General features: G+C 46.2%; 41 protein-coding genes and 2 pseudogenes (1 of these 43 running past the window's edge). 32 read left to right on the top strand and 11 right to left on the bottom strand.

Going from position 1 to position 57,671, the window contains the following annotated elements:
- The 3 genes from Q4491_RS12775 to Q4491_RS12765 form a co-directional block, all read left to right on the top strand.
- A protein-coding gene (locus Q4491_RS12775) for a tRNA(Met) cytidine acetyltransferase TmcA (protein ID WP_303457918.1) crosses the window boundary here: on the top strand, positions 1-1,029 show its 3' portion. Its footprint begins 1,071 nt before the window's first position; the window shows 1,029 of its 2,100 coding nt (coding positions 1,072-2,100); the start codon falls outside the window, past its left edge; the stop codon is at positions 1,027-1,029.
- 289 nt (positions 1,030-1,318) lie between these two features.
- Positions 1,319-1,723 carry a hypothetical protein gene (locus Q4491_RS12770; protein WP_218385068.1) on the top strand — a complete coding sequence of 135 codons (405 nt, stop codon included), beginning with the start codon at positions 1,319-1,321 and terminating at the stop codon, positions 1,721-1,723.
- Positions 1,724-2,036: 313 nt separating this feature from the next.
- On the top strand, positions 2,037-3,707 hold the full coding sequence (locus Q4491_RS12765; protein ID WP_303457915.1) for a DUF342 domain-containing protein: 1,671 nt from the start codon (positions 2,037-2,039) through the stop codon (positions 3,705-3,707).
- Between the two features lie 105 nt (positions 3,708-3,812).
- Here the strand turns inward: Q4491_RS12765 and Q4491_RS12760 are convergent, their stop codons facing one another.
- Both Q4491_RS12760 and Q4491_RS12755 read right to left on the bottom strand, forming a co-directional pair.
- Positions 3,813-5,117 (bottom strand): sigma-54 dependent transcriptional regulator, encoded by a 1,305-nt coding sequence (locus Q4491_RS12760; RefSeq protein ID WP_192016136.1) that lies wholly within the window; start codon positions 5,115-5,117, stop codon positions 3,813-3,815.
- Positions 5,114-6,931 carry an ATP-binding protein gene (locus Q4491_RS12755; protein ID WP_303457913.1) on the bottom strand — a complete coding sequence of 606 codons (1,818 nt, stop codon included), beginning with the start codon at positions 6,929-6,931 and terminating at the stop codon, positions 5,114-5,116. Before Q4491_RS12755 ends, Q4491_RS12760 begins: the two co-directional genes overlap by 4 nt.
- A 256-nt stretch (positions 6,932-7,187) precedes the next feature.
- Here Q4491_RS12755 and pdxH point away from each other — a divergent pair, with 256 nt between their 5' ends.
- The gene (gene pdxH, locus Q4491_RS12750; protein ID WP_237795436.1) at positions 7,188-7,823 is read left to right on the top strand and encodes a pyridoxamine 5'-phosphate oxidase; all 636 of its coding nucleotides are present in this window, start codon (positions 7,188-7,190) and stop codon (positions 7,821-7,823) included.
- A 42-nt stretch (positions 7,824-7,865) separates the two neighbouring features.
- Here pdxH and Q4491_RS12745 read toward each other — a convergent pair whose 3' ends face one another.
- The 4 genes from Q4491_RS12745 to Q4491_RS12730 form a co-directional block, all read right to left on the bottom strand.
- Positions 7,866-8,576: a PAS domain-containing protein gene (locus Q4491_RS12745; RefSeq protein WP_237795435.1), complete on the bottom strand. Its 711-nt coding sequence runs from the start codon at positions 8,574-8,576 to the stop codon at positions 7,866-7,868.
- A 563-nt stretch (positions 8,577-9,139) separates the two neighbouring features.
- Complete coding sequence (locus Q4491_RS12740) at positions 9,140-10,330, bottom strand: putative manganese transporter (RefSeq protein WP_192016133.1); 1,191 nt, start codon at positions 10,328-10,330, stop codon at positions 9,140-9,142.
- Positions 10,331-10,416: 86 nt separating this feature from the next.
- Positions 10,417-11,373: an AEC family transporter gene (locus tag Q4491_RS12735; protein WP_192016132.1), complete on the bottom strand. Its 957-nt coding sequence runs from the start codon at positions 11,371-11,373 to the stop codon at positions 10,417-10,419.
- Between the two features lie 233 nt (positions 11,374-11,606).
- Positions 11,607-11,897 (bottom strand): hypothetical protein, encoded by a 291-nt coding sequence (locus Q4491_RS12730; RefSeq protein ID WP_303457910.1) that lies wholly within the window; start codon positions 11,895-11,897, stop codon positions 11,607-11,609.
- Between the two features lie 206 nt (positions 11,898-12,103).
- On the opposite strand from Q4491_RS12730, the gene Q4491_RS12725 reads away from it, so the two are divergent.
- The 4 genes from Q4491_RS12725 to putP all read left to right on the top strand — a co-directional run bounded on the left by Q4491_RS12725 (position 12,104) and on the right by putP (position 18,792).
- Positions 12,104-12,889: an AraC family transcriptional regulator gene (locus Q4491_RS12725; RefSeq protein ID WP_303457909.1), complete on the top strand. Its 786-nt coding sequence runs from the start codon at positions 12,104-12,106 to the stop codon at positions 12,887-12,889.
- Positions 12,890-13,260: 371 nt separating this feature from the next.
- Positions 13,261-16,371: a bifunctional proline dehydrogenase/L-glutamate gamma-semialdehyde dehydrogenase PutA gene (putA, locus tag Q4491_RS12720; RefSeq protein WP_303457908.1), complete on the top strand. Its 3,111-nt coding sequence runs from the start codon at positions 13,261-13,263 to the stop codon at positions 16,369-16,371.
- Between the two features lie 29 nt (positions 16,372-16,400).
- Positions 16,401-17,102: an aldehyde dehydrogenase family protein gene (locus Q4491_RS12715; protein WP_192016128.1), complete on the top strand. Its 702-nt coding sequence runs from the start codon at positions 16,401-16,403 to the stop codon at positions 17,100-17,102.
- A 193-nt stretch (positions 17,103-17,295) separates the two neighbouring features.
- The gene (gene putP / locus Q4491_RS12710) at positions 17,296-18,792 is read left to right on the top strand and encodes a sodium/proline symporter PutP (RefSeq protein ID WP_218385054.1); all 1,497 of its coding nucleotides are present in this window, start codon (positions 17,296-17,298) and stop codon (positions 18,790-18,792) included.
- Positions 18,793-18,852: 60 nt separating this feature from the next.
- Here putP and Q4491_RS12705 read toward each other — a convergent pair whose 3' ends face one another.
- Positions 18,853-19,305, bottom strand: coding sequence for a MarR family winged helix-turn-helix transcriptional regulator (locus Q4491_RS12705; protein WP_218385052.1), 453 nt, complete (start codon positions 19,303-19,305; stop codon positions 18,853-18,855).
- 125 nt (positions 19,306-19,430) lie between these two features.
- Here Q4491_RS12705 and Q4491_RS12700 point away from each other — a divergent pair, with 125 nt between their 5' ends.
- The 12 genes and pseudogenes from Q4491_RS12700 to Q4491_RS12645 all read left to right on the top strand — a co-directional run bounded on the left by Q4491_RS12700 (position 19,431) and on the right by Q4491_RS12645 (position 34,055).
- Positions 19,431-19,856 carry an organic hydroperoxide resistance protein gene (locus Q4491_RS12700; protein ID WP_218385049.1) on the top strand — a complete coding sequence of 142 codons (426 nt, stop codon included), beginning with the start codon at positions 19,431-19,433 and terminating at the stop codon, positions 19,854-19,856.
- 181 nt (positions 19,857-20,037) lie between these two features.
- The gene (locus tag Q4491_RS12695) at positions 20,038-21,231 is read left to right on the top strand and encodes a tetratricopeptide repeat protein (RefSeq protein WP_192016124.1); all 1,194 of its coding nucleotides are present in this window, start codon (positions 20,038-20,040) and stop codon (positions 21,229-21,231) included.
- A 138-nt stretch (positions 21,232-21,369) separates the two neighbouring features.
- On the top strand, positions 21,370-22,038 hold the full coding sequence (locus Q4491_RS12690) for a CatB-related O-acetyltransferase (RefSeq protein WP_218385045.1): 669 nt from the start codon (positions 21,370-21,372) through the stop codon (positions 22,036-22,038).
- Between the two features lie 272 nt (positions 22,039-22,310).
- Entirely contained in the window at positions 22,311-23,504 is a 1,194-nt protein-coding gene (locus tag Q4491_RS12685) for an acetate/propionate family kinase (protein ID WP_303457907.1), read from the top strand.
- Between the two features lie 375 nt (positions 23,505-23,879).
- A complete protein-coding gene (locus tag Q4491_RS12680; protein ID WP_218385041.1) occupies positions 23,880-24,326 on the top strand; it encodes a pyridoxamine 5'-phosphate oxidase family protein in 447 nt (148 codons plus the stop codon).
- 1,217 nt (positions 24,327-25,543) lie between these two features.
- Positions 25,544-26,995 carry a class I tRNA ligase family protein gene (locus Q4491_RS12675; protein ID WP_303457906.1) on the top strand — a complete coding sequence of 484 codons (1,452 nt, stop codon included), beginning with the start codon at positions 25,544-25,546 and terminating at the stop codon, positions 26,993-26,995.
- Positions 26,992-27,993, top strand: a complete 1,002-nt coding sequence (locus tag Q4491_RS12670; protein WP_303457905.1) for a hypothetical protein — start codon at positions 26,992-26,994, stop codon at positions 27,991-27,993. The genes Q4491_RS12675 and Q4491_RS12670 overlap by 4 nt, the downstream gene beginning before the upstream one ends.
- Positions 27,994-28,538: 545 nt before the next feature.
- On the top strand, positions 28,539-29,591 hold the full coding sequence (locus tag Q4491_RS12665) for a hypothetical protein (protein WP_218385035.1): 1,053 nt from the start codon (positions 28,539-28,541) through the stop codon (positions 29,589-29,591).
- A 62-nt stretch (positions 29,592-29,653) separates the two neighbouring features.
- Positions 29,654-30,532 carry a hypothetical protein gene (locus Q4491_RS12660; RefSeq protein WP_218385033.1) on the top strand — a complete coding sequence of 293 codons (879 nt, stop codon included), beginning with the start codon at positions 29,654-29,656 and terminating at the stop codon, positions 30,530-30,532.
- A 1-nt stretch (position 30,533) separates the two neighbouring features.
- A complete protein-coding gene (locus Q4491_RS12655; protein ID WP_218385031.1) occupies positions 30,534-31,499 on the top strand; it encodes a pyridoxal-phosphate dependent enzyme in 966 nt (321 codons plus the stop codon).
- Entirely contained in the window at positions 31,496-32,725 is a 1,230-nt protein-coding gene (locus Q4491_RS12650; RefSeq protein ID WP_218385029.1) for an ATP-grasp domain-containing protein, read from the top strand. Before Q4491_RS12655 ends, Q4491_RS12650 begins: the two co-directional genes overlap by 4 nt.
- Positions 32,726-32,918: 193 nt before the next feature.
- A pseudogene (locus Q4491_RS12645) lies at positions 32,919-34,055 on the top strand (ISAs1 family transposase).
- A 20-nt stretch (positions 34,056-34,075) separates the two neighbouring features.
- On the opposite strand, the pseudogene Q4491_RS12640 reads toward Q4491_RS12645, so the two are convergent.
- From Q4491_RS12640 to Q4491_RS12625, 4 genes and pseudogenes are all read right to left on the bottom strand, one after another.
- A pseudogene (locus Q4491_RS12640) lies at positions 34,076-34,246 on the bottom strand (IS256 family transposase); the annotation flags it as partial.
- Between the two features lie 27 nt (positions 34,247-34,273).
- Positions 34,274-35,776, bottom strand: a complete 1,503-nt coding sequence (locus Q4491_RS12635) for an IS66 family transposase (protein ID WP_218385027.1) — start codon at positions 35,774-35,776, stop codon at positions 34,274-34,276.
- Between the two features lie 88 nt (positions 35,777-35,864).
- On the bottom strand, positions 35,865-36,209 hold the full coding sequence (tnpB, locus tag Q4491_RS12630; RefSeq protein WP_218385025.1) for an IS66 family insertion sequence element accessory protein TnpB: 345 nt from the start codon (positions 36,207-36,209) through the stop codon (positions 35,865-35,867).
- Positions 36,206-36,505: a helix-turn-helix domain-containing protein gene (locus Q4491_RS12625; protein WP_218385023.1), complete on the bottom strand. Its 300-nt coding sequence runs from the start codon at positions 36,503-36,505 to the stop codon at positions 36,206-36,208. Before Q4491_RS12625 ends, tnpB begins: the two co-directional genes overlap by 4 nt.
- Positions 36,506-37,334: 829 nt before the next feature.
- Between Q4491_RS12625 and Q4491_RS12620 the strand changes: the two genes are divergently transcribed.
- The 12 genes from Q4491_RS12620 to Q4491_RS12565 all read left to right on the top strand — a co-directional run bounded on the left by Q4491_RS12620 (position 37,335) and on the right by Q4491_RS12565 (position 57,561).
- The gene (locus Q4491_RS12620) at positions 37,335-38,585 is read left to right on the top strand and encodes an ATP-grasp domain-containing protein (RefSeq protein WP_218385021.1); all 1,251 of its coding nucleotides are present in this window, start codon (positions 37,335-37,337) and stop codon (positions 38,583-38,585) included.
- Positions 38,582-39,508: a DMT family transporter gene (locus tag Q4491_RS12615; protein WP_218385018.1), complete on the top strand. Its 927-nt coding sequence runs from the start codon at positions 38,582-38,584 to the stop codon at positions 39,506-39,508. The genes Q4491_RS12620 and Q4491_RS12615 overlap by 4 nt, the downstream gene beginning before the upstream one ends.
- A complete protein-coding gene (locus Q4491_RS12610; protein WP_218385016.1) occupies positions 39,505-39,984 on the top strand; it encodes a GNAT family N-acetyltransferase in 480 nt (159 codons plus the stop codon). The genes Q4491_RS12615 and Q4491_RS12610 overlap by 4 nt, the downstream gene beginning before the upstream one ends.
- 24 nt (positions 39,985-40,008) lie before the next feature.
- Entirely contained in the window at positions 40,009-41,319 is a 1,311-nt protein-coding gene (gene ectB / locus Q4491_RS12605) for a diaminobutyrate--2-oxoglutarate transaminase (RefSeq protein WP_218385015.1), read from the top strand.
- A complete protein-coding gene (locus Q4491_RS12600) occupies positions 41,316-42,593 on the top strand; it encodes a SidA/IucD/PvdA family monooxygenase (RefSeq protein WP_237795422.1) in 1,278 nt (425 codons plus the stop codon). Before ectB ends, Q4491_RS12600 begins: the two co-directional genes overlap by 4 nt.
- 14 nt (positions 42,594-42,607) lie before the next feature.
- Positions 42,608-43,003, top strand: coding sequence for a cupin domain-containing protein (locus tag Q4491_RS12595; protein WP_218385010.1), 396 nt, complete (start codon positions 42,608-42,610; stop codon positions 43,001-43,003).
- Between the two features lie 12 nt (positions 43,004-43,015).
- Complete coding sequence (locus Q4491_RS12590; protein WP_218385008.1) at positions 43,016-44,578, top strand: class I tRNA ligase family protein; 1,563 nt, start codon at positions 43,016-43,018, stop codon at positions 44,576-44,578.
- Positions 44,575-45,111, top strand: coding sequence for a DUF3291 domain-containing protein (locus Q4491_RS12585; RefSeq protein ID WP_218385006.1), 537 nt, complete (start codon positions 44,575-44,577; stop codon positions 45,109-45,111). The genes Q4491_RS12590 and Q4491_RS12585 overlap by 4 nt, the downstream gene beginning before the upstream one ends.
- 24 nt (positions 45,112-45,135) lie before the next feature.
- Entirely contained in the window at positions 45,136-46,155 is a 1,020-nt protein-coding gene (locus tag Q4491_RS12580) for an ABC transporter substrate-binding protein (RefSeq protein ID WP_218385003.1), read from the top strand.
- Between the two features lie 440 nt (positions 46,156-46,595).
- Entirely contained in the window at positions 46,596-48,239 is a 1,644-nt protein-coding gene (locus Q4491_RS12575) for a ShlB/FhaC/HecB family hemolysin secretion/activation protein (protein WP_303457900.1), read from the top strand.
- Positions 48,240-48,256: 17 nt separating this feature from the next.
- The gene (locus Q4491_RS12570) at positions 48,257-57,226 is read left to right on the top strand and encodes a hemagglutinin repeat-containing protein (RefSeq protein WP_303457898.1); all 8,970 of its coding nucleotides are present in this window, start codon (positions 48,257-48,259) and stop codon (positions 57,224-57,226) included.
- Positions 57,227-57,228: 2 nt separating this feature from the next.
- The gene (locus tag Q4491_RS12565; RefSeq protein ID WP_303457896.1) at positions 57,229-57,561 is read left to right on the top strand and encodes an Imm3 family immunity protein; all 333 of its coding nucleotides are present in this window, start codon (positions 57,229-57,231) and stop codon (positions 57,559-57,561) included.
- Positions 57,562-57,671 lie beyond the last annotated feature (110 nt).

The raw sequence follows: 57,671 nt of genomic DNA, 5'->3' as shown, positions 1-57,671 counted from the left end.
GATGCCGAGCCGGCCTGTATTGCTGAGCCTGTGTCTGCCGCGGATGTTCAGTATCAGCAGATATCGCCACTATGGCTGGCTGAGCGTCCGGACAGCTTATCCCAGTTGTTCGGCTTGTTGGTCAATGCACACTATCAGACCTCACCGAGCGATCTTAAGCAATTGCTGGACGATCCTGATTTAGCGATTTTTGTCGCTCTGCAAGATGAGCTGATTGTAGGGTGTGTATTGCTTTCGTGTGAAGGTGGTTTCTCTGCTGAGCTTGCCCAAGCTATATGTCTTGGCCAGCGCCGGCCCAGAGGGCACTTGCTCGCGCAGTCTGTTGCTGCGCATCTTGGTCTGGCTGAGGCTGCCAGCCAGCATTGTGGACGTATTTTACGTATTGCTGTTCACGATAGTGCGCGCAAGATGGGAATAGGTTCGGCCTTACTGGCACAGGTTCAGGACTGGGCGGTGCATAAACAGCTGGACTTTTTGGGTACCAGCTTTGCAGCCAGCAGTGAATTATTGCCGTTCTGGCACAGCGCTGGCTATGTTCCAATTCGGTTGGGGATTGTTAAAGACGGTGCCAGTGGCTGTCATTCCCTGTTGTCTGTGCTGCCATTATCCGACGCGTCCTGGTCCTGGTTTGAAACGGCAACATGTTCCTTCTCGCTCAGTTTCCTGGCCCAGGCTTGCGAACAGTTTCGGCTGCTTGATAAAGCGGTTTTTTTGCCTTTATATTCCCAATGCCTGGCTCAAACGCAATTACAGCAGTTACCAAGCACGGCACAGCGCCAGTTAATGCACTTTTCTCAGGGAGGGCTTGGCTATGATTTACTCGTTGGCCAGTTGTCACTCTGGCTGCAACACGGACTTCAGTCTGGAGAGCTTACCGCTCAAAACGGTATTGATGTGATGTTGGCTAAAGTGATTCAGCGACAATCGTGGGCTGAATTGCAGGAGCAGTTTGGCTTTACAGGCCGTAAACAGGCAGAGCAGTTTTTGCGACATTTTGTTGGTCATGCGCTGCAATATCTCCCTCATTGATTACAATTTACAGTGTAAATAGGTCACATCTCGTATTTACACTGTAAATTACTGCATACTGGTTAAACTTAACTAGCGCCTTATTCCTGATGGGGTAGTTCAGCCTTTCATTTCCTGCATTACAAGGTTAGTATTTACTAACAAAATCTGATAAGCAGTACTGAAAAAAGTTCAAGGTATTACCACTTAAACCACAAAATTAGACTAGAGTTATTTAACCTGAGCATGAAAAACGTACTGCTGATGGCAAGTACAGGATAATTATTAGAATGCCGTTAAGGGGTAGGATATGAGTTTAGTTAAGGTAGAAAGCAAGGCAATGAGATCCTTGTTGGAACCCGGCGTACGCATTGCCAAACCCAACATGACATTCAGCCTAGTGGCTGGCGGATTTGCTGCGCGATTATTGAAAAAAGCCAATAGCACGACAGAACAGGCGGTTTCTGAAAGTGGCAATCTGGGGTTAAAAGTGCGGTTGAATAAGTTAAGTAAGAATTGCATCTATTTTTCAGCTATGGTGCCGTTAGACTTATCTGCGTCTTATCAGTTGCAAGTTCAGGGGCTGAGAATGCTTGACGGCTACCTGACGTCGGAATCATCTGATGATAACGATCTTCAATTGCCCTGTATTTATCAGTTTCATCCAAATGACTGGCTAACAGATGATGATTTGAATTGGTTAGGGATAGATTAATTTTTGTTTGAGACGCTTTTTGCGGGCGAGCAAGGTTATCCTTGTTCGCTTTATTCTTTATCTCTCTTTCCAATTCATCAATAGCTCTGGCTGGGGTACGCCGAGTGGGTACGTTGAATAAGGAGTGGCGGTTTATTCTCTTATTGGCTTTTTATCTGGTTTCCTGGTTTCCTGTTTTCCGCTCTTGCTCCCCAACCACAAGCCCTGCTGTTGCTTGTTGTGCGAAGTGTGACTCCCTTCTATGTCTACTCGATTGAAATTTCTGTAAGATTTACACTCAAACGGGCTACAGGCCAGGAAGAAGGAGCCTTCCATGACGGATTCAGTGCTTATGTTGGAGCCAGATGGCTCACAACTGCGTCTGGTTGTATCCAAACAAATGGAAAATAGTTGTCAGTCGCTACAGCGTACCGATATTGAATCGTTACTGGAGCAGTCAGATTACTATGCCTATAGTCGTCTCGAAGAGGCGATTCAAGATGCAATCGACTATTACAACAATTCGAAATCAGACGCTGGGCAGTCGGCATTTATTATTGCAGAGCGAAAAGATGTAGAGCTTGAAATCTCTATTTCAGACGACTGCATGTTTGCTTACGTCACTCTGACTGGTGCATACGGTGGCGATCGTTTAACAGCGCAAGGGCTGATAGTCACACTGAAGCAGCAGCGTATTCTGCGTGGTGTCAGCAAAAAACGCCTGCAATATCTCCTGCAGAAATCCTGGGAGCTCGATCCGGGTGAAACCTTCACACTGAAAATAGCGGCTGGCCGACCAGCCGTTGCTGGTACAGATACCCGCTTTGAACCTTTAGTAGCGGATGCCTCTCAGCGTATTCTTGCCCCTCAGGACAGTGATCACGGAAAAGTCGATATGCGTGATCTGGGTAAACTGATTACGGTTGAAATCGGCCAGCCTCTGATGCGACGCATCCCGCCCACTGCTGGTGAACCTGGTTATGATATCCATGGCAACGTGGTTGAGGCGATTGCGGGTAAAGTCATTGCTTTCGATGTTGGTTTAGGAACCCGGATTTCTGATTCCGACCACAATGTATTGATTGCCGATAAAGAGGGAACACCGCGGCACGGCCTGACAGGCATGGCCGTGGATGACCTTTTAACTGTCGATAGTGTGGATGTCACTACAGGCCATATCGATTTTAACGGCGCGGTACTGGTGCTTGGTGATGTCAGCTCTGGTATGAAGGTGAAAGCCGGCGGTAATATTACAGTGACAGGTGTGGTGGAACTTGCTGAGTTGACTGCCGGTGGAAATATTACGATCGCTAACGGTGTGATAGGCCGGCTACAGGATGGCAAACCGGCATACTGTCACTTGCAAGCGCTGGGTAAAGTCTCGGCCAAGTTCGCTCAGTACACGCAGATTGAATCTGGCACAGACACTGAGCTGCATCTGCATCTGGCACATTGCATGGTCAAAGCCCAAGGCGTCGTCAGGGTTATCGATCCGGCGCAACGTCACGGTACTGTGACCGGAGGGGTGATTGTCGCCGAGGGAGGTGTCAGTGCCAGAGTGTTAGGGGCAGAGGCCGGCATTGACACCCAGATCAAACTGTTAAGTCAGTTTGATGATCTCAAGGCTGATATGGACGCCTTGAAAGCCGAGATAAAAAATCAGGAAGAGCGACTACATCAAATTGTTCTGTTGCAGATGAAGCTCTCGAAAATTCCGAAAGAGAAACGCTCTCAGGAATTAGCAAATAAAGTGACAGACAGTAAAGGGCAGTTTATGGCGACGTTAGCTGAGATGAAAAGCCAGCACCAATCTTTGCAGCAAAGCTACCTTCAGCAGTTTTCTGCTGCTCAGGTTGAAGTGAGTAGCTTGATATATCCAGGGGTATCTGTTCGTATCGCTGACAAAGAGTTTGTCGCTGAGCGAGAAATGACAGCTTGCCGGATACATTTAGAGAAACAGAAGATTGTTTGTCAGCCACTGAGCACTACTCGCAGCCAGGTATGATACGAGAGATTTACAGTGTAAATAGCGTACTGACTGCTGACAGCGGAGGTTTGTATTTACACTGTAAATCAGGATGTTCGGGCCCAGGTTCAGGTCGCTTTGCTGCTACTCTTTGAAATCCTGCTTATCTAAGCCATGTTTTTTCATTTTGTCATACAAGGTTTTTCTTGCCAGCGCTAATTCCGACTGTACTTCTTTTAAACGGCCATTGTGCCGGCGCAGTGCGTCACTAATTAAGGTAAATTCAAATTGGTGTACACGTTCACTCAATGAGGGAAGAGGGGCATCAAGATCGAGTGTTTGGTGTTGGTCAAAATGGCTACCAAGCAGTACCAACCTTTCTGACACAGATCTTAATTCGCGCACGTTTCCTGGCCAGTCGTAAGCAAGTAGCTTACTTTTTTGTTCGGCATTGAGTACGGGGGCTTCGATGTTATAGCGGGAAGCCGCAGTACGAATAAAGTTTTGAAATAATAATTCAATGTCTTCCTGGCGTTCACGCAATGGGGGTAATGACAGAGCACATTGCTTCAGGTGCTGGAAAAGCTCACGGGAAAACTGTCCTTGCGAGGTTAGCGCATCAAGAGAGCGACTGCTGCTGACTATCACGCGTGTCTTGTTGTGGTTTGAATTTACGGCGAGCTGGTCTTGTTGTGTAAGCTGATAAAGTAATCGCTGTTGCGATGCAGCAGCCAGCTGGTCGATATTCTCAAGATACAGTGTACTGCCTGTCGCATCTGACCATTTTCCGGCATAGCTGGCGTGCCCGAAGCACAACTCTTCAAATTGCTGTTCAGTCAGGTCCTGACACTTAAGCGATATCAAAGGCAGATGCTGCCTGGGGCTGTGGTCATGAATAAACTGTGCCACCATGCGTTTGCCTGTCCCTTCTTCGCCTTCCAGCAATATAGTCGATTCATCCGCCTGCAGCTGATATAAGCTTCGCCGAAGTTGTTTAATGGCTAAGCTGTTACCCAAAATACGAGGGCCTGGACTACTTTGCGATGCCAGCTCTCTTTTCAGTTCTCTGTTCTCAAGTACCAGTTCCCGCTTGTCACAAGCTCGCTTTACCACATCAAGCAGATGCTCGGTCGAGAATGGTTTTTCCAGAAAATCGTAAGCGCCGATCCGCATGGCATCAACGGCGGTAGAAATATCGCCATGCCCTGTCAGCATAATCACCGGCAGCTCTGCGTCAATCGCCAATGCTTGTTGCAAAAACGTCATACCGTCCATGCCTGGCATATTAATATCTGTGATGATGACGCCGGGAAACTGATTGTCGAAAACGCTTAGCGCTTGGCGGGCACTGGAGAACAACTGAACCTGATAATCTTCCAATTCGAGAGTTTGTCCGAGTGAATCCCGGATAGTTTTTTCATCATCGATAAAGATGACTGGGGGTTTCATGCTGGTTCCTCTTTGCTCAGTGGCAGGCTGATTTGAAACTCGGCTCCACCGCCTGTGTGGTTATGTACGGTTAAACTGCCGGAAAACATATCAAGGATACGGCGACATATAGTCAGCCCCAGCCCTAACCCATCGTGTTTGGTGCTGAAAAAAGGCGTAAAGATCCGCTGTTTTTGCGTGTCATCCATGCCTGGGCCATTATCCCAAAGGGTAATGACAGCGCGCTGGCGGCCGGCATGCAGAGTAATACCGATTTTCTTATCGGTGACAAGCTCCTGTGCCTGAATGGCATTTTGCAGCAGGTTCACTATTACTTGCTCAAACTGCACCGCATCGATGCGGACAAAAACATCTTCAGTGAGATTGAGTTGCAGAGCGACTTGGTGTCTGGTCAGCGGTGCATGCATCAGTTGAATAGCATTGCGAATCGATTGGGCGGCATCGGTACTGCTGTTGAGTGATTGCCCTTTACGGGCAAATATCTTGAAGCGAGCAATAATGGTGGAAATACGTTCGTTTAAATCAATGACCTGTTCAAGGTTACTGGCTACCTCCTGATAGCGTTCTTTCTTTAACAATTTCAGGCCATTTTCACAGTAGGTACGCATTGCTGACAGTGGCTGGTTAATTTCATGATTGATGCTGGCTGAGAGCTCGCCCAGCATGGCCAGCTTGGCGGCCTGGATCAATTCGGTTTGTGTTTCTTTCAGTTGTGCCTGAGTCAGTTCGTATTGCTCAATAGTGTGCCACAACTCTTGGTTAGCCAGATGTAAATGTTGGGTTCTGTCTGCAACCTGATGCTCCAGCGTGTCGTTCAGTTCCGATAGCGCTTGCTTGGCACTGACTGTCTGCCACCAGTAAATCATGACAAGAATCAGCAGCACGTAAAAGGCGATAAACAGAAGAATGCTTTCAAATACATTGGTATAGATATGCATGCTGGGTGTAAAGCCATAGATTACCCAGCCTGCCGTTGACATATCATGGTGAGCCAGCAAAAAGGATTGGCTGCGTTGCCGTTGCGGCAGGTATATTTCAGCCTGCTGGTTTGTATTCAGTACTGTCAGGCTTGGAAGCTGGGTCAGAGGACGCAATGAAGCATTACCGTATTGGCGGCTTTCTCTTACTTGCTGCTGCTGTGTAGCTGATAAGGGCACCAGGCTGTGGTATAGCCAAGTGTCAATTGAGCTGTAAAAAACGACGCCTTGAGGATCGCTGATCACGTACTCCAGTTCTTTGTATTGCCAGATTTCATCGACCAGATTGAGGTCTATTTTGATAACAATCACCCCCTCTATCTGCTTCTGAGTGTTAAAAACGGGGGCGGAGAAGAAATATCCCCGTTTGCCTGAGCTAACGCCAAGCGCAAAAAACTGACTGAGTGACCCTTTAATTGCATCACTGAAATAGGGCCGGTAAGCGTAGTTATTACCAACAAAACTGTCGGCTTGTCCCCAGTTGCTGGCCGCCAGGGTATCGCCCTTGGCGTTCAGCAAGTAAATGGTGTCGGCACTTAATGTCTTTGCCCAGTAAGCCAGCAGAAGATTGGTTTGCAGCATTTTTGCATCGCGCTCGCGCTGAGGACTTGATTGTGCATGCAGCGAATCTAATAGCCTGGGATCATGGGCCAGCAACTGGGGTAACTGCTGGTAGCGGGTAAGGCGTTGGTCGAGTTTCTCGCCGAGTAACCGGATATCAGACCTAATTTGTTCTGATAGCGTACGCGTAAAGTGCTGCTGGGTCAGGAAACCGATAAGCACAGAAAGTAGTATGCCCAGTCCGGCAATCAGGCTCAAGGTACGTGATTTTGGCAAAATCGGCGCTCTGTTTAAGTCAAAGTGGAATGTGCAAAATTAGCATCTTTCGCAGTCAGGCACTAAAGCTTATGGTTATCAAATTGATCCTGATCCTTGTCTCGCCTTGTACCATCAATAAAAACAGCTTACTTTGCAGGAGGTGCTTGTTTTTCCACACACTAAGGCGGACAATTTGCTGCATTAACCAGTCCTAGCCTGAGTTCACTGAACCATAGTGTTGGTGAGCCCTGGCAGTAAGTAAACGGAGAATACAATGGAGCTGTCTGATATTCGTCGCGAGTACACTCGGGGTGGGTTGCGCCGCCACGATCTGCCGGAACAACCGATTGAGCTTTTCAATCACTGGCTGCAGCAGGCTATTGAAGCGGGCTTGACCGATCCTACCGCAATGACGGTGGCAACAGTCGACGCAACGGGTCAACCTTTTCAGCGCATTGTATTGCTGAAACATTTTGATCAGCAAGGTTTTGTTTTTTATACCAACTTAGGCAGCCGAAAGGCATCTCAGATCGAGCATAATAATAAAATCAGCCTACACTTTCCCTGGCACCCGCTGGAGCGACAAGTTCATATTACCGGGATAGCAGAGAAACTGACCACGCTGGAAGTGATGAAATATTTCTCATCCAGACCTAAAGAGAGCCAGATTGCAGCCTGGGCCAGTAAGCAAAGCGCCAGGTTAACCGCTCGTCAGGCACTGGAAGGAAAATTCATGGAAATGAAAAAGAAGTTTTCCGCAGGCGAAGTACCCTTTCCTACTTTTTGGGGCGGCTACCGTGTGAGAGTGACATCAATGGAATTCTGGCAAGGTGGCGAGCATCGCCTGCATGACCGTTTCTTGTACGAGCGTGAAGCTGATCATTGGCATATTGACCGTTTAGCGCCGTAAACAGACACAGAAAGGCCACCGCTCGTGGCCTTTCTGTAACGGTTATTCTTTCAGAATGATGGATAGCTGACTGGTAAGCATGCTTTCAGGAATGTGCGAGCCAAAGCCGAGATCTAAAGCTAAATCGATCAGTTCATTTTTTGAATTAGCATTAAACTTTTCGCGAAGCTTAATCACGTAGTTTTCAACTGTTTTCACTGAAACATTGAGCACCTTAGCAATGTACTGAGGTTTTTTACCGTAAAGCAGTAAGAACAAGACTTCAGATTCTCGCGTATTAAGCTGCACCTTTTGGCGATGAAGGTCCAGGCTGAATGATTTTTGGTGTTGATCATTCAGGCCTGCAGCCCTGCAAATCCAATGACCGACTTCAAGAATTGCGGTATCTTTCAGTTCAATGCCGGAAAAGATGGTGCCGACGACTTCATTTTCTTCATTATGCCATGGCATTTTCGTGAACAAGTGCGCCCGCCAGTTACCATCAGAGTACGGGTGAATATCCAGTACTCGCATGCGTTTTCCGCTGAGCATGACTTGATTGTCCTGATCTCTGAAGCTTTCAGCACACTCAATGGTGGGGCTTGGCATGTCGAAATCTGTGCGTCCTGCACAGTCTAAATGGTGCCCTACACCTATAATTTTTCCATATTCATGATTGGCATAAACAAATACAGAATGTATATCTTTACAACCCCAACATCCAGGAAGCTGATTAAACATATGTAACAAAGTGGGATCGAGTGAATCTTTCACGCTTTACGCCAGAGTTTATTATTTTGGTGGGTGGATTAGGTCTGAGTTTAATGGAAGCGCAGAATGTTACAATATTAGCTGACTGAAAAATTAGACAAGTATGGAATAAAATAGAAAAAAATGCCGGCCAAACTGGCCGGCAAAGACAAGAGTTTAACTCCGAAGAGTTCAATCCTGTACGACGTGTAGAAGAGGTATCCAATCAAGTTTGCATCTTTGATAAGAGGGTATATATCAAAGAACCTCATTGGGATGTATCCGGTTAGGATACTGCAGACGATTTTAGAAAGGGTTTCCTCAACCGCCTACAGTTGCAACTATAGTGAAGCGGTCTCTTTTCGTTAAGGGGGGAAATCACCTATTGACAATAAGTGATGGTTGTGAACTGAGATTAATTACCGTTTGCAATATGACACCAGATGCTATTAAACGATAAGAATTGGATGCATAAGATAATAAAAAATCGACCAGAGGTCGATTTTTTTTGTGTTTTATCTCGAATAAATACGTCGGTAGCCCATAAATATGCAATCAGACAGTAAGTGTATATGTAAAAAGTGATACTACTCAAAAAAATAATAATAACTGTAAGCAACAAATAAGGCAGGCAGGCTGGAATACACAGTAGCAATTAACGCAGCCTTGGGAGCGAGTGCAATGGCGGGAAAGAGCGCATCACCATCATTGCTCAGCGCATTGCCCAACTGTGCCGACATAGGGATCGCGCCGTGAAGATAAAAGCTAGTGATGAGAATTTGCGGCCCGCAGCCAGGAATCAGACCTATTAATACACCGGCTAACGGCAGTGCAGCGCTCCAATGGCTGAGAGACGCAGCTATATCCCAGCCTGTCAGCTTGATGGTGACTTCAAAGCAAAGGAAAGCACCAATTACCCAGGTAGTGACAAAATTCGTGTCCTGAGCCACACGCTGAAACAGGCTGGCTTTGTCAGATTTCGGATCTTCGGAAACGGCATCCTGATAACCCTGGATGTCGCGGCTAAGTGACCAGAGCAACATGGCGATCAGCGCAAAAAACGCCCCCAATACAGTGATGCTACCCTCGGGTAAATGTAACAGTGCATCTGTGTTGAGCTGAAACGAGCCCATCACAGCGATCACTGCACTGGGAATCAGCAGCCACTGCCAGAAGGTTCCCTGCCAGCGAACCGCTGGTGCCTGGTTACGGGATGAGGTCGTGCGACAACAAGATGCCGTCGCTTCAGCGTTTTGGGGTTGCAAAAAGGCACCGCCATGAAGCGTATCGACCAGCCATCCACTGAGTATGCCAACCACTAAACCGATCATAATAATGAACAGTCCGGTGGCCGGTTTCGCCGCAAGTAAAAGAAAGGCGGCATCCCCCATAGTGGCTGTCAGCACAGCGACAACAGAGCCAAAGCTTAACTGACCACGCACAAATTGCGTGATCACTATAATTGCGCCTCCGCAACCGGGTAAGGCACCCATAACAGATGCAAAGACAACCTGATATCGCCGGCTGCTTTTTAGCCGTAGGGTTACAGCGGACTGATGGCTCAGTCTTTCTGACAGAGAGTGATACAGTGCGAGAGTGATGGCGACGTAGGCGGCGACCTGCCAGAACGCATCCGCAAGCACACTCACTGTCAGCTCACGAGTCGCAGGTGCTGCCAGCATAGCTATCAGCAAGACGGGAAGCACAAGGCGTTTATTGGCGAGACGCCAGCGATAACCCAGTTTTTGGAAAGGCGCGGATTTAACCTGAGATGTCATGGTCACACTCAAACGACACTGAATAGGAATAGTTCTTATTTAATATCAAATGAGAGTGATTATCAATTCTATTTTTGGATCATAAATCAGATAATTCCGACTGTTTTTAGCAAAGTCAGGCCAAGGCTGCAGGTGAACATAGAGCCAAGTGTTGTCATCGCAATGATATTGGCCGCCAGACTGGCGTTGGCCCCCATTGCCCGTGCCATGACGTAGCTTGCAGCGGCTGTCGGGGCAGCACTCATCAGAAAGATAATGCCCAGCTCTGTGCCTCGGAAACCGTAGCAGTAGCCAGCGAAGGTGATCAGTAACGGAGCGATGATCAAACGGGCACTGGTTGAGAGGTTGGCATTGCCTGATTCCTGTTTCAGCTGTCGCAGATCCAGGCTGGCACCGGTACACAGAAGCGCCAGAGGTAATGTCATGTCGGCAAAGTACCGGCCCGACTGCATCACAACATCCGGCAGCCGGAGATCGAGAAAAGTAAAAGGCAGAGCGCTGCAGATACTGATGATCAAGGGATTGGTGATGATCGACTTCACGACGAAACGATGATCAAGGGAAGCATTGGCAGCGCTGGAACGGCTGAGCGTGATCACGGCCATGATGTTATAAAGCACAGTGATCACGGCAACATAGAGAGCACCGACCACTATGCCGGGTTCGCCGTACGCATTTGCCACATAAGCCAGGCCTATGATACCCGTATTGGCTCGAAAAGCGCCCTGAACAACAACTCCTCGTTCAGATGGCTCCTTGATCATCTTTCCGGCAATCACTTCAAATAAGAGGAATATCGCAATGTTAGCTAACGCGGCAAAGATAAAGAGCTCCCCGCTGCCCAACTGGTGTACATCAGCATTGACCAGATTGAGGAACAATAATGTGGGCAGGGTAACGGTAAACACCAGCTTGGAACCGGCCTGTGTAAAGGCATCATTGATGATTCCCCAGCGTTTTAAGGCTATTCCCAACGCCAGCATGATAAAAATAGGGCCTGTAACGGTAAATGAAAATGAAAGCTGCGTGAGAAATTCGTCCATTACGTGTTCTTTCCACTCGGGTAAACAGCCATACGTTTTATCACAAAGCGGTTCAGGCAACAGCCACTAACCGGTTTATCTGTAACATTTTTTCGTTCTGTTCCCTTTCGCTGCTCGCAAAGTAAAGGATGGGAAAATATCTGTTACAAGCCGATATAAGCAGAGCGATTACACTGGAAAGATGATCAAGTAAGGATAAATAACGGCCATTGTCATTTTGACTGGAAAGATGATCAAGCAGGATCCTTGATAATCTGACAAACCAGAGCACACCATCTGCCGCAAACCTTGAAAGTATGATCAAGCGGGTTTGATTGAAAAGCTGTTCCATTGCTCATCTCGGAAGGAGGCAAAGCAATCAGATCGGATAAAAAATCAAGAGTTGTTTTTGTATTATATTGATTTTTAATGGTATTTTTGTTTTCTCTGCACGAGAAAACAAACGTCTTGCCCGTTTCTCTTTCAGCGCGGGGGCAAGGTGTTGTGGTGGCTGAAAATTCAGCGGGATAAAATCCAAATGACATTGACCGTAAAAAGTTGAGTCTTGATCACGCTTCCGAGGTGTTTTTGATCGAAATCGGGCTGTTGCGCTGGAAAGATGATCAAGGTGGCCTGGTGCGAGATCAACAGAAATTAGCCAGCCTCTTTTCATTGTCGGGGCTTATCTATTATGATTCGCCTTTATATCGCGCCAGATGGCATACCTCAATTATTCACGCAGGAAGAACAGATGAAGGATAGTACCCATCCGTCAGGGTTCAAACCGGCGGAAATCATGAAGTTGCCTGAACAGATGGATCATCACAACCATGGATATAATCAGGTAGTGATTGCTCTGTCCGGGCAAACTGAGTTTGAAATTGAAGGTTATGGCAGTCTGGTCTGTCCGGGGCAGGGGTGTCTGGTGACGGCAGAATCTGAACATGGTTTTTCCGGCGTGGGCAACAATGAGATTCTGGTGCTGAATGTGTCTGTCAGTGATGCTGTACCCGACTATGGCGTCGAGCGCATGCAGAGGCTGTTCGAGCAATCCTCCTACTTTCATCTTGATAACCAGGCGCAGACGCTGATCCGCGCTCTTTCAGCAGAAATGCTCGGTAACCCGGACGACTGGCTGTTGAGTAAAGCCTGTACTGATACCCTGATGTGTGTTTTGCAGCGACATTTCAAGCCGTTGGCGTCTGAACGCTATCTGCCGCGCCTGAACATGGATGTTCTTGATCATTACATCCATCAGCATCTTTCGCGTAAGATCACTGTCGCCCAGCTGGCAGGGCTGGTTTTCCTTGGTGAAAGCCAGTTTCACGTTGTTTTTAAAGAGCAGACCGGTGTCACGCCGCACCAGTATGTGCTGCAAAAGCGATTGGAGCTGTGCCGTCATCTGATGGAAGAGTCGCGCCTGAGTCTGGCCCAGATTGCTCAGGCGTGTGGCTTTTCAAGCCAAAGTAATTTCACCCAGGCCTTTTCCCGCCATTTCGGGGTGTCACCCGCTAAGTACCGCCGTCAGTGGAACTGATAGCCGGATTTGCTCAACTGTCAGCACAGACGTTGCTGGCTGCCCTCTAGCCGATAGTTGCTTATCTCACTATTTTCAACCACAGTTTTATGACTTTCCCTATCATTTGATAAGGGGATCGGGCATCAGAACCGACTGTTTGCTGTTTCTTACATCAATTAAATAGAAAACAGTATTTTTTGCTAAATACTTGGGTCTGATTTTGTTATAAAGCGGACTTTTTAGATAAATTATCGGAGTTTTTGGTAAGACTCTGGGACAGGTACGAAATAAAATCCCCCGCTAAAGTAACACTGGTGTAACATTTATCCTGAATCACATGACAAACTGTGTTGATGGTTATTCAGGTCCACTATATTGAGGGAATGACTATGTTCAATGCGGCAGATGCCCTTCAGCCATCTTTTATTGAGCAACCTTTAGATGCACTATGGCAGCAGATTTCACCGTTATACTCGGTAGAAGAATCTGCCTGGCTGGAACAACTGTTGCCCCTGGCTGAGCCTTCTGAACAAGAACGCCAGTTCACTGTCGAGAAGGCAACACGCCTGATCGAGCAGGTGCGCGCAGATCGTACCGCGATCCAGATGATCGATGCCTTGCTGCTGGAATACAGCCTGGACACCAAAGAAGGCATCCTGCTGATGTGTCTGGCCGAAGCCCTGATGCGTATCCCGGATACGGCCACTGCTGATGCACTTATCCGCGATAAGCTGAGCGTGGCGGACTGGAAGTCTCACCTTAAAAACTCTGATTCCCTGTTTGTGAATGCCTCTACCTGGGGCCTGATGCTGACCGGTAAAGTCGTCAGCATGGAATCTAAGGAAGATGGCAGCCCGGCCCGGGTGATCAACCGTCTGACCAATAAGATGTCTGAACCTGTTATTCGCAAGGCGATGCATCAGGCCATGAAAATCATGGGTCACCAGTTCGTACTGGGACGGTCCATCGCTGAAGCGATGAAGAACGGTCAGGCCAAGCGTGATAAAGGCTTCACGTATTCCTTTGATATGCTCGGCGAAGCGGCGCTGACTCAGGACGACGCCAAGAAATACTTTAACGATTACATTGAAGCTATCGAGGCTGTGGGTCTGGATAATAAAAAGCACTCCAACTCTCCTTGCCCGACTGTGTCCATTAAACTGTCGGCATTGCATCCGCGCTACGATGTGTCCAATGAAGGCCGTGTGCTGACAGAAATGTACGACACAGTGCTGGAGCTGCTGAAACGCGCCCGTGCGCTGAACGTTGGTATCACCATTGATGCTGAAGAAGCGGATCGACTGGAACTGTCGCTGAAACTGTTTGAAAAACTGTACCGTTCAGAAACAGTGCAAGGCTGGGGGCGTTTTGGTCTGGTTGTGCAGGCCTATTCGAAACGTGCTCTGCCTGTGCTGATCTGGCTGGCGGCGCTGAGTAAAGAGCAGGGCGATGTGATCCCACTGCGTTTGGTGAAAGGCGCATACTGGGACAGCGAGCTGAAAATGTGTCAGCAAAGCGGTTATGAAGGCTATCCGGTTTATACCCGTAAAGAGGCGACGGATACCTCTTATCTGGCGTGTGCCCGCTTCCTGCTGTCTGCCCATGTTCGTGGCCTGATTTTCCCACAATTTGCGAGCCACAATGCACACACTGTCACTGCCATTCTGGCGATGGCCACACACCGCGATTTCGAATTCCAGCGCCTGCACGGTATGGGCGATGCACTGTATAACCATGTGATGGACATCTACGGTGTGAATGTGCGTATTTACGCACCGGTCGGCAGCCACAAAGACTTGCTGCCTTACCTGGTACGCCGCCTGCTGGAAAACGGCGCCAACAGTTCTTTTGTACACCGCCTGGTTGATGCGCGCTGTCCGATTGACTCTCTGGTACATCACCCGGTTGATGTGCTGCGCTCGCGCCCGACCCTGCATAACCACTTAATTCCTTTGCCAAAAGATATTTTTGGTGACGATCGCAAGAACTCGGCCGGTATTAACATTGAGATCGAATCTGAATGGACCCCTTTCCGTGATTCGGTCGAAGCATTCAAAACGCATCACTGGATAGCCGGCCCTATTGTTAATGGCGAAGTACAGTCAGGCGATATTTTCCACGTTACGGCCCCTTACGACCGTCGTGAATCTGTTGGTGAAGTGGCTTTTGCCTCAAGCGATCTGGTAGCAAAAGCGATTGATGTCGCCGCCGAAGCCTTCCCTGGCTGGTCTGACACTCCTGCTAAAGAGCGCGGTGCCTGCCTGCAGCGCCTGGCTGATCTGCTGGAAGAAAATACCGGTGAACTGGTCGCACTGTGTCATCGTGAAGCGGGTAAAACCATTCAGGACAGTATTGACGAAATCCGCGAGGCGGTAGACTTCCTGCGTTTTTACTCCCATCAGGCGGCCACGGAATTAGCGCAAGGCAAATCAGTGGTTGCTTTTGATGGCCAGTCACGCACCTTGTCGTATCAGGGACGCGGTGTCTTTGCCTGTATCAGTCCGTGGAACTTCCCTCTGGCGATTTTCCTGGGTCAGGTATCGGCGGCACTGGCAGCGGGTAACACAGTGGTGTGTAAACCGGCTGAACAAACCTCGCTGATTGCGTTCCGTGCAATCCAGATGATGCTGGAAGCAGGTGTACCTGCAGGTGTCATCCAGTTCGTACCTGGTCGTGGTGCGGAAGTGGGCTCAGTGCTGACTTCTGATGAACGTATTGCGGGTGTGGCCTTTACCGGCTCGACAGAGACGGCACAGCGCATCAACCGCACACTGGCGGCGCGTGACTGCGATCCTGTTCCTTTCATCGCGGAAACCGGGGGTCAGAACGCCATGATTGTCGACAGTACGGCACTGCCTGAGCAGGTTGTGCGCGATGTGGTTCGCTCGGCATTTGCGTCAGCCGGTCAGCGTTGTTCGGCGCTGCGGGTGCTGTTTGTACAGGAAGACGTGGCGGATCGCATCATCACGTTGATCAAAGGCGCTATGGCCGAATTGTCGGTGGGCCGTCCTGAACTGCACAGCACCGATGTTGGCCCTGTTATTGATAAAACCGCCAAGCAGAAATTGCTGACCCATATTGGCGCGCTGAAAAATCAGGCCAAAATGGTGGCTCAGGCCAGCATAAGCCCAGATTGCAGCCATGGTGATTTTGTTCTGCCGACGGCGTTTGAAATTCGCGGTATCAAGGTACTGCAGAATGAAAACTTCGGCCCGATTCTGCATATCGTGCGCTTTAAGGCAAACGAGCTGGATCAGGTGATTGACCAAATCAACCAAACAGGCTTTGGTCTGACTATGGGCGTTCACAGCCGTAACGAGCGTACGTACAGCCATATTGAACGCCGTGCCCGTGTGGGTAACTGCTACATCAACCGCGATCAGGTTGGTGCTGTGGTGGGTGTGCAGCCATTTGGTGGCCAGGGTCTGTCTGGTACAGGTCCGAAAGCAGGGGGCCCGCACTACCTGTATCGCTTCACTAAAGATGTGTTCACTGCGTAATGGCTGCCGGAATTGGGAAGGAAAGAAAGATGACAACTAGTATTCAAGCGCTCGTCGATCAGAGCAATGCAGCCTGGGAAAACTGGAATGGCCAGGGCTATGAAAAACGTATTACTAAGCTGACTCAGTGGAGCAGCACGCTCGACGCGGAAGTGGCAGCTATGGTGGCGTTTCAGTGCCGCAATGCCAACGAGCATGTGGCAGAAACGGAATTAATGCCAGGGCCAACCGGTGAAACCAATGAACTGTATTGCGCCGGCCGCGGTATTTTTGTGGTCACAGCCGAAGCGACAACCCCTCTGGTGGCAGTTGCCGGCCAACTGACGGCCGCTTTGGTAACCGGGAATACTGTGCTGTTGTCTCTGCCGGAAGGGTACGAGAAATCAGCTCAGCAAATTGTCACTGAATTGGAAAAGGCTGAACTTCCGAAAGGCGTTGTACAGTCAGTGAGCACTAACGAACTTGACGTGTTAGTACGCCATGCTGGTGTTGCCGGTGTGGTGTTTGCAGGAAAGCGCGAGACAGCTTTGTCGCTGTCCCGTGATTTAGCCGCCCGTGACGGGCTGCTGGGCCAGTTGATTGCAGAGTCGGATTTTGAATCTTATCCTGTGATTGGCAGCCCGACTTATTCGCTGCGTTTCGTAACTGAAAGAACACGTACCATCAATATCACGGCGGTGGGCGGAAACGCGACGCTGTTGGAATTGGGGAGTGGCGAAGAAGCACATTAATGTTGATGGTGACTGTTACCAGTGACTCGTGACCTGAACCGTCAATCGATGGATTGGCGGTTTTTTAACAAGGACTCTCAGGTACGTTGTACGAGGTGGAGCAGAACCCAGTCAGCACAGAGGCTGAACTAAATCAGCATCATTCAATAAGCTCTTGCAATGACGGGAGCAACAATAATGAGGGAACTCAAACATGATAGAAAATAGCTTTGCTATCACAAGCACGTTTATCGTGTATCTGATTGCTATGCTTGCAATCGGTTATTACGCCTATAAACGTACTGCCAACTCATCTGATTACTTTCTTGGTGGTCGTTCGCTAGGGCCTTGGCCAGCGGCGCTGTCTGCCGGTGCTTCTGATATGAGTGGCTGGCTATTACTCGGATTGCCGGGCTATGCCTTTGCAGCGGGTATCGAATCACTGTGGCTGGCGGGTGGCCTGTTGTTAGGTACTTACCTGAACTGGCTGATTTGTGCCAAGCGTCTTCGTACTTATACCATTACCGCTGAAAATGCGATCACCATTCCTGAGTATCTGTCGAACCGCTTTAAAGATAACTCCAAGCTCATTCAGACAATTTCAGCCTTCTTCATTTTGTTGTTTTTCCTCTTCTATACCAGTTCAGGTTTAGTGGCAGGCGGTAAGTTGTTTGAAACCGTATTCGGTATGGATTACAAAATTGCCGTTGTGATCGGTACGCTCTGCGTAGTGTCTTACACCCTGTTTGGTGGCTTCCTGGCGGTATCCTGGACTGACCTGGTGCAGGGCCTGCTGATGGCGGCGGCACTGATGATAGTGCCTATCGCAGCAATGCAAGGCGGTTTTGGCGATCTGGCGGCGTCTCTGGAAGCCAAGAACCCGGAATTAATGACCTTGTTTAACGACGTGAAAGGTGAGCCGCTGACGGTAATCAGTATTATTTCTCTGGCCGCCTGGGGCCTGGGTTATTTTGGTCAGCCTCACATCCTGGCACGTTTTAACGCCACCCGTTCTAACCGTGATATCACAACGGCGCGTCGTATCGCTGTGATTTGGTCGGCGCTGTCTATGGCCGGTGCGATCCTGGTGGGTCTGGTCGGTATTCTGTATGCCGATAACCAGCTGGGTGGTAATCTGGCAGATGGTGAAAAAATCTTCATGTTGCTGGTGAATGCCATTTTCCATCCAGTGCTGGCCGGCATCCTGCTGGCGGCGATTCTGGCGGCGATCATGAGTACGGCTGACTCCCAGTTGCTGGTGTCGTCTTCCGCGCTGGCTGAAGATTTTTACAAGCAAGTGATCCGTAAAAACGCCTCAACAGAAGAAATCGTTACTGTGGGTCGTGTGGCGGTTATCGTACTGTCGATTATTGCACTGATGCTGGCAATGAATCCTGACAGCACAGTGCTGGGTCTGGTGTCTTACGCCTGGGCGGGCTTTGGTGCCGCATTCGGTCCTGCTCTGCTGCTGAGCCTGTACTGGAAAGAAATGAACCGTAACGGCGCATTGGCGGGTATTGTTATCGGTGCCCTGACCGTGGTTATCTGGAAACAACTGACAGGCGGCATCTTCGACATGTATGAAATTGTTCCCGGATTTGTCTTTGCTACGGTTGCCATTCTTGTAGTCAGCAAAATGACAGGGGGAGCGTCTTCAGAATTGCACGCCCAGTTCGATACCTATGAGAAGAATCTGAAAGAGTTTGACTAAAACCTTTAGCAAACCCAGACTCTCTGAATGCGCAGCTTTGGCTGCGCATTTTTTTACCCGTTACTCTACAGCAGACAGTTGGGCATAGAGCGTATCGCAGGTGGATTTGAGGGCTTTTAGTGTTTCCAGCGGCATATCCAGTTTGCAAAACAATGCGGCTGGCACTTGCTGCGCGTTCTGCTGCAGGGCTTTGCCTGCATCTGTCAGGCTGATCTCGCGAACTCGTTCATCCGTTTCACTGCGTTTGCGACTGACCAGTCCTTTCCCTTCAAGGCGTTTCAGCAGCGGTGTTAATGTGCCTGAATCGAGATGAACTTTCTCGCCTAACGCTTTGACACTCAGGCATTCTTTTTCCCACATCACCAACATCACTATGTATTGCGAATAAGTGAGATTGAGCGCATCCAGTATGGGCCGATAAGCGCGGATCATGGCGTTAGAAGCGCTGTACAGCGAAAAACAGATCATGTCATCCAGTGTGACTCGGGCTGGTATTTCAGTGGAATTGGCCATGTTCCATCTCCTGAATGGATAGAGTTCAATTAAATTGCGCACAATATACTTGCGTTCGAACTGAAAATCGATCTAAGATTGCGTGAAATTAAATTGCACACAACTTAATTGTTAGAGGTTATCTGATGAAAACAATTTACACCACTTCCGCAAAAGCAAGCGCTGGTCGCAATGGTCAGGTGAAGAGTGATGATGGTTTGCTGGATGTTTCTCTGAGCTATCCCAAAGCACTTGGCGGCAGCGGAGAAGCTACGAATCCAGAGCAACTCTTTGCCGCGGGTTACTCGGCTTGTTTCTCAAATGCAGTGCTGCATATTGCGGGTCTTCAGAAACTGGGCTTGCGTGAAGCACCGACAGAAGCAAAGGTTCGGTTACTGGCTAAAGAAAGTGGCGCTTTTGCGTTAGCGGTTGATTTGTCCGTTGAACTGACGATGGATGATCAAGCAGCCATTGAACTGGTGAGGTCAGCCCATCAGGTATGCCCTTACTCCAATGCCGTACGCGGAAATGTGGAAGTCAGCCTGGCTGTGAACGGCATTTCGCTGGATTAAGCGTCGCAGACATTGGTGATTTTTCTGTCCCGGTTTTCGCAGAATCTCTGCTCAAACCGGGATTTTTGTGCTGTTTTCGGTACCCTGATCTGACCAGCTTCAAAATCAGAGAAAATATAACTTTAGATTTATCCCAAAATGCCGTTATTACAAAGAATACAGATTTGTTTTAAGAGGGGTTATGTCACAACTCGGTTTAGGCGTTTGCCTGGGCATTGTATTGCTGATTGTGGCGGTTTCCCGGTATTTTGCACTGATGAAAGACGTTCGTGAGGCTGCCAGAGAGCAGGCACTCAAGGATGAAAAATACCGACAGGTATTAGAACAGGCAAAGGCTGTTGAACACGAAGAAAAAGTCAAAAAGGCGCAGTCAGGTCATATTCCCAGCATTTTATCGTTAGCGAAGGAAAATGAAGTTGGCAATCTCCGTGTGGCATTAGGCTGGTACCAGAAAGCTGCTGAACTAGGGAATGAAATCGGACAGAATGCGTTGGCACGGTTGAGTCGTCAGGATGTTGATGATCCTCACGGTGAAGCCAAGTCGCGCTATTGGGAGTGTCTGGTCAAATCAAACAACAATGAACCAGAGGCCTTGTTTGAACTCGGTCGTTTTGAGATCCGAGGCTATGGTACTGCGATCAATACCACTTCGGGTGTCGGCCACCTGATCAAAGCGGCTGAAATGGAATATGTGCCGGCGCAGCTGTTTCTGGGTGATTGGTACGTGGTGGAGTCGAATCCGACCCCATCGCCGCGTCGTGCCTTTTTCTGGCGTTTAAAGTCGGCCGTGAATAACGATGCGATGGGCTGTATTAAAGTCGCCTATTGTTTCCAGACCGGAGTGGGGGCGACGCGAGATCGCCGGCGAGCCATCTACTGGCTGGAGAAAGCGGCCGAGCTCGGCAACCTGGAGGCTCAGTATCTGGCGGGGAAAATGCATCTGAACAATGACCAGCCAGTTACCAATGTGACCGATGCCGCTGTTGCGTATATCTGGTTTTCTGTGGCGTTTGCTTCGGGATATCTGGATGCCAAAAAAGAGCGGGATACAGCGGTTCAGCATGTGGGCATTGAGTCAATTTTGAATGTTCAGAAAGTGGCTAAGCAGATTTATAAGTATTTGCACAACCCGCCAGTACCTGTGCATTCCACCATGGATTTGCTCGACAAAATGTATGACAGGTCTAAATACCGTCCGACTGATGCTGAGCTGGACGCCGCTTTAGGCCGCATCAATGAAGACATTGATGTGGATTCAGCGGTGCAAACGAATCCTGGTCCTTCTGCGTCCGGGCAGGGTAACGGTTCACAAAATACGGCAAAAAAAGACTGGAGCGGTGAAATGATCGCTGCTGAGTCAGTGTCATCCGCATAAGCGAAATCTCTGCCATTTTTCAGCCGTTGCTGAGTTGTTGTCTTAGTTGGGTGACAGCATAGCGCGGCTGCTTCCAGACAGTTACATTATACTGACATTAAAAGTCGCAGTTTTTTGCGCATGTTTGAGTATGAGGTAATGATGGCGACTATCTTTCCTTCCTGGCTTGGTGGTTATGAGCTGAATAAAAAAGTGACTAACCCGAACATTATTGTCGGGGACTTTACTTACTATTCCGGCTATTACCACGACAAGCACTTTGAAGATCATTGCGTACGTTACCTGATGGGCGATCACTCCACAAAAGCGGTGTGGGAATCCGGCATTTTTGGTGAGGTCGATAAACTCATCATAGGTAAATTCTGCTCGATCGCTTCGGGTGCCATTTTTATGCTGGCAGGCAATCAGGGACACAGACACGATTGGATATCGTCTTATCCGTTTGAGGTCAGTGAATTTGGTGACAAAGTTAAAGCCGGTTTTGCCAGAGCGGGTGATACGGTTATCGGCAATGATGTCTGGATTGGCAGTGAGTGTGTCATTATGCCAGGTGTACACATAGGTGATGGCTCAGTGATTGGCGCGCGGGCAGTGGTCACCAAAGATGTTCCGCCTTACAGTATAGTGGTCGGTAATCCTGGCAGAGTTGTTAAGTCACGGTTTAACGGCAGCGAGGTGGCTAAGCTGCTGGAAATGAAGTGGTGGGACTGGCCATTATCCATGCTGAAAGCCAATATGGATGTGATGTGCAGCAACGACGTTGAGGCTATGTACCAAAGGTATCTGTCTTCGTCTGAAGCGAACTAGGCGCTATACCCGTGACGGATCAGCGGATGTACATCTCTTCTCTTTGTTGAACTATCGCTCTGTTTTTTGATTCCTTGCAAAAAAATTTTGTATTTTTACATTAAATTTGAATATTGTGTTGAATCATTCAAAAAAAATTGAGTATTATGGTGCAGCACAAGATGCTATGAATCTGTTGCTCCACATCAATTTATTAGCATCTGTGCCGACAACATCTGTTGTCAGGGGGCACTGAGTGCCAAATAAGCCGACAATCTTCTGGTGGAATCCCCATGCGCCATTCACTTGTACTCGTTATTAATTCCGGAAGCTCTTCGCTTAAATTTGCTTTGATCGATGCCGTCAGTGGTGATGCAAGACTGACAGGGCTGGGGGAGTGCTTTGGTCTCAGCGATGCCTCTGTCAGCTGGAACTATGACGGTGAGAAATCCAGCTTTGCGCTGGAAGCGACAGGCAATCATCATCAGCAGGCGATTGATCGTCTGGTGCTATTGCTCGATGAACTGGGCCTGAAGCAGGACATCATTGCCATTGGCCACCGTGTGGTTCATGGCGGCGAGCGTTTCAGTGAAACTGTGAAAATCGATGAACATGTGCTGACAGAGATTGAAGCGCTGAGTGAGCTGGCGCCATTGCATAATCCGGCGCACGTTATCGGCATCCGCGCGGCGATCAGTGCTTTCCCCTACCTGCCGCAGTACGCAGTGTTCGACACAGCCTTCCATCAAAGTATGCCTGCTAAAGCGTATCGCTATGCGTTGCCTCAGAAGCTTTATCAGGACTTGGGTATCCGTCGCTATGGCTTTCACGGCACCAGCCATTTCTTTGTTAGTCAGGAAGCGGCCAAACAGCTGGGGAAACCGGCAGAAAAAACCAATGTGATCACTGTGCATTTAGGCAACGGTGCATCGATTTGTGCGGTGCGTAATGGCCAGAGTGTTGATACCAGTATGGGCTTTACCCCAACAGCCGGCCTGATGATGGGCACCCGCTGCGGCGATTTAGATCCGGGTATCGTGGATTTCCTGATCAACAAAGGCTGGAGTCAGGCGGATGTGCAGCAAGCCCTGAACAAAGAAGCAGGCTTCCTGGGTGTTTCCGGCTTAACCAGCGACTGTCGCGGCATTGTTGAAGCCATGGAAGAAGGCCATGCCGGTGCGAAACTGGCTTTCGAAATCTTCACTTACCGGGTGGCGAAATACATTGCTTCTTACATGGTGGCATTGGAAGAGTTGGATGCCATCGTATTCACTGGCGGCATTGGTGAAAACTCCTTGCCGGTACGCAGTGAAGTGCTTAAGTACCTGAAAATTTTCGGCTACCGCGAAGATGCCACGGGTAATGCTAACGCCCGTTTCGGCGCAAAAGGCATGATCACTAAACCCAATACCCCTATGGCAATGGTGATACCAACCAATGAAGAATGGGTGATCGCCAGAGAATCCATGGCGCTGCTGCATGCATAGCAGAAAGTCATGCTGATATTGAAGAACGGCCCCGAGTTAGACTCGGGGCTTTTTTTCGCGCAGATAATCAGTCGGGCTGAATCACTTGTCTGGTGACGAATCTCTGAACGGGAAACCACGTTGCCACCGTGTTGCGGCAAATCATTCGTATGTACCTCCGATTCACATATCTTCATCGCGTCTTGTCCTGAGCGATGTAGTTTTTCCTGTGCACATTGATGGGGATTCAACCGCTTCATTGCCGTTCAGCAATGGGGCAATACAGGGGGTAGAAATGAAATTATTCGAAGGTGTGATGTCTGTCTGCTTTTTTTTTTTGACAATGAATGAAGCGGATATTAAAAATTATGCAACGGTATTCTCAGGAGACGAAAAATGCAGCTGAAAGAGTACGCTGACAGAAGTGTTTTGTGCTGGTTAGCGACTGTTGGACATGATTCACGACCCAATGTATCTCCGAAAGAGATTTTTACGCTCTTAGATGAGACATTGATGCTCATTGCAAACATTGCTTCACCAGGGAGCGAAACAAACATTCTGCTGAATCCTCAAGTCTGTGTGTCTTTCGTTGATGTTTTTGAACAACGCGGGTTTAAGGTTACCGGAAGTGCAAGGATTGTAAATCAGGAAGATAGTCGGTGGGAAGGCTACTTGTCTGAGTTACGCAAATTGGCTGATGAAAAGTATCCGATAAAGAACATTTTTGAGATTCGTATTGAATCATTCTCGAAAATTGTTGCACCTGGTTACCATTTATTCGCTGATACAACGCCGGAAAGCCAGATTGAAAATGCTCTATCGACCTACAAAGTGAGTCGGTAGTGTCACCGATATAAAGTGATGAGGTTTGCTTTGCAATAGAGATGACCTCGAATCAGTGGCTCAGTGAATTGTGCAGGGCAGGAGCATACTTTGTTAAATCGCATTAACATTGCATTCCGAGGCAATAATTACGCCTATATATGCACTTTTACGTTTTAACGCCTATAGAAATCGAGCCAAAAACATACTAAATGTTTGCATGATAGGCATTTGTTAACGTTTTTTACAAAGTGTGCTCTAGCCCTGGTGAATTGTGTCACGATAAATACTATTTAACTTTCAGGAAAGCCTCTGATGCGGTGCTGAGGCTGTCTGACGTCCTGCCAAGAGTTTATCAACGGCGACTGATGAAATAAGACAGTATTGAATATTATCTGCGGATAGTCTGAGTCGTCACTGTGAACGTTTTCATCCTGTGAACTGAGAACATTAAAAATAGTTACATCAATAATAAGTCAATTGATAGTGATATAAAAAACTAAAGTTTCCTCATCTTTCTGACAATCAATCAAAAAGCATCAGAAATTGATTCCTCGGTGGTCTGAATCTCGGAGTTATCGATGAAATCGGAGAGGAAAAGTTATTTTCAGATAAATTAAATTTTTCGTACAGGGTTGAATACTTTGAATCAATATTTGGTGCGCTTATTAAATGGAGCTGAGTATTCAAGGAGGGGAGGTGGTGTCGAAAACCATCCGATAGAAGTATTTAATCGCATTCAAGACAAGTAATGATACCCACGGAAGCAGAGTCACATTGTTAATTACAATATTGTCAATATAAGGTGTGTTTTTGTTGGTTAATTCATCTTTATGTCTGGAAATGTTAACATGGTTGACTTATTATCTGTACATTGTTTCATTTTGGTTGTTGTGTTGTTTGATTTCGTGAGGGGCATCTGTAAAACCGTATAGAAGGGATTCATCGATAAATGGTGGAGATTAAAATCATTATTTTTTGCAGATCGCTCGTCAAAAGTTTAGCGGCTTATTGCGATCGGTATCTAAGTCGTAAGAGATTTTTCAGCATAAGGAAAGTCTGGTTTACGATAGAGGTGTTGTATAGGAGGTCATAAGAAAACTTATGAGATGTTCAAAAAATAAGATCTGATACATTGATTTTTAGATAAATTATCAAAGTTTTTGATGAGCGACCGATAATAGCGGTGATTTCAGTCTATCGTATTTAAAGCAGTGATTAAAATAAATGGAGTAAAAATGATTAGTGGAAATAATTCACCAAGGATGTTTATTGTTTCACCACCACCAACCCCAAACGGTAGCTTACATTTAGGTCACATGAGTGGGCCATATCTTGCCGCTGATATATACAAAAGAATTCAAAAATGTAAAGAAAAAACCGTTTATTGTATCAGCACTGATGATAATCAATCCTATGTAGATAAAACCGCTGAGCGGTTAAATGTTTTCCCGACTGAATTAATTAAAAAGTCAAAACACGAAATCCTTGAAGTTCTTGAATCATTCTCGATTGATATTAACCTCTTTGGAGAACATGATAAAGAGTATGAAGATTATGTTACAAGTTTTTTTAGTGATTTATATAAGTCTGAACAAATTAAAATTGTTGAAACAGAAGTTTATTATGACCCAATTACGAATCAATATCCGATTGAGTCCTTTATATCTGGAATATGTAAAGAATGTTTTGATGAGTGTTGTGGTGGAATTTGTGAAACGTGTGGTTTTCCCAACAATGGAACAGATCTCATTAATTACAACCCATCACGACTAATTAAAAAAAATGAACCAAGATTAGTCATTGATTTAGAAGAGTTCAGACGAGAGATCGAAAAAAATTTATCAAATATCTCGATGCGTCCACGGTTAAAATTACTTGTCGACAGAATATTAATTAATCGATTACCAAAGGTAATATTATCACATAAGCTACCTCGTGGAATTAAACTTGAAGATTTGGGATTGCAAGGTCAAGTTTTGAATGTATGGGCTGAGATGTATCCTGGACACTTGTATTTTTTGAATAAAGCGTCAGGCGAAATGACAGGTGAAGAGGAGTATGTACAATTTTTAGGTTTTGATAATTCATTTTTTTATGTTTTTCTTCATCAGGCATTACAAGTAGCAGGATTACGTATTAAAAAGGAACTGCCAAAAGTCTCAGAATTTTATACGAATCAATTTTATAACTTGGATTCAGATAAATTTTCAACCAGTAAGGGACATGCTATTTGGGCAATCGATCTTGCGCAGAAATACAATTCTGATGCGATTCGATTTTATTTGGCAAAATTTGCACCTGAATATTCTGAACAAAGATTTATCCTGGAGCATTTTTTGGTTGAAGGGAGAAGGTTTTGCTCACTGGTCAATGATATTTTGACATCCTGTGATCAAATAGAAAATAAAAGAACAAATGGTAAACTAGGAGATAAGTTATTTCTTTCTGTTCAGGAGAAAGGGCAATTTTCTATAAGGGAGATAGCAAAAGACTGTGAACTTAAGTTAAAGCATCTGCAAAGAATGATCCATGCTGGTGAGATTACAAAAGATGATGTGTATAAGACTTTACAAAATTTGCTATACCCGATTGCACCTAAATATAGTTATGTTTTAAAAAACAGTTGTGATAATAAATTAAATAATTATGAACATTATGGGTTTTCTAAGTTAGAGTTTGAATTATGATTTATGATATCATAGTTTTGGGCAATGGCATTTTAGGTTCAATGGCTACCTATTTATTGTCTGAAAAATACGGAAATATTTTAAATATATCAACACCATATGCTTTTAGAAATGAAATATATTCTAGTCATTTTGATGAATCTAGGATTGTGCATTTCGATGATCAAGATCCATATTGGAATGATATGGCTAAAGAATCTGATAAATTTAATAAAGAAATATCAGTTAATTTGGATAGTCCGTTCTACCGGGATGTAGATTTTTATCAGTCAACACATGCCTGGCAAAAGCTGCATGCACAAGCGGAAAGCACCGAGAGTATAGACGGAGCACCTAGAAATGGTGCAATTCTGAATCCGATGCTTTACATCAATACATTGAAAAGTATGGCAGTTGAAAATGGAGTAAAATTTATTGAAAACATAGCAAACATAGAATATAGCAAAATGTTTTCTCATTATTATGTTCAGTCGAAAATGCGTACTTTTGTATGTAAGCGCATAATTGATACAAGGGGGGCTTATATTTGTTTAGATGACTTATCTATTGGTAAGGTTGCTGGGAAATCGTTGTACTTCTTTGAACATGATGCAGGAGTTAAAGATTTTTGTTTTTTAGTACCCATTTCTCATGAAAAATTTACAGAATGTTACGGTGTATACCAATATGACAAAGTTCGTTGTGTTGGTCAGTTGAAAATAGGATTTTCGGAAATACAGCCGGAGTGTCTCGATTCCAAGTCTTCAATTATCGATTGGTTTAGAAATTCAAGTTCGAGGGAATATCAGCATGCAGATGCAATTTATTTCATTAAAGAAAAGTTTAGTAACATTCAGAATATAGCAATTAAACCCTGCATGTTTACTCTAACACAATCTGGATATCCTAAAATAGTGAGAGATAAGAATCTGATTAGAATTGCAGGATGCAATGGTAAAGCTGCAAAATGTGCATATTCAATGATTCGTTCAATTCTTACTGATGAGGGCTTTTTTTAAAATTGATGAAGATTGCCAACATTATATGCCGGAGAATATATGAAAATTAGAAAGTTTACGATGAACGATATAGATAAGTTGATCCCGTTGTCAGATCAATATCGTATTATTTATCAGCAAAATTCTGATGCTGCTGCTTACTTTTATTTTTAAAGGCCAGGTTTAAAAAGATGACTATCTATTTCCTGCTGCAGAGATTGATGGTTTAATTGTTGGCTTCAGTTAAATATATCCTAATTCCTCTCCGGTGAAATTAAAGCCGCTTTGGATTTTAAATGATTTATATGTCTCGGATTATTATTGAAAACGAGGAATAGCTGAAAGGTTTTAAAGTATGTTGATAAATATGCACAGAATAATACGATTGAGTTCATTTAATTAGAAAAATACAAAGAAAAAGTCAAGCGCAAACGTTGTATTAAAATAGATGAATTTTACTTCCATTTCAATGAAAGGGTTTAGTTATGTATATCCTGCATTTATATTTTTTTATAGCATTTTCAGTTTATAATTTTATGAGAGTCTCTATAAGCAGTTATTCACCTATGTTGGGTGAATCTGTTTTAATGATGACTGTGTTATTCTCTTTAGTTCCAATCCTGTTGGGAGGATACATTGGAACCATAGTAGATAAGTTGCCTGTTGAAAAAGTGATGGCAGTATCAACGTTTATCGTCCTTTTGTTTGTGTCTCTGTTCGATTTAAGCATCTATATGTTGTTTATCATGACACTATTAATTTCGACACTTTCTGTCATTGTAAATATTGGATGTATTAAGTTATGTAAAATTCATTTTGGTAGTAAGGGAATATACACACTAGCTTTTGTTGTCTCTTTTACAGGAATGTCGGCACCATTACTGTTCTCGGTAAAAGAAAAGTATAGTCTGGATTCAGGTGCAATTGTGATGACTTGTTTACTGGTGATGTTCATACTATCTTTGTTTGTTTTGTTAAAAAAACGTGTCTTAAGTGAAGATATCACAGAGCAAGCAATAAATTCTGATTCTAAAATTAGCATACCAAAACTAGCATTAATTAATACCATTGTTGGTAGTTATATGTATGTTTATGTTGCCTTTTTTTTCTTATTTATTCCAAGTTTATTCACAAAAAGTAGCTCATTAGAAGAAATCGGTTTTCTGATGTCACTTTATGGAATCGGTGTTGTCTCGATCCGTCTAATTATTTCGAAAACAAAAATTTCACTAACGAACAGTTATTACCTTATGGGAGTTGGTAAGTTGTGTTCGTTGATTAGTCTGATTTGCTTTTTCTCACTGCTATATTTCCATTACGAATCTTATGTTTTCGGATTTTCATCATTAATGATGGGCATCGGAACTGGATTAATGTTACCGACAAGCATCGTGATTAATCAAAATTTAACGAGTAATCTAAATTCTGGTAAAAACATGGGTAAGTTTACTCAAATTAACAAACTGTTTGAGTTAATTGGAGTTTCACTCATTGTTCTTACTTATGCATTGACAGGAAGTTGGTTGAATACGTTGTTATTATTTGTATTTATGTCATTGATAGTTGGTGCTATATATTTCATCCCTTTTCAAAGTGTTCGCACTGCAATAATTAGATAATACTATGTCGTTAATACGATGAGAATAAAATATAGCACTCAATTTGATACTGGAGTTAAATTTTGTCTAGTGAAATATTAGCGGAAGCATACATCATAAATGGTGTTGAACATAGCTGTCCAATCTCGATTGGTGAACTTATTCAGGGGAAAATAAAAATAAATGGAAACTTGGTGAATTTCTTGGTATCAGTGCCTGTGCAGTCTAAAAGAACTGCAAAGATTTTTATGGTTGATAAACATGTGCGCCAAGATAAATACTTGAAGGCATATAAAGCGATCCATATGCTTAAAAAAAAGTTTGGAATCAAAGATAATTTAGTCGTCGAAATTGATAGTCCATCAAATATTATACCATCGAAAGGATTCTCAACATCTTCTGCTGATATTGTTGCTACCTGTCGTGCTTTCTTTAAACTTTATGCTTTACCCGATAGAGATGATGTTATTTTAAATATTTTAAAAAATATAGAACGTTCAGATCCGGTTCTTTATTATAAGCCTTCTATCTTTTTGCAATCTGAATGTATATTGCTTGGGTTTATCAACTTACCAAATCTTCAGTTTATTGTTGTTGATGATGGCGGTTTTCATGATACGAGCAATAGTGAAATAGAATATTCTGAGAACGAAATTAAAAATTTTGATGATATGGTGAAGACCTTATTATCTGAAAATGAGTTATCGATCAATAAACTCTATAATTTTAGCTTGCAAAGTTCTCAGATTAATCAGAGGGTATTAAATAAGTCTTGTCTGAAAGAGCTGATAGAAATTTCTGAAATGTTCCATGTTGGTGTTAGTGTTGCTCATTCTGGTACTGTTGCTTTCTTATATTTCCCTGTTAACGAAGAATCTGAACAGCTCACGAACTCTATTCAAAATGAACTATATAAACGTGGGTTAAATATTTACTCCTATTTCCATTCTATTAAGGTATAATATGTATCAGTCTCCACTTGAATACTATTCTTCACCTGATTTGATAAAGGTTTCAAATAAAATTTATGCTCTAAGTTTTAAATATATGAAGGTTCCAAGTGTAAAGTTCGTGATTGATAAGTTGATACTTGAGAACAAGATTGATCCGACGATTCATGAACTGGTTGAAACATCGAGTGGTACTTATGCAATGTCACTTGCGATCGTATCAAAACAGATGAAATTAAAATCCACGATTATTATCGATGGATCTGTCGATGAAAATTTTCGCATGATGCTGAAAGCATTAGGAACAAAAGTTATTAAAATTTCTGATAATAAACTGAGTCAGAATGAGCGTATTGATTTTACAACGCGGTACATCTCTGAACAGCCAGAGACTCGACTATGGTTAAATCAGTATGATTCACCGGAGCATAGTGAAGGCTATGAAGCGATTGGAAAATTTATTGCTGGTCAGTTGGGCGCGGTTCAATTGGTTGGTGCTGTTGGCTCTGGTGCTTCAACGAGTGGAATATATCAGGGCCTGTCTGATGCAGAACCTGATACAAAACTTATCGGTATCGATCTAGTTGGTAGTGTAATTTTTGGTGGAGAGAATGGTATCAGAGATATATCAGGAATTGGAAGTGCGATTGTGCCTAAGAATGTGAACCATAATTTGTATGATCGGGTCCACTACTTATCGTCAACTTATATAAAAAAAGCAACCCTTGATTTAATTAAAGAGACAGCATTGTTTTTTGGCTACACAAGTGGTGCTGGTTATTTAGTATCTAAGTATGAATCTTTAAATAGCGAATTACCGATAGTGTTCATTTGTCCAGATATGAAGGAAAGATATGATCAACAACTGAGAAAAAGCTTTAAAACTGAAGGATTTGAGAGTTTTGATTTTGGTTTGCCAGATATTGTTTCCTGCGCTAAACATGTCTGTTCGGATTGGTCAATCATGAGGTTGAAATGAGTGGTTGGATTGTAATTATTGATGGATTTTCTTCTGGTTCTTATTATCCTGAACTTTTTAAAAATTTAGGCTATAAAATTGCACATGTTCAAACTAAGTTGGACATGCCAATTTATTTCATCAGAATGCAAAATTTAAGTCTATATGATAAAAAATTTTTCAAAGATGATGTTTCTTTATTTGAATTTCTTGAATCTGAGCCAGTTCAGAATTTCATAGCAGGATCAGACCCGGCGGTTGAGTATACAGATTTCTTGCAAAATAAATATTTACCAGAGAAAGCGAATGATTATGACTCGGAAGTTAGAATTAACAAGTTCTGTACCCATGAAAAATTAAGAAACTCTGATATCAGATCGATCCGCCAGCGACTTGTTCATAATGAGGATGAACTGATGCTGTTTGCAGACAATTTGGGGCATCAGAATTTGGTTTTAAAACCTGTCGTCGGTACAGGCGTAAACCATACAGCCTGTTTTGATAATCAAATTGTGGCGAGCGACTTTTTAGTTAAAGTTGTTGGTGGTAAAAATATTTATGGGAATATTATTGATAGTCTTTTGGTTCAAGAACGAATTATCGGTCAGGAGTTTATCGTAAATACAGTTTCATCTTTTGGTGAGCATCATGTGGTTGAAATATGGAAAGTCAGAAGAGAAAATATGGGTGTTCCATTGCTTGATTACATGACGCTGGAAAACATTAAAGATACAAAGTATCAGATGCTTATCGAGTACTCTAAGCAGTGCCTTGATGCTTTGGGGATTAAATTTGGTCCCTCACACTTAGAGCTGATGATTGATCAAGACGGTCCGGTGCTTATTGAGATAAACAGCAGGCTTCATGGTGGTATTTGCCCGGTATTATTTAACGCAACAGTCGGAAGTAATCATATTAATGAATCTGTCAAGTGTTATCACCTTGGAAGAGATTATGATTATGAACCAATGGATCATCAGTTAAACATGATGAGAGTTTCACTCAGGTCAAATGTTGAAGGGAAAATTTCAAGGGATTTAAATGAGAGCGATTTTTCATTTATAAACTCAAGTTTTTCAGTCAAGTCATCATTAACAGGGCGAGACTCAATTCAAAAAACATTTTCAGTTGGAACTTCCCCCGGGACCATATTTATGGCTGCTGGCACTGTTCGTGAACTCAATGATAATTATTATAAAATCAGGCATCTGGAGCAAAATGTATACAGAAGTATTCTGGTTGATTAATCATACAGATAATTCAGCGACCAGTTAAAACGTAAGCGGGGAGGCTGTTCATAGTTCTGTGTCAGCATAAGTCACAGATCCACATATTGATCGACCCTATTCGGCAGGGCGGGATCATACTTTGAATTTTAATGGAACTTTCTGATTTTACAGCGATCTGATCGGTATTCATTCCTTTATGAGCTTTGCTGACATGGACTTTTTTACTCACTTATCCCTTATTGAAGACCCTCGTAGCCACGTTAACCGTCAACATAACCTCGTCGATATCATGTTTCTCGTCATGGCTGCGGTCGTTTCAGGATGCGAAGGCTGGCAAGAAATCGAGGACTTTGGAGTGAATAAGCTTGATTGGTTGCGCAAGTATCGACCATTTGACAACGGTATTCCCACCCGACATTCGATCGCGCGTATCGTTAAAGGCGTCAAGATAGAAGTGCTGGTAGAGTCGCTCTTTTCTTGGGTCAATGCTAAGCGGGAAAGCGAAGGTCAGCCCATCATCGCCTTTGATGGTAAAACCCTTCGCGGCATCGTCAATCAACAGGGCAAAGGCAAGGCCCTGCACTTGGTCAGCGCTTTTGATACCGGAGAAGGCCTCGTCCTTTGCCAGCAATCGACCAAGCAAAAAAGTGAAGAAATTGACACGGTCAGGCAGTTGCTTGATTGCCTTGAAATTAAAGGGGCTATCGTGACGATGGATGCCTTACATTGCCAGAAAAAGACCCTAAAGAAAATCACAGAGAAAGGTGCAGACTTTGTCATTCAGGTAAAGAAAAACCAGCCCAAATTGCTCACGGCAATCCAGCAACAATTTGAGCCTTACTGGGCATGTGATGGAGAAGGACTGACCAGCCACTCTACCCGAGATGATAATCATGGACGGCGAGAAGAAAGGACAGTGTTTCAGATGGTGTCGGCCCTCCCCGATGAGATAAGCTCACTCTGGCCTGATATAAAGAGTGTCATCGCGGTGGAGCGGAGTCGCAGCCACAAAGGAAAAGGGACATTAGATACTCACTATTATGTCAGCTCATTAGATGTGGAGCCGGAGTTGGCTGGCAAAGCGGTGAGGCAGCATTAGCACATTGAAAATCAACAACATTGGGTGCTGGATGTGACATACCGAGAAGACGCCAGCCGACTGGGAGACAGAGAGGCGGCAGAAGTTTTTGCTCTACTAAGACGAGTAGCACTGAACATGGCGCAGCATCACCCGAAATCAATCAGTAAACGCCGAAAAATAAAGTGCTCCTGCTGGAGTGATGACTTCCGAATGGAGATGTTTTTTGGGGTGGAATCTGGTGATAAAAGGCAGAGCGAGAAAGTATAATCCCGCCCTGCCCTATTCGGGAAGTGGATGCTCAACTGGGATAACGTCAGATTCCAGTTCTGTACCGGATGCGTCCACTTCTCAGAAGCCTTCAACATCCCCGCATAGAGCAGCTTTAGCAAGCTGGTTTCGTTAGCGAAGCCGCCCTTGGTTTTGGTCAGCTTGCGGAACTGGCGGTGTACCGCTTCAACGTAAGCGCTCAATAAAGCAGTGAAGCCCTACTCAATGCCACTCAGATCAACATTCCAAGGCATCAGGCCCGACATATCATCGCCCACCGAACGTTTGGGCAACTCTGTAAACAGATGCCGGAAGTAGTAATTAGGGTTGATATCATTCGCTCGACACGTCATCACCAGGCTATACAGGTTGGCACTGGCCTTCGCTCCACCCACTGAGTTCGAGAACATCCAGTTCTTTCTGCCTGTCGTGAACGGCCGGATATCTCGCTCCGTCACATTATTGTCAATACTGATGTTGCCATCATCAAGGTAGGTCAGCAGCTTCGGCCACTGGTTTTTTGCATAGATGATGGCTCTGCCTAGCGCTCCTTTGGGCAACACATGCTGACTATCCAGCCACTGTTTGAAGTCATTCAAGACAGGAAGGCTTTCTTGCATTCTGAGTTGTTGCCGCGCTTCTGCTGACAGGGTTTTTGCTCGCCGCTCTATGCTGTACAACTTGCCAATGAAGGTCAGGGCTTTTTCCGGTTTACCTGCTTTCGTTGAAGGTGAGGCCTTTTGCGCATCGGTAAATTCCCGGCGGACATGGGCCATGCAGGCGGCTTGTGTGACCCCTTTGAGTGTGTCGTAAGCACTATAGCCATCTGACAGCAGATAGCCGACGTAACCCGTTAAAAAATCACGTACACAGGCGCCCGCCCGACTCGGCTGATAGTCGTAAATCACCACCGGATTGTCAGTATACTCGCCACTGCGATAAACCCACATGTAGGATTTGGATTGCGCCTGCCTGTCTTCTTCTCTGAGCACTTGCACTGTCGTTTCATCCGCACAGATGAGAGGCTCCTTGAGGAGTTGCGCTTTCATCGCATCGATGATGGGCTGAACTTTGCTGCCTAGCTGCACACACCAGTTGGCCAAGGTGGCACGGCTGATATCAATGCCTGAGCGGTTGAGGATATCAACCTGACGGTAAAGCGGCAGCGCATCGACATATTTAGCCGTCACCACAGCGGCGAAGGCCTCCGCACTGCCAAGGCTTTTGGGGATCATGCTGGCCGGCCTCGGGGCGGTAACCACCTTGCTGGTCTCTGCCGTCTGCTCGCACTGACGGCAGGCATACTTAGTGCGTTCGTGGCGGATCACACTGACTCTCTGCGGCAGGATTTTCAGTGTCTCACTGACTTCTTTACCGCACTCGTGTAAGGGTGCATCACAACAGTCGCAATACGGGGCATTTAAGGTGTGGTTTTGTACTTCTCGCTCAAGGTTGGCAGGCAGCGGCTTACGGCCGGTTTTACCGCGTTCGGCGGCTGGCTTGGGCAAGGCATTCTGCTGCTCGGCTTCGTTGAAGGTGCCTTTGGCGACTTTTTCACTTTGCGCGGCGAAGCGTTTGGATTTGTTGAGATTAAGCTGTTCAACCAGTAGCTGTACCTGGGTTTTCAGGGCGGCGACTTCCTCCTCCATCGCTTGCTTCTCTTGCGAGAGCTTGAGCAGCATCGCTTTGAGTTGTTCTACATCATCAGGGAAGTCAGTCATGGGGCATCGTCTTTACAACATTGAAGGTTGTCCAGTGTGACGGCTAAAAAGGATCGTTCAAGCGCAATATGATGATCAGTGTCAAGCGTCACACTTCCAGCCCGTTCAGGGGGCGATGGGCTTTGCTGTTCTCCAGCGACAGACCAGATAACAGCCAATGAAGCTGGGGTTTACTGATGGTGATAACACCATGAGGATTGGGGCGCGGCCACTTGAAAGTGCCTTTTTCCAGTCGGCGATAGTAAAGCCAAAAGCCATTCGTATCCCAAAACAGGATTTTGAGTTTATCCCGTCCCCGATTACAGAAGATAAACCAGGCTTCACTGAACGGATCCATCTCAAGCTGCTTGGCGACAATGAGCGAAAGGCCGTCGATGGACTTTCGCATGTCTGTCACGCCGGAGACCAGAAAGACCTTACCGGATGGCGTCATTGCAAGGCGTCCACCCAGTGTTTGATCTGAGCCGCACTCAATATCGCGGGTAACTCAGCGCGAATGCCGTTGGCAAAGACAATGATCACCGACTCAGACTGCGAGTGGTTATGTTCATCGAAGACGATGGGTTGCAACGTCTGCGTCACGTCAGGAGAACGCAGCCGCTTGGACCAGTAGAAGAAGGTTTGATAACTGATGTCGTTGTCTGCACAGAATTGCTTGATGGATAGCTGGCTGTGTTTTTGTTGTTCCACGATCGATACCCAATGGGCGCGCTTTTGTTCTTGGTTCATAGTACCTCCGCTGAAAAAGGCACTATGTCAAAGCGCGCGCGTTATTGGTATGTGGGGTTTATTGACCGCTTACATAGAATCATGGCACTCGGTACTGTTTTGTGAGTTTTGGATGTTTGGCGACTGATCAGATCGCACAAACGCTACCGAGTTCCTTTCAATTTCTACTTACCAGTGATCTACATTTAGGAACAGTTATTTAGAAAGGCTCACTCAATAGGAAATGGTGGATCCAGTGCTGTCGGTCACACTTCAGTGGCTGTCAATCGGAGACTGGTGAACGCTTACGTATCCTTTGCTCCGGCAATTGAGAATCACTTCCTGAATTGTATGATGTGAGTCGTAGTGCTCTTGGCGACAGCTTGAATCTGATATTGCTGTTAAGGAAATTTTATGATTTTCGGCTCAAAAAATGTTTCATATTTTGAGAGTCCATATTGAATATTATTTTGTAAAGTCCTATATATTCAATTACTTAGATTGTTTCATAAAAAAATTCTCTTTCTCTAATTCGGTTTTTTATTCTGATTTAATTTTATAAATAAAGTAAATGATAAAAACCATCATTAGATTAAATAACTATACACTATTTATTTTAAAGTTAGATCATCTGCTATTAATTGAATGTGCTCCAAATGTAAGGGTGTTTTGTCATTTTTTATTGAGTTCATTATTTTTGACTTTATTGAGTGGGAAATATTAAATTAGATAATTATTCCAACAATAAGAGTAATTCCAAGATCACATGCTGATAAGGTATGGGTAGTAACGTTTACAACTAAGAAACACTTTGGTAACCTATTTTATATCAAAGTAGTGGTAGTGACACATGATGAATATAGTTGCGATTGTCGATCCTTATTCTAGTGGGCAATATCTGGCAAATGAGTTTTTTGGCAGGGGGTACGCTTGCGTTTGTATCCATAGCTCAGTTGACATCCCTGATGCGTTCAAGGGCTCTTACTTCAAAGATAACTTTGTTGATTACATACATTTTAACGAAGAAAATCGGTCTGAAATTCTGGACTTTATCAAAACGTTTGAATGTAAAGCTATTGTTCCAGGTTCAGAGAGCGGTGTACTGCTGGCAAACCAACTGGCTAATGAAGCAGGGCTGCCAGGTTGTGAGCCTTCATTGTTAATTTGCCTGCGTGATAAATATCTTATGCAGGAGCGAATTGCTCAGGTTGGGCTTCGTTCAATTTCACAAGTAAGAACTTCAGATTATGAAACGCTCATTCCGTGGATTGAGAAAAATCAGATTGAAAAGGTCGTTATTAAGCCAATAAGTTCAGCCGGTACCGATAGTGTGAAGTTCTGTGAAAACACAGATCAGATTCAAATGGCAATGGATGAAATTATCGGTAAAAGAGATCTTTTAGGTAATTATAATGATGACGTATTAGCTCAGCAGTATATTTCAGGGAATGAATATGTGGTTGATAGCGTCAGCTTAGATGGCTTTCATTATGTTACGAATGTATCTCTGTATCGAAAGGAAAAATTGCATAGCGGTGCTATAGTTTATGTGGAAGAAATATTTATTCATCCTTCGACTATTGAAGTTACTGCGATTGTTGATTATGCCAAAGCCGTGTTGGATGCACTCGGCATTTGTTTTGGCGCGGCTCATATTGAAATTATGTTTGATGATGAAGGGCCGGTTCTTATTGAAGTCGGGGCCAGATTGCATGGAGCTAAAGCACCCCGTAATGTGCAGTTTTTCTCAGATGTATCACAGTTAGATCTTTTAGTGGATGCTGCAATTGATCCAGAAAGATTTAAAGAGCGCACCAGTAAACCTCCTGTTTGGTCAAAGCATTCAAAAGCAGTGTCCTTGATAAATTATGAAACAGGTAAAGTATCCTCGATTCCGGGAAAAAAATGGGCTGGAACCCTTTCCTCTTATACATTGTCCTTCTGGAATATCGAAGTAGGTCAGGAGATTAAAGAAACAAGTAATTTGTTTGACAGTCCTGGGGGTATTTTTCTAGCGAATCAAAGCCTGCAGGCTCTTGAATCAGATACGCAGCGTATTCGTGAAATGGAGAATGCGGGTAAACTATGGATACTAGAATGAATAAAGGTGTGATGTTTGTTCTCACTTTTGATGTCCTCTCTGCTGCTCAGTCTGTTTGGCTGGGATCGTTGCTTCAGGGTGTCAAAATTTACAATATCCTATTTGTAAATTTTGCAATTATCTCTTTGACTTTTGCACTCATGAATCATTTTAACAAGAAAGATAAAGCCACGATAACAATCAAGGATAGTTTTCTTTTTCTCGTACTTAATATTGGAACACTTGGTTCATGGCTGTTTTTATACATATCTCTGAAGTATATTGAACCCGCATTAACCGCTGCTACGATATATGGCATTAATCCGCTGGCGACATTATTGGTGAGTTTGATAGTTTGGAAGGCGTTTAGTGAGCTTTCCAAAGCTAAATTGTTTGTCAGTATTTTGACGATTGGTTGTATGGTTATTGTCGGATTAACGGTTACCGGTGGCTATTCATCGGTAACGAATGATGGTCATCATGAGTTAACACTTGGGTTTATCATGGCCATCATGACTGGTTTTTGTATGGCTATAGTTAATGTTATTTCTAAGAAAATTTATGAAAATGGATTTAATTTATACCAACTTATGTCAATGCGTTTTTTCCTGTTGCTCGTAGTTTCATTTTATATGGGGAGTAACATTGTGAATGATATCCAAGAACATGCTTTTGCATTTGTTGTTATTGCAATATTAGGAAATGTTATTCCACTGTTCATGCTTCAAAAGGGTATTGCTCTTATTCCACCAAGACAAGTCTCTTATCTGTTACTCTTAACGCCTCTGTTTGTATTTTTATTCCAGTATTTTGATAGTCGCTTACAATTGTCATTTTACTCTTTGCTTGCCATTATGAGTGTCGTTGTATTGTCTGTTCTCGGCTCATATATTGAATCCAGAAAGAAAGAGAAAATTATATTAAAAGAGGAGGAAGCTCGGTGAATCGCAGTTATGTAATTGCGTCTAAAGGACGTATTGTCAGTGTTGATGATAGCAATTTTGAAAAATTATTAGATTTAATGGAATTGTATCAAAGGTTTTATGGCGTTGCAGAGCCAGACAGAAAAGTGAACTATCAATTTTTCAGTAAATTTATCAGTGAGCATGATAAAGGCAGGCAATTTATTTACCTGGATTCATCAGGTAAGGCTATTGGCTTTATTACATTATATTTCACGTACTCAAGTGTTAGTGCCGTTGAAAGTGTTCTTTTAAATGATTTGTTTGTTCTGAATGAGTGTAGGAAAAAAGGTGTTGGTCAGGAGTTAATTAAGTTTGCCTATGATTGGATGAGAGAACAACAGAAATATAACTCTCTGAAATGGGCAACACAACTTCATAATGAAACTGCACAGCGTCTTTATGACAAAACAGAAGGCGTGGGTAAAACGTGCTGGTTTCAATACCAGTTAAAATAGAGTATTACTCTTAGTGAGGACAATATGACTTTTTCCATTTTTGAAAATCTAGAATCAGAAGTGCGAAGTTACTGTCGCAGTTTTCCTGCTCTCTTCGCATCAGCAAAAAATGAAATCATTTATGATGAGAATGGTTCTGAGTATCTAGACTTCTTCTCTGGTGCAGGATCTGTGAATTATGGCCATAATGATGCCGATATGGTTTCAGCTGCAATCAAGTATTTGCAAGATAACGGAATCATTCAGGGAATGGATATGTACACAACACAAAAGGAGAAATTTATTTCTGCTTTTAATCAACATATTCTGATACCGAGAAGTCTGGATTATAAGATTCAGTTTACAGGGCCAACAGGCACCAATGCTGTGGAAGCGGCGTTAAAACTGGCCAGAAAGATCACAGGTCGTCATACCGTTGCCTGTTTTACTGGCGGATATCATGGGATGTCACTTGGCGCATTGGCGGTTACTGCGAATGATTCCAAACGTAAACTCACGGGCGTACAAATGCCGGGAGTACTGCGTTTGCCTTATGATCAATTTTCATTTGGTGATCACGAAACGCAAATCAATTTCCTCAGAGATATGTTGTGTCATCCGGGAAGCGGCGTTGAACTTCCGGCGGCTTTCATATTGGAGTGCGTTCAAGGCGAAGGCGGCTTAAATTGTGCTTCTGCTGAATGGCTACAAGGGATTGCGAAGCTGGCGAAAGATATTGGTGCTCTGTTGATTATTGATGATATCCAGGCGGGCTGCGGTCGTACCGGAGACTTCTTTAGTTTTGAATTTTCCGGCATCAAACCTGACATTGTTTGTCTTTCTAAATCATTGAGCGGGTCTGGGCTACCGATGTCGGTCAATCTGATTTCCCGGCAATATGACTGTTGGCTTCCTGGCGAACACAATGGCACATTCCGAGGTAACAATTTAGCCATGGTAACTGCAACAGTTGCACTTGAAAAATTTTGGAGCAATGATGTTTTGTCTCGCAAAGTTCGAAGTGATTACCATGTATTGAGTACATTTTTAACTGAAAAATTAAATGACTTGAATGTTCCTGCTGTGGTCTGCGGTCGGGGCCTGATGATCGGAATGAAATTTGCTGACAACACCTTTGCCAAAAAATTAAGTAAGCGACTTTTTGAAAAACAGTTAATTATTGAAACTTGTGGACCACGGGATGAGGTTCTTAAATGTATGCCAGCTTTGACTGTTTCCAGGGAACAGCTATTGAATGGTGCAAATTTTATTATTTCAGTAATTAAAGAAACGCTGGCTGATTCAGCCTGTGAGAGAAAATTAAACAGTGAAGTTGCTCAGCAGGAGTTATTATGAATCGCAATGAATATGATTTGATAGGGATTGGATTTGGTCCTGGAAACATTGCATTGGCTATTTCTTTGGAAGAAAAAGACCTTTCATCATCTATGTTATTTCTGGAAAGTAACACGGCTCCTGATTGGCAACCGGAGATGTTGTTGGATGGTTCGGATATCCAACATAATCCGTTACGGGACTTTGTAACGCCCAGAAACCCAGTCAGTCCTTATGGTTTTCTGAGTTACTTGAAAGAAGAGGATCGATTGTTCGAGTATCTGAATTTAGGTTTAGAATTTCCACTGCGTAAGGACTATGCCCGTTATGTAAGGTGGGTCGCAAGGAAGTTTGATAAATGGGTCAGTTATGGTGAAAAGGTGATTGGTATTTCCCGTGATAGCGACAATCCGATTTTCTGGCGCATTGACACGAGCCTGAACAGAACACTTTATGCGAAAAGTGTTTCATTTGCGCCCGGCAGAACACCTTATATTCCTCCCGTGTTTGCAGAGAAACGTTTATCCCGTGTGGCGCATTTTACTCGCTACACATCGTCACTGTCACAGTGGGAACATGAATCAGAAATTAAATCCATCGCAGTTGTAGGGAGCAGCCAAAGCGCCATTGAGTTGGTACTGGACTTATCGGCACGTTTTCCGGATATGCAGATACATAACATTCTGAGAAGTTATTCTTACCAGTTAAAAGATGTCAGTCCGTTTACTGAGGAAATATACTTCCCTGAATTTGTAAATGATTTCTATAATTTGCCTCTTGATGAACAGAAAAATCTGACGCAGACTTTATGGCGTAGTAATTACAGTTCCGCAGATCATGATGTTATTCATTCTCTTTACGCAAAGATGTATGAAAATAAAATTGATGGCCGTGAACGTATCACCATTCATAATATGTCAGATATTATTGATTTTGAACAAAATAATAACAATGTAGTTCTTGTTACGAAGAGTAAATTTTCAGGCAGAGAAAAAGAACTGGTTGTGGACGGTGTAATTTTAGCAACCGGATTTCGGAATATGGGTGGCGGAGAAAATCAGGAGTATTTCCATCCATTATTGTCGGATATTGTGCAGCATTTTCACCTGCGGGAAGATGAATCACTCCATGTAAACCGTGACTATAGTCTTGAACCAATCAATGCTGCACCTCCATTTTATTTAAATGGTCTTTGTGAATCTACTCATGGTTTTGGTGACGCTGGGTCATTTAGTCTGCTTTCACTGCGTTCATGGAATATAGCTGAAAGTATTGAAAAAAAGTTGATTAAATAAAGGATGATTAAGCAATGGAAACAGCAGTGTCAACAATCGAAAAATATATACGAAGAAATACAGCGGCTGAATTTACTGATGAGTACAATTGTAAGTTGCGCCGGTTATTCCCATGGGATAATAAGGTAAATACCCGCCGTCCTCTTACTGAGTTTGGCTGTATTTGGGTTGTTGTTGAGCCTGGCAAAGATGTTGACCGCCATTCTCATGATGAAGAGGAAGCTTTTATTGTTTTGAGTGGCGAATGTCAGCTCGAAATCAATGGTGAGCACACACATATCTCACAGGGTGATGTTGTCTATATACCGCGTCATTCGGAACATCAACTTCGCAACCGTTCATCAGCATCTCCCTTTGTCATGATTGACATTTATTGGGATATGGGTGGTCAGTCAGACGTGACATTATAACGAGGCATGATAATGGAACCTACAAGCTTCATTGTTACATTACCCCCCCCAACGCCTAATGGTGGACTTCATGTCGGACATATGAGTGGTCCATTTTTAGCGGGAGACGTATTTGCCAGAGCATTGCGTCTCCAGGGAGCCCCATGTTTTGTCAGTTGTTATAGTGATATTCATCAGTCTTATGTCCGGGTTACTGCACAACGGCAGAATCGTTCTCCAGAAGAACTCAGTCAGTTTTGGAGTGAAGAGATTCATAAGACGCTGACACAGTACAATGTCTCTGTGGATGATTACTTTGTACCTGAACAGGAAAGTAAGAACTTTGTCAGAGGTATTTTCCATCGTTTATATGAAGACAGCGTGCTGATCAAAAAGAAAATGCCATTCTTTCGTATGAAGAATGACAAGGTTTGGCTGGATGAAGCTGGCGTGTCTGGCTTTTGCCCTTCATGCATGGCTGGCTGTAAATGTGGTATCTGTGAGGCTTGTGGTAATCTCACGAACGCAGAGACACTGATTGAACCGAGAGTGACCAATACTCCAGAAGCTGAACTGGAACTTGGTTACCATGAAGTGCTGACGCTGGAGCTTGAACGTTTCAAACCTCAGCTGCAGGAATTTTATCAGAACAATCCAAGGTTTCGTCAACGCTATCGCTGGTTGACGGAGGATGTTCTTCGTGAAGATTTACCGGCATTTCCGGTGACCGTTCCGGGGACCTGGGGGATTGCTTTTGAGCATCCGGATTTTCCCAGACAGGTGATTAATGCATGGCCAGAGTTAATGGCGCAATTGCTTTACAGTTACCAGAGAGCGATCCATCAGGATGATAGTTTAGGAACATTCCCGGTACCTGTGAATTTCTTTGGGTTTGACAACTCTTATTTCTACGCACTGGTGCATGCTGCACTGTTGACTCAGATAGAACAAGGTCGATGGTTGCCATGGTCAACGGTGATTAATGAGTTCTATAACCTCGATCATGCGAAATTTTCGACAAGCAACAACCATGTGATATGGGCATCTGACCTTGCCGAAAGATATCCTGTTGATGCGATTCGTTTTTATGCAGCTTTTAATGCGCCCGGATTTGAAAAATCTAATTTCAATGAAGCTGATATGCGTAATGTTCTTGAAAGAACACTATATGCACACTGGAGTCAGATTGCTCAAACCTGGAATATATGTATTACCGGAGAGAACTTAACGATCACTGTCAGCGGTGAGACAACGCAGACCGGGGAAGCTATTCGGCATCGAATTCTGACTAGTTTCTCCCCTGAGCGTTTTCACTTACGTCAGGCTGCTGAAGATATTTTACACCTGCTCTCATATATCGAACACTTGCTGAGCAAGGGGAATCAACTTAGTGATGCGGGTGAATTATTGGTTTACTTTGCTCAGGCTGCTGTCCCTTTGATGCCGGAAAGCAGTCAAAATCTCTACGCCTTACTGACTGGTAAAGATTTAATCGGGTTGGAAGCGCCGCATGTGCTGCACCTGCAACATTTGCCGGAAAGTTTCCATCAACTGTCATGCAAGGAAGCGACGAGCCGAGAGGAGGTAATCGTATGAGTTCCCGTGTCTGTCTGATGACATTTTCTATACTTCGGGCGCCATACGGAGACAGCAGAGTACGTGAGTTTGATGATCGCACACCTGATGTTTTTCTTGAGGCTGAACAATCCCCGGGATTTATTGATCGCGCTAGGCCTGTAGAAGATATTGAATGGATGTCTAATTACCAGAAAGACTGGGGCCGATGGGGACCATTTGCTGTCCCGCGTTTTTATCTTGATGGGATTGCGAAGGGGCACAGTACTCAGGCGCAGACCATTTCAATCTGGCAAGACTTAGAGAGTGTATTCCGGTTTGCTTACCAAGGGTCACTCCATAAAGAGGCCTTACGCATGCGTAAAGACTGGTTCGGTAAACAAAACTGGCCGATCTACGTGGTGTGGTGGATTGACGAGCAGCATCAGCCAAATTGGCGGGAGGCTTGTCATCGCCTTGAGCACTTGCATGATCATGGGAGTACGCCGTATGCCTTTTCATTTAAAACGCCATTTGATGCTACTGGTCAGCACTACAAAATCTCCCGCCCATAATGAATCATTGATACAAGAGTTCTGATGGAATCAATATTTCTGACCGCCCGTTTTCAGGGCGGTCCTGATTCACCTGTCATAATTTTGAGTGAAAGTGACGGGCCAAATAAAGACGATTTGTTGGCTGCAACTTATCTGGCTGTTTGTGACAGTGGTATTCAGGTGAAAGTGAAGTACTTTGATGATGGGCATAACGCATCCCAAGCCTCAGGTGTGGCTCATCAGATCGTTACTGAAAAGGCCGCAGCTGTGATTGGTCATTTCAGCAGTATTTGTGCGCTGGCAGCCAGTGAAATTTACGAAGAAGCCAGTCTGCCTTTTTTAGCGCCCGGCAGTTCGAATATTGCTTTATGTCAGAACACTATTTTTACGCTCCGCTTTTTCGGTCGTGATGACGATCAGATAGCGTGCATGGCTGCTGAAGCTGTTGCTGGTGAAAGCGTGATTATCATCGGTCAGAAAAATAATAATGGTGAGCTGCTGGCTGAAGCTTTAGTGCGAAATTTATCGGACAAACGTATTGAGAGCCGTTGTTATTTGCTGGAAGAAAAAGCATCACTTGGCATGCTTGCTGAAGTATTCGCGACCCGTGTTCCTACGATATATATTCTGGGCCGCAAATCATTTTGCTTTGATGTGGTGCGCCGCTGTACATTTCATGAGCGAAGCAGGGTGATTTTATCTGATGATGCCTGGGGCATTGATTTGTCTGAGTTACCGCATGACAATATTCAGGTTCCTTTTTTACATGCTTATGGGTCTGGAATTTTTGACAGTTCTGTTTCTGAGCTGAAACAACGTGCGATGGATTTATGCGGGAAAGTGCCCGGACCTTACTTTATTACCAGTTATCTCGCGGTGCGTGCGTTAACGTGTGCGCTGAAGACACAACCAAATCTCAGAGGAAGAGATCTGATCAATACTTTTAAAAAGAGCGTATGGACGACGCCATACGGAGATTTGTCATTATCAGAGAATCATGAGCTACAGGGGCTGCATTGGAAACTGTTTGGGAAGAGGAACATGCAAACTTCTGAAGCATAGGCAGAATGTGTGCTCTGACGATTTGGTAAGGAGCAGCAGAAGAGGTATCACTGCTTTGAATGAATTCTCTTCCAGTGAGGCGCTCATTGAGTTTTAGATGCCCACTTTGATCGGAATTCACGCGCTTTTAATTATATTTTTTTGCAATTATGGTCGCCTGCCCCACTCAGGTATTTGAATGAAGTGTAATCAATGTGAGCGGCGGGTGATGATTTCTTTCAAGACTGTTATTTGATGTTTTCAGACACATGGCATGAGCCAAAACTCATGCCATGTGTCTTTTTGTTGTTGTCTTAACCAAAGTGTTTAGGGGAAGGGCAGACCGGATTTGGAAACCCGTCTCAATGAAGGCACGCTTGTGTTGCGTGTTCTCCCGCCGCCATTGAATTGATGCATCGCTGCATCTTTGATCTCCAGACATTGCTGTCGATTTGGGTGTTATGCATTATCGCTTCGCGTTTTTATTGTTGATCTCTGCCAGTGTGCCAGCACTGGCCGCCCTGCTTTCCCCTGCGGTAAAAAGCGATATTGAGACTGAGCAGGCAAAACGCCTGCAATCTATTGAAGCGTCCCAACAGGCGATTGAGCAGTTACAGGCCTTGCCACCGCCAGCGCCTGTCCTGCCAGCTCAGGATGCACAATGCTTTGCGATTCAAAAGCTGACGCTGCGCGGTAATCAGCACATAGCCACAGACATTTTATTGGCAGCGATCGATTTCAGAGCCGGAGACTGCATCGGCATTGAAGCCATAAACAATATTCTGAAAATCGTCACTAACACCTATATCGACAAGGCCTATGTGACCTCCAGAGCGGTGCTGTTACCGCAGAATCTCTCCAATGGTGAGCTGGTTGTCGACGTGCTGGAAGGCAAGCTGGAAAGACTGCAGGAAAACGGCATGCCGTCATCGAGTTTGCTGCATCTCTATCCTGGTGAAAGTGGCCGTATTTTAAGTTTGCGCGATGTCGAGCAGACGCTGGATCAAATGAACCGTTTGTCCCGCTATAACGCGACAGTGCAAATGCTGCCCGGCACCCGGCCCGGTTTCAGTCTGGTCGATATTCAGACCAGAGCGGGCGCATGGTGGCGGGGTGAGCTGGGTTACAGCAATTCAGGGCAGGACAGCACGGGCAAGGAGCAACTCTCCGTCACGCTGGTGGCTGAAGATCTCTTGGGGCTCTACGAGAGCTGGAGCCTGTCCGGCGCGAAAAGTGCTGAGTTTGTCGATAGCCGGGACAGCCAGAGCCTGCAGCTGGTATGGGGAATGCCGTTCGGTTACTGGACCCTGAACTACCATTACGCCTACAGCGATTATTTGACCACAGTGAACAGCCAGAATTTCTCGTTCGCATCCAGCGGCGAAACCCAAAGGCACGCACTGGATAGCCAATGGTTATTTCATCGGGACAGCATCAGTAAGTCTTCACTTCGGGTGGGGCTTGGCTATGACCATGAGAAAAACTTTATCGACAAAACTTTACTGAACGGCAGCAGTAATGAACGCGCGTCGGTGACGGTTTCTGCTGAACACAGCACACGGTTGGCTGGCGGGTTTCTGACGATGTCGCCCCTATATGAGCGCGGACTGACCATTCCCGGTTATCGCGCTGCTCCCGGCAGTCCGGAAGAGGAATTTAACAAGGGCACAGTCACGGTGAATTATACCTACCCCTTGTCACCGGATTGGGCGTTCTCGACCACGCTGTTTACCCAAATTGCCGCCAAGTCGTTACCCGGCAGTGAGCGGCTGAGCATAGGCGGTGAATATTCGGTGCGTGGTTTTCAGGGGCAGTCGCTGTCGGGCGATGCTGGCTACTACTGGCGCAACGACCTGAACTACCACTTGGGGCAATGGCCTTTTCTGGGGCAACTGGATCTGAATGTTGCACTCGATACCGGGGCGATACATCCCGACAACACCGACCCCTTTGAACGTGGCCACTTAACTGGCGGAGCGGTGGGGCTGCGTGCTCAGTCGGGCGTTTACCAGAGTACTGTTTTAGCGGGCTGGCCCATCGAACATCCTTCCTGGATGTCGGTGGATGATTACAGCCTGAATTACCGTTTTTCACTGAGATTCTGAATTTTTCCGAGGGCAGCATGCGGCATCGCAATCATAAATTTACGCAAGTACTGACTTACGTTTTGTGCTGGATGCTGGCGACTCAGCCTGTCTGGGCAACCATTCAGGTCGATAGCAGCAGCAAGAACAACACCACGATCTCTGCCGCCGCTAACGGCGTGCCTGTGGTGAACATTGCCGCCCCCAATGCCAGTGGTTTATCGCATAACCAGTTCCAGCAATACAACGTCGGCAAAGAAGGGCTGATCCTCAACAACTCAACCGAAAAACTGGCGCAATCCCAGCTGGGCGGCTATTTGCAGGGGAACGCTCAGCTGAACGGGCGGGCCGCCTCTGTCATTCTCAATGAAGTCACCGGGGCCAACCGCAGCCAGTTGAATGGCTATACCGAAGTGTTTGGCCAGCAAGCGAACGTCATAGTCGCCAACCCGTATGGCATTACCTGTAACGGCTGTGGTTTTCTCAATACCCCGCGCGCCACATTAACCACGGGTGTACCTCAGTTTCAGAGCGGCTTGCTGAGCGGCTTTGACATTCGCCAGGGCGATGTCACTGTCACCGGGCAAGGGCTGGATGGCACACAGCAGGACTATTTCGATATTCTGGCCCGCACGGCAAAAATCAATGCGGACATTCATGCCAACAACCTGTCTGTCGTTACTGGCCCAAACCAAATTGATTATCTGACCAATGACGTCACAGCCACGCATGATGTGAAAGATAAGCCTTTACTGGCAATCGATTCTTCGGCGCTGGGCGGCATGTATGCCGGACGAATTTCGCTGGTGGCGACCGAGCAGGGCGTCGGCGTCAACACGGGCAGGTTGTTCAGTATTGTGGGTGATATTCAGATCTCAGCTGACGGCCAGATCAGCTTAGGGGATGTCAGCAGTAAGCAGTCACTTACTGTGCAGTCGAATCAGTCGGTGACGACCACAGGCACGCAGCAGGCCGGACAGAACATCGAGTATGTCGCGGCCGGTGATTTGCTTCTGAACAGTGAAAACTCAGCTGCTCAGTTTCAGGCAACGGCGGGTGATCAGATTCATCAGAACAGTCTGGTGGCAGCCACAGAAAGTGCGTCGTTCTCGGGGTCTGAAGTGAATTTTCAGGATTCAGAAACCGTCAGCCAGACAATCAGGGTTCAGGCGGATGCCATTCGATTGCAAAACAGTACGTTAATTGCCGGTGTGGCCGCAGACGGCTCAGAGAGTCATAACGGACGGGTGGATTTGACAGGCGCTGACGTGAGTTTGAGTGACAGCAGGATACAGGTGTCTGGCGAACTGAGCAGCGTGGCTCAAACCCTCAGTCTGGATGCACCGAGCCAGATTGCAGCAGAGCACGCCAGTCTGGCGGGGATCAGCCAGTTAACCAATGAGGGTCAGATCGCCGTTAAGCAGACACTGACAATCGCCAATCCTCAGTCGCTGACACTGCAGGGCGCAGGGACAACCCATGCCGGTACGCTGGAACTACAGGCGGGAACGATTCAGAACCACAGCCAGCTCATTGCCAATCAGCTGAACGCAGAGGCAGAAACAATCGATAACAGTGGCAAGCTGGTATCGGCTGGCGGGCAAACCTTGCGTGTCACAGGTTTGCTCACTAATCAGGGCGCGATTCAGTCTGCGGGCGAACAATCCATCACAGCCGGCACCTTTAGCCAGCAAAGCACAGGTGTGATGACATCCCAGGCCGAGCAGCAGATTGTGGCCGAGCAGATTGACAATGCCGGGACGCTGGCGGCTGCCGGAGCGCAGCGTCTGAGCGTATCGGGTCAGCTGACAAATACGGGACAGATCCAGGCTGTAGGTGATCAGTTTGTCGATGCAGACTGGTTTGCCCAGAAAGGCAGAGTATCCAGCGACGCCAATAGCCAACTGACCGCAGGTAGCCTGATTAACGATGGTGATCTGACATCGCTTGGCGATATGAGTATCAGTGTGGATACCCTGACGCTGAATCAGGCGGCGACGGCAAATGGCGATCTTGATGTTAATACCACGGGCGATATGGTTCTCAACCACAACCTGAGTGCTGGCGGGGATGCCCGTCTTTCTGCCGGCGGCAAGCTTTCAAACAAAGGCAAGCTGGTGGCTCAGGGACAGACGACCGTCAGCGTTGGCGGCACCTTCACCAATCTGGCCACCGGCCTGATTTCAGGTAATACCACTGTACTGAATGCCGGTATGCTGACGAATCAGGGAACGATACAGGCACTGACCAACCTGATGGCGACCCTGACGCAGTTCACCAATCAGGGCGCGACGCTGGGGATGCAGGACACCACCTTAAATGTGGCCGGTAACCTGACCAACACCGGCCTGCTGTATGCCGGTGATCAGGGGTATTTCTATGTCAAAGGCCACCTGATCAATACCGAGGCCGACATTTTAACCAGCGGCAAGATGGTGATCGCCGGAGATGCCAGCGGGGCCATGGCAAGCTCGGTGCAGAATATTTCTGGGGTAATTCAGTCCGGTGCTGATCTGGATATGAAAGCTCAAAACATCGTGAATAAGCGGAAAGTACTGGAGATTGAAAAATCCTCAGGCGAAGGGGTACAGCTGGATCCGCACTATAACCAGAATGAATTTACGGTTGGAAGAAATTCACCCTATGCACCTTCCTATTCAGAAGAAGAAAAGTGTACAGAGGGAAATGGTGGTGAAAAAGATGAGCGTTGTGAGACGAGTTATAGTGTTAGTTACGACTTCCATAATTTTGTTGTTGTGCAAGAAAAACTGGTCGTCACACAACAATCCGCAGCCTCACAAATTGTGGTAGGTGGTCATGCTTCACTGAACGCAAATACGCTAAAAAATGACGCCAGCCTGCTTCATGTTAATAAAAATTTAAACATCTCAGCGAATACATTAGAAAACAAAGGGTATAAAACCGGTGTTTATACCACCACAGCGACTTACAGATTAAAAGATCATGATGGTATCAAAAGTTTTACCTATGGTTTAACAAGTAAAAATACAACGGAGTCTGGTGTTGGAGTTGTCTCGTCTACCATTTCCTCTGGCGGAATAACGAATTTTAACGTCAAAAATGAAATCAATAACTCAGATATAAAGTCCAATATCGGTTTAACTAATGCTGGCCGTCCTGATAAACAGGCGCAACAAGCGGGTGTGCAAACCGCTGCGGGCAATCAGCTTGACCTTGCACTGAATACATCAACTAATAATATTCCGTTCCCCGATTTCCGCCTGCCGACCAGCCCGAACGGTCTGTTCGTGTATAACAATGGCCCGGACAGCCAGTATCTGATTGAAACCAATCCGGCGCTGACCAATCTGGATCAGTTTCTGGGATCGGATTACTTCTTCGACAGCATCGGTTTCGATCCGCAAAAAGATCTCAAGGTGCTGGGGGATGCCTTCTATGACACCCGCACCATCACCTCTGCCATTTTCGAACAAACGGGCCAGCGTTACCTCAATGATGATGTCGGCACGGATCTCGACCAGATGCAGCAGCTGCTCGACAGTGCAGGCCAGCAGAAAGACAGCCTGAGCCTGCAGGCCGGGGTGGCACTGACGCCGGAGCAGGTCGCCGGGCTGACGCAGGATATTGTCTGGTGGGAACCGGTTGATGTGAACGGCCAGCAGGTGCTGGCACCCAAGCTCTATCTGTCGAAAGTGACGCAGGACAATCTCAGCGGCGGCGCGTTGATCAGCGGCAGCGAGGTCTATGCAGAAGCCGGCAATATCATCAACAGCGGCCAGATGGACAGCAAGGGCAAACTGCATCTGGTTAGTGATGACAATATCAGCAACCTGGGTGGCAGCATGACCGCGGGTGGCGATATTGAGATGGACGCCGTTAATGATATTCAGAATATCAGCGGCCAGATAGCCGGTGAAAATATCGCACTCAGCACGGAAAAGGGCGACATCATCAACCGCACTGAGGTTGAGCGTGTCAGCATCACTCAGAACGGCGCAGTAACCACAGCCGATGATGCCAGCGGTGTGGTATACACCGATACCCGAGTCGGTGAGACGGCCAGCATTAACGGACGCGGTACGATCACCATGAGTGCTGGTGGCTCGATTAAAAACACTGCTGCCAATGTCACTGCCGGTGGCGATCTCAGCGTCAAAGCCGAAAAAGACATCATAGTGACCGCCGAAACCCAGCGCGATTACCTCAAAACCCGCGATCAGGAACACCTGGATGTTGCTGTGCTGGGATCCGGTTTATCTTCCGGCGGCAACCTGAGTTTTGATGCCGGAGAAAATATTTCGGTCACCGCATCGGACATGTATGCAGAGGGTGAGCTGGCAATGGTTGCCGGGTGGGACGTTGCGCTCAATACCCTGGTGAATGAAGCCTTCAGCCGTGAGGAAACGCACAACAGTCAGTCGGTCAGTCATATCAGGCAGCATCAGGGGACGCAACTGGCGGCCAATGATGGCGTGTTTATTCAGTCCGGTAACGATATCACGGCAACCGGCAGCCAGATGTCTACGCAAGGTGACGTGGTTGTGCTGGCGAAAGGCGATATCACTTTCCAAGCTGTTAACGACAGCGAATACCGTTACGACCAAACCACTAAGAAGAAATCCTTTGGCCGCAGAGAAACCTCCATTCAGGAATCGCTGACCGAAACTGTGGTCGGTGCCGATGTATCGGCGGGCGGCAAAATCATCGTCAAAGCCCAGAAGTTTGGCAGCGTCCAGACCGCAGGCGGCGACAGCGATATCACTATTGTCGGCTCCAACTTTACCGCGGGCGAGGGCATCGAAGCCTCGGCCGATGGTGATGTGACCGTCACCGCGCAGCAGTACCAGAGCTACAGCCGCAACGAGACCATTAAACAAGGCTTTGGCGGCCTGTCGGGTTCACACAAATCCGAGGTGGATTCGGCCACCCTGCTGGATACCAGCGGCATGATGAGCAGCGATAACATCGACATCACCTCAGGTAAGTCGATTACGCTGGTGGCCAGTGATGTCGAGGCAGAGGGCGATATTACTGCCACCGCCGTCGATGAGGTCATTATTGCGGCCGGACAGGAAAGCCGTCAGCACGAAACGTTCGAGCAGGAATACGGCGCCTTCAGAGGTGGTGATCTGTTCTCTATGGATTCTGAACGGCAGGGCGAAATCCACAACACTGCTAAAGGCAGCGCCCTGTCGTCCGGCGGCACTGTGAATATCAACGGTGGCAGTGTGACTGTGATCGGCTCTGATGTCAGCGCAGAAGCCGACGCCAATTTCACGGCAGATACTGGCAGTGTCACCGTGCTGGCGGCGGAAGAAAACCATAGCACCTGGTCGTCCACGGAATCCCTGTCGGTTAACGTGGAAGATGCTCTGAAATCAGTGGTGAACCCGTATGAATCGGTGAATTTTGACGGCGGTCAGGCCAAGCTGACACTGGCAAAAGCCGAGTACAGTAAAGCTGACAACAAGACCGATGCTACCACCCATCGCGGTGCGTCCATCATTGGCAAAGGCACGGTTCTGATGGACGCCGCCGAAGACATTGTGATCCAAGGCTCTGATGTGCTGGCCGACGCCGATGATGATGGCAACGGTAACATTGAACTGACCGCGGCGGAAAATGTGCTGATCCGCGAAGTGCTCGACACGGAATCGACCACCTCTTCCAGCATGCAGGGTGAAGCCGAGCTGAGCCTGGTGGTGCAGCATCAGGCCGTGGAAACGGGCAAAGCGGCGATCGCACTGAAAGAGTCTGCAGACAAGCTCAAACAGGCAGAAAAAGATTACCGTCAGTACCAGAAACAAGTCGACAGCCTGGAGAATACGCTGTCTGAGCTGGAACAGGCACTGGCGAACCATGAACCGGGGGTGAGCGCGGCGGATATTGCCGAGCTGAAAGGCATCATCAGCGATGTGAAAAGCGATGAGGCGTTCTATCTTGCCAGCATTACATTGGCGACAGTGGATGTGGCGTCGAAAACCACCTTGCTGATGAAGCAGGGAGCCGCCGCGGCGCAAAGCACCAGTACACTTGGGATCGATGCGGGTCTTCATCTTGACATGTCAGTCACCCAGACCGACAGCAAGAGCACCAGCTCAACCGCACGAGGCTCGTCACTCGCGGGTCAGAATATCATCGTCAATTCCGGTACCCAGACCGATCAGCAGATACTGGTGCAGGGCAGCTCGCTCACCGCCAAAGAGGGCGTGACGCTGGATGGCGGTACGGTCAGTGTATTGGCCGCTGAGCAAACACAGCAGAGCCAGTCTCAGACGGAAAGCGGGACCATCAGCGCGTCGATGACGGTGCACGGCAGCAGCACCGGCGGCAGTCTCAACGCCAGCCTGAATCAGTCGGAGCAGCGCAGCCAGTCGACCACGTATGTCAACAGCGGGGTGTCGGGGAGTCACATCACCATTAATTCCCGTGGTGATACCCATATTCAAGGTGCCAATGTCGATGCCGCTGAGTCGCTGAACCTGGATATCGGCGGCGATCTCAGTGTGGCTTCGGTGCAGGATCGCCACAGCTCAAGTAATCAGGGGGCCGGTATCAGCGGCGGTGTCAGCCTGAGCGGCCAGGGAGAGACCACCGGCAGTAATGGCGGCCTGAACGCCAGCAGTGGCCGTGTTATCAGCTCGGAAACCCAGCTCACCACGCTCACCTCGGGCGGCAAGGCCGAGATCAAAGTCGCGGGTAACACCGATATCACCGGCGCACTCATTGCCACTGTCGATGAAAACGGCAACGACCTCAACAACCTGACGCTCAACACCGGCAGCCTGAGTTACAGCGATCTCAACAACACCGACTACCGTCAGGATCAGTCGGCTGGCCTCACCACCAGTGTCGGCGTGCAGCAAGGGGGGATCGACTCCACCTACAACAGCAGCAACCTGCAATATAAAAACACCTCGTCCTACAGCAAAGACAAGACCCTCGCAACCTTGGGGCAGGGCGAAATCACCCTGAGCGATGACAGCGACCTCACGGCGCTGAACCGCGACATCAGCAACACCAGCCGCGACCTGTTCGAAGTCGACCGCCAGCAGGGCAACGTAGATGTCACCCTCGACCACCGCCTGCTGACGGAAGAAGGCCGCCATAACATTGCCGAGGATGTGAAGCGGAATGAACTTGGCTTGTCCTCGCTCGCCGATGTGGTCACCAAAGATTCCGTCTCTGTCGGCGATACTTTTGAGCATGTTGATAACGTTCAGAAAAACCTGGATGTTCAGAAGCTGGTTGCATCGCAGGCAGAGGGCAAGTTTGCGGTCATATTAAATAACCTGGATACAGCAACAGCTTCAGAGAAGCAGGCCGCGATTAATGCGTACGCCGCTGCCTATGCCGAAGTGTATGGCGTTAATATCGATTCGGCATTGGTTGTTGCGGTCACCAAGATGACGCACGGGGCACATTACATGAATGGTAATGGTGCCAGCAAAATCGTTATCAATGATGAAACCATGAAGAATGCGAAGGACTACATGACAACGTTAGGTCATGAAGTCACGCATGGTCAGGTTGCGCAGGGCGGATTAGACAGCCGGGAAAATAAAACGCTGAATGAAGAATACGCCAGCCTGATGGGCGGGTATTCAGCGGACAACTACGCCTTTGTATTGGAAAACAGCGGGCTGGGAACGGTTAGAGAAGGAGATATCAACCGCCATCATGGGAATCAGTCAGCACTCATCAGTCGTAACAGTTCCAACTATCTGGCGGATGAAGCGGTATTGCCCGCAGGCAGTATCGAGTACTACCTGAATCAGGAAGAAGTACAGAAGAAACTGTCTCTGCTTGCCAGTTGTAACCAGCAGGGGGCAGGTTCTGCGGCTTGCCAGCAACTGAATCAGACCAATCAGCTTGACCACATGCGGGATGCAGAGCTTCAGGCGGCTTGTAAGGACATGAGCAGCCCTGGTTGCCGGGCACAGATAGCGAAGGCACAGGCCGCGCTGGATTCGTTTGATGAAGGGGCATCACCCTGGGACGACACCCGCCTGGGGCAGGAGCAGGAAAGCATCCGTACTGTGCTGAATGATCCGTCGGGCAGAGCGCGTCAGGCACAGCAAGAGAAATTAGATTTAGCGTTCAACGTATTGGCGGACTTTTCGCCTGGTGTAGGCGATGCCAAAGGATTCGCAGAGGCGGAGACGAAGTTGGACTACTTGCTGGCAACGGTCGGACTCGTTCCTGTTGCTGGTGACTTAGTGAAAATGGCAGCCGATGCATTTAAGGTTGGCAAAGTCGGTGAAGCACAGAAGCTCCTGAGCAAAGCGCAGGAGCACTTCCAGCATGTGGATGCGGACTTTGATGATTTGTCCTCATCGAATCCACTGGCTTTAACGGATAAAGGATCGTCACATTCTCCTGAACTACCACATTCGGGTCAGAAGGATGGGAATTCTGTTGCGCTTCATGAAAAGCCATCAACACCGGAGGCTGAGAGTACGCTGGCGAAGCAGGAAACTGAAGGTCAGGGTAGTGACGTTGGGGATGATGATGGTAGGATGCAGGGTGAGGGTGTTGTTTCAAACACGAAAGTGTTAACCAGAGCTGAAAGGTTAGAGATTCAACAAACGCTACAAACTCGAGTTGGTGAAATTCGTGAAGAGCTACCAAAGAAACTCCGAGGTAGCGGCAATATGGGAGTTGCTCAGCTTGATATTCCTGGATTACCATCTGAGTTGAAGGCTCACAGTCGTATTAACAATCCAGTAGATAAGGGCGCTGATGGTTTTGTGCATTTAGCGGATGAATCTAACTGGGTTTTTAAACCGAAGACCGTTGATCCCGATAATGTTAGAGTGGATACACCCGATGCATATACAAGACAATGGGATACAGAATTCAAGATTTTGAACGATGTAGCTTTAAGGCTTGGAAATAATAAAAATGCAACAGGTTCTATAAACCTGTTTACAGAAAGACTGACTTGTACAAGTTGTACAGACGTCATTTTCGATTTTAAAGCTCGATATCCTAATATTCAGTTGAATGTGTTTGCCGGAGAATAGTTGTGGACAAATGGTCATATGATGAACTTCAAGAATTTATCCATGAGGATATTGAAGAGTTTATGGGCGATGGACTTAACATTCGACAGGCTTCTTCACGTATACAGGTTGAATATGCGAAATCCATTGAGGATAGTGAGTTAGAAAAATTAATTATTTATATGGTTTTGTGTAAAGAGGGTGTGAAACATGGATTTCTTAGGGATGATATCAAGGAGGAAACCCTAGAACTGTTAGGGAGGATTGATCTTGGACTGTGTGATAAACAGCTTAGTCATTTGGAGCGGCATAAATTAAGAGTTGAAATTGGTAGAACAGTAGCTCTGATCGCTTAAAGATGGCCTGTTCGGGAAGTGGAGGCTCGACTGGACCCTGTAAATAATTCTGTGTAACTGCCTTGGTTACATGTATTCAGTGAGTCTATCCTCGAACATAATCATAAAGC

The sequence above is a fragment of the Photobacterium sp. 2_MG-2023 genome, from assembly GCF_030547675.1.
Classification (GTDB): domain Bacteria; phylum Pseudomonadota; class Gammaproteobacteria; order Enterobacterales; family Vibrionaceae; genus Photobacterium; species Photobacterium arenosum.
This window is presented reverse-complemented; position numbering and strand designations above follow the sequence as displayed.

Bases quoted from the DNA above. Each gene is read 5' to 3' on its own strand.
- Q4491_RS12585 (WP_218385006.1), top strand. From the start codon at position 44,575: ATGAGTTCCCGTGTCTGTCTGATGACATTTTCTATACTTCGGGCGCCA.
- Q4491_RS12690 (WP_218385045.1), top strand. From the start codon at position 21,370: ATGATGGCGACTATCTTTCCTTCCTGGCTTGGTGGTTATGAGCTGAAT.
- Q4491_RS12625 (WP_218385023.1), bottom strand. From the start codon at position 36,505: ATGAACCAAGAACAAAAGCGCGCCCATTGGGTATCGATCGTGGAACAA.
- Q4491_RS12735 (WP_192016132.1), bottom strand. From the start codon at position 11,373: ATGGACGAATTTCTCACGCAGCTTTCATTTTCATTTACCGTTACAGGC.
- Q4491_RS12675 (WP_303457906.1), top strand. From the start codon at position 25,544: ATGATTAGTGGAAATAATTCACCAAGGATGTTTATTGTTTCACCACCA.
- tnpB (WP_218385025.1), bottom strand. From the start codon at position 36,209: ATGACGCCATCCGGTAAGGTCTTTCTGGTCTCCGGCGTGACAGACATG.
- Q4491_RS12700 (WP_218385049.1), top strand. From the start codon at position 19,431: ATGAAAACAATTTACACCACTTCCGCAAAAGCAAGCGCTGGTCGCAAT.
- Q4491_RS12770 (WP_218385068.1), top strand. From the start codon at position 1,319: ATGAGTTTAGTTAAGGTAGAAAGCAAGGCAATGAGATCCTTGTTGGAA.
- putA (WP_303457908.1), top strand. From the start codon at position 13,261: ATGTTCAATGCGGCAGATGCCCTTCAGCCATCTTTTATTGAGCAACCT.
- Q4491_RS12635 (WP_218385027.1), bottom strand. From the start codon at position 35,776: ATGACTGACTTCCCTGATGATGTAGAACAACTCAAAGCGATGCTGCTC.
- pdxH (WP_237795436.1), top strand. From the start codon at position 7,188: ATGGAGCTGTCTGATATTCGTCGCGAGTACACTCGGGGTGGGTTGCGC.
- Q4491_RS12730 (WP_303457910.1), bottom strand. From the start codon at position 11,897: ATGTCATTTGGATTTTATCCCGCTGAATTTTCAGCCACCACAACACCT.
- Q4491_RS12760 (WP_192016136.1), bottom strand. From the start codon at position 5,117: ATGAAACCCCCAGTCATCTTTATCGATGATGAAAAAACTATCCGGGAT.
- Q4491_RS12620 (WP_218385021.1), top strand. From the start codon at position 37,335: ATGATGAATATAGTTGCGATTGTCGATCCTTATTCTAGTGGGCAATAT.
- Q4491_RS12650 (WP_218385029.1), top strand. From the start codon at position 31,496: ATGAGTGGTTGGATTGTAATTATTGATGGATTTTCTTCTGGTTCTTAT.
- Q4491_RS12695 (WP_192016124.1), top strand. From the start codon at position 20,038: ATGTCACAACTCGGTTTAGGCGTTTGCCTGGGCATTGTATTGCTGATT.
- Q4491_RS12740 (WP_192016133.1), bottom strand. From the start codon at position 10,330: ATGACATCTCAGGTTAAATCCGCGCCTTTCCAAAAACTGGGTTATCGC.
- Q4491_RS12590 (WP_218385008.1), top strand. From the start codon at position 43,016: ATGGAACCTACAAGCTTCATTGTTACATTACCCCCCCCAACGCCTAAT.
- Q4491_RS12615 (WP_218385018.1), top strand. From the start codon at position 38,582: ATGAATAAAGGTGTGATGTTTGTTCTCACTTTTGATGTCCTCTCTGCT.
- Q4491_RS12670 (WP_303457905.1), top strand. From the start codon at position 26,992: ATGATTTATGATATCATAGTTTTGGGCAATGGCATTTTAGGTTCAATG.
- Q4491_RS12600 (WP_237795422.1), top strand. From the start codon at position 41,316: ATGAATCGCAATGAATATGATTTGATAGGGATTGGATTTGGTCCTGGA.
- putP (WP_218385054.1), top strand. From the start codon at position 17,296: ATGATAGAAAATAGCTTTGCTATCACAAGCACGTTTATCGTGTATCTG.
- Q4491_RS12570 (WP_303457898.1), top strand. From the start codon at position 48,257: ATGCGGCATCGCAATCATAAATTTACGCAAGTACTGACTTACGTTTTG.
- Q4491_RS12705 (WP_218385052.1), bottom strand. From the start codon at position 19,305: ATGGCCAATTCCACTGAAATACCAGCCCGAGTCACACTGGATGACATG.
- Q4491_RS12725 (WP_303457909.1), top strand. From the start codon at position 12,104: ATGAAGGATAGTACCCATCCGTCAGGGTTCAAACCGGCGGAAATCATG.
- Q4491_RS12580 (WP_218385003.1), top strand. From the start codon at position 45,136: ATGGAATCAATATTTCTGACCGCCCGTTTTCAGGGCGGTCCTGATTCA.
- Q4491_RS12665 (WP_218385035.1), top strand. From the start codon at position 28,539: ATGTTGGGTGAATCTGTTTTAATGATGACTGTGTTATTCTCTTTAGTT.
- Q4491_RS12680 (WP_218385041.1), top strand. From the start codon at position 23,880: ATGCAGCTGAAAGAGTACGCTGACAGAAGTGTTTTGTGCTGGTTAGCG.
- Q4491_RS12715 (WP_192016128.1), top strand. From the start codon at position 16,401: ATGACAACTAGTATTCAAGCGCTCGTCGATCAGAGCAATGCAGCCTGG.
- Q4491_RS12685 (WP_303457907.1), top strand. From the start codon at position 22,311: ATGCGCCATTCACTTGTACTCGTTATTAATTCCGGAAGCTCTTCGCTT.
- Q4491_RS12765 (WP_303457915.1), top strand. From the start codon at position 2,037: ATGACGGATTCAGTGCTTATGTTGGAGCCAGATGGCTCACAACTGCGT.
- Q4491_RS12655 (WP_218385031.1), top strand. From the start codon at position 30,534: ATGTATCAGTCTCCACTTGAATACTATTCTTCACCTGATTTGATAAAG.
- ectB (WP_218385015.1), top strand. From the start codon at position 40,009: ATGACTTTTTCCATTTTTGAAAATCTAGAATCAGAAGTGCGAAGTTAC.
- Q4491_RS12575 (WP_303457900.1), top strand. From the start codon at position 46,596: ATGCATTATCGCTTCGCGTTTTTATTGTTGATCTCTGCCAGTGTGCCA.
- Q4491_RS12595 (WP_218385010.1), top strand. From the start codon at position 42,608: ATGGAAACAGCAGTGTCAACAATCGAAAAATATATACGAAGAAATACA.